The organism is Wolbachia endosymbiont (group B) of Melanostoma mellinum (assembly GCF_947251465.1).
In the GTDB taxonomy this organism is placed as follows: Bacteria; Pseudomonadota; Alphaproteobacteria; order Rickettsiales; family Anaplasmataceae; genus Wolbachia.
On sequence record NZ_OX366366.1, the window covers coordinates 691667 to 749337 of the forward strand.

Consider the following 57671-nt stretch of genomic DNA (forward strand, 5'->3'; position numbering starts at 1 on the left):
ATGGGAAAACAAATGAAGAATGGGAAGATGAATTATTGAATGAGATTAATAAGCAAGATCCGAAGTTAGTCGAAGAGAGGTTACTAAGCAAATTCAAAGGAGAAATGGAACAGGAAGCTGAAAAAAACTTCAATGAATTAGAGGATTATATAGATAAGAATTTTAATGAGTTATCAGGTTACATAGAAAGTAATCAAAATGAGATTAAGGGAGTCTTTGATGAATTAATGAGTCAATATCAGGAAGCCAGTAGGCAACGTCACAAGATAGCAGATTCTATTGTAGAAGGAAGGAAAGAAAGTGAAAAAAGTTTCGAGAAAATAGATAAAAAGCTTGATAAGATATATGATGCAGTTGTAGCAAGAGAGCAAGTAAGAAAGCCTATTTGGTTTAATGTGAAAAAGCCAGTAATTTTGTTTGTTGGAAGAAGGGAAGAGTTAATTGACCTACATAATAAGATACAACGTAGTTCAGAAAAAGTAACAGTAATATCACAAATAACCTCAATTAGCGGTTTAGGAGGAATAGGAAAAACTGAGTTAGCTAGACAATATGTTCAAGAATATAGTAAAGATTGTTATGACAACGTTATATGGATCAATGCTGAAAGTGAGATAGCTCTTGTTGAATCATTTACTCGATTAGCGAAGAATAAACTAAGAATTGATATAAAAGATGAGAATGGAAAAGAAAAGGATATAAAAGCTCTCATAGAAGAGGTTTATGAATTTTTCAGTAATAGTAAAAGCTTGTTTATTTTTGATGATGCCGAGAAAAGTGATTATTTGAATAAGTTTTTACCACTACATGATTTATTACCGGGTGGTAATGGACCATATATTTTAATTACTTCTCGTAATCGAGAGTGGGAAAAAGGAATAGAAGTTATTGATCTGAACGAACTAAAGTCAGAAGAAGCGATAGAACTTGTAAAAAAGGGCTTGATTATAGAAGATGAATCTCAAAATGAAAAGATAAAAGCTTTGGTAGAGAAATTACAACATTTTCCTTTAGCTATACAGCAAGCAATATCATATATTGAAGATCAAAGAGTTACTAGAAAATTTGATATAGATGATTACCTAAAGGAATATGAGAAAAAAGCGAAAGATTTGCTTAATTATGAAGGATTTAGAGGAATTGATAATAACTATGCAAAAACAACTTTCACAACTTGGAAGATTACAACCGATAAGATAGCAAGCAATGAAAAGCATGGAAATTTGTATCCGTTCAGAGGTGTGGCAAGGATAAAAAACAATTGACATAATATATTAAAGTAGTAATAACACAAAATGTTGATAGTAAAGTAAGGCTAGATGCTTCAATTGTTGATCAGTATTGTAGAGTTATGTAAAAACTTAGAGCAGAAAGTAGCAAAGCTTGAAGAAAAAAATAAAATCTTAGAAATAGAGAATGCTGAACTAAGAGAGAGACTCGGCTTAAACTCAAGGAATTCATCTTTACCAAGTTCAAAAGAGCTGTACAAAATAAAAAAAGACACACCAGAAGATAAGTCAGAGGGCGGCAGGAAGATAGGTGGTCAAGTTGGACATAAGGGGAATTGCCGAGCTAAAATGGAAGCAGATGAGGTGGTGAAGGTAGAGTTACCAAATAGATGCGAGTGTGGTGAAGAAATCGCAATATCGGAAAAACCATATGTCTATCAAAAAGTTGATTTACCAGAAATTAAGCCTTACGTAGTTGAGTATCAATTAGAACATGGTCGCTGTCGTAAATGCGGAAAAAGAAGGAGTAGCAAATTACCAGAAGGAGTTACACCGGATACCTTTGGTCCTAGAGTTAAGTCAGTAGTTGCATCACTAAGTGGGTTTTATAAGAATTCAAAGCGAGAAATAGCGAATATTATGAAAGACATCTTTAACATGAGTATAAGTGTTGGTAGTGTGTCCAATAGTGAAGCAAGGGTTTCGTCAAAATGTAAAGAAGCCTATGAACAAATAGAGGAAGAAATAAAAGCAAGCGAAATTTTGCATATTGATGAAACCAGTCACTACAACAAAGGCAAATTGGGATGGTGCTGGATGTTTGCCAACAATAAAGCAAGTCTTATGAAGTTAGCAGATACAAGAGGAATGAAATTTTTAAAGAATAGTGCATTTTGTGATTACAAAAACCTGGTAATTACTGACAGATATGCAGTTTACAACCACTTCAGTGATGAAAAACGACAAATTTGTTGGGCTCACTTATTGAGAAATTTCGAGAGGTTATCTCATAGTTGGAATAGTGAAGTAATGAGACTTGGCCATTGTTTAAAAGACGCAGCTAATGGATTGTTTGTATTAAAAAACGCTTTGTCAGAAAATGAAATTAGTATTTCAAAGTTCACTAAGCAAGCTAAAGAATTACGAAGATACATACAGTACTGCATGATAAAAATATCTTATATACTTGAAGCAAAAGGAGCTTCACGAACGGTAAAGGGTATTATAAAATCCGAGTCAATGATGTGGACATTTTTGGATGACCCAGAGAATATTCCATTAACGAATAACCATGTTGAGCGACAGATACGGCATTATGTTGTCTATCGTAAGAATTCATATTTTGCACAGTCAGAGCGAGGGAATAGATTTCTTGAGCGGATAATTTCGTTGTATCTGACTTGGAAACAAAAGGAATTAAACCCTTTTCAAAACCTGCTAGCTGTTGTTTCTTAAACCACACCTCTGAACGGATACGGAAATTTAGCTTTAAGGATTCTTGATGTTATCTCTTATCTTGCACCTGACAATATTAGTAGAGAATTCTTTTTAGATTTGACAGGAAATAATGAAGAGGAATTAAGGTCTGCTGTTCGTTTACTTATAAAATATTCTATGGTTAATGGTGAACAAGAGCAAGGTGTGTTGAGTATTCATAAATTAGTTCAAGAAGTGACAAAAATAGCGTTGGTAGAGAAAGGTAAGAATAAGGAAGTTATGAAAGAGACTTTCGAGCTACTCAGAGCAAGTTTTCCTTATAATGGTGATAAATTAGAAGACTATTTAAAGAAACGAGAATTATTACCGCACTTAGAGGCATTTTTATCACGTATAGATAGTTGGTTAAAAAAGAACCCTCAAGATAAAGAAAAAATAGAAAAGGATTATCTTGAAAATTTGTTGACATGGATGAGTGATGGGTATTTTAATTTGGGTAATCCCAAAAGAGAAAAGGAGTTGCTAGAAAGGGTTTTGCCTATTTTAGAAAAGCATTACGGAGAAGATCATTTTGAAGTATTTAAAAGACTAGTAAATCTAAGCAACAGTTATCTAGTTTTAGGTGATTACCAAAGAGCAAAAGATTTGCTAGAAAGAGCTTTAAAAATTGAAAAGCAAGATTATGAAGAAGAGCGTTTTCAATTAGTTAGAACACTGGTAAATCTGAGTATCAGCTATCGAGCTTTAGATGATTATCAGACAGCGAAAGAGTTACTAGAAAGGGCCTTTCCCATTTTAGAGAATCATTATCGGGAGGATCGTTCTTCATTAGCTCAAGTACTAATAAACCTGAGTATTGCTTATGGATCTTTAGGTGATTATGAAAGAGCGAAAAAGTCAATAGAAAGAGTATTCTCTATTTTAGGTGACAATTATGAAGAAGAGCACTTTGAGTCAGCTAAAATGTTAGTAAATCTTAGTATTGCTTGTAGAGGTTTTGGTGATTATCAGACAGCAAAAGAGTTACTAGAAAGGGCACTACCTATTTTAGAAAATTATTATGGAGAAGATCATTTTCAGGTAGCTATAGCTAAAACAAATCAAGGTATCACTTATATAGCTTTAGATGATTATGGAAGAGCAGAAGAGTTGCTAGAAAGAGCTTTGCCTATTTTAGAGAATCATTATGGAGAAAATCATGTTGAAGTAGCTAAAATATTAGTAAATTTAAGTACCATCTATAGATACTTTGATAATTATCAAGGAGCAAAAGAGTTGCTAGAGAGAGCTTTACCTATTTTAGAGAAGCACTATGGGGAAGAGCATTTTGAAATAGGTATGATTCTGGAAAGTTTAGGCACTGATTATATAGCCTTAGGTGATAATCAGGAAGCAAAAGAGGTGCTAGAAAGAGCTTTATCTATTTTAGAGAAATATCATGAAAGAGATCATGTTGAAGTAAGTAAAATATTAGTAAATTTGAGTATCGCCTATAGAGGTTTAGGTGATACTCAGGGAGTAAAAAAGTTGCTAGAAAGGGCTTTACCTATTTTAGAGAAGCATTATGGAGAAAATCATTTTGAAGTAGCTATAGCCTTAGAAGATTTAGCTATTGCCGATGGAGCTTTAGGTAATGTTCAGAGAGCAAAAGATTTACTAGAAAGGGCTTCTGCAATATATCAAAGGAGTAAAGTTGAAGAATGTTTGCCGAGTACGAGTTCATTAAGGAACAGAAGAGAAGCAAAAATTGGGAAATGTGAACTGTCTTGGGAAGACGTAGATGAATTCAATACAGAAAAGGATGAGAAAAGAGATTTTAGTAAAATTAAAATAGATAGTAAAAAGTTTATTGACTATATAAAAGATGTACCAGAAAAAAAACGTTCTCAGCTAATTGAGCTAGCAGGTAAAGTTGAAGTTACAGGTGAGTTTCATGATTTAATCAATAAGCTTACCAGTAATCAGAAGGTTATGAATCATTTAAATAGAGTAAAAAAAATCTCTAGCATAACTATGCATGGAATGATGGCTAAAAATATTTTAGCTGATTTTTTAAACAGAGATTATCAGGGTGTAGCAATTAATATTGGTTTTATAGCAGGTGGTCAAGGATTTGCTAAAGTTGCTGAAGTTGCATCTCGTAAAGGATTAAATTTACTCTCAGAAGGAAAAGCATTACTCGGTAAATCTTTAAGAGTAGCATCTTCTTTTCTTGCTCGTGGTACTTCTACCTTTGTTGTTTATGATCTGGTAAATCAGGTAGAAGCATTTAGAAACGGTACGGAAGAAGAATTAGTTGGCGTAGTAGGAGATAGTATTTACCTAGGTGTTAATACTGCAGAGATTGGCATCGAAGTTGCTGAAGGTTTTGAAATATTAGAAGGAATATCAAGTGTTACTGGACTAATTGGAGCAGAAATTGGAGATGTAGTATTTATTGGTACTGATGTTTACATGGCAGTAAAGAGAGTTGATAAGATTGATCAATTGATTCACTTAAGTGGAAGAGAAAAATTTATTGAAGGATTGCGTGCATTTATAGGTATGCAACCTGAACAATATATAGAAGAATTAATAGAAGAAAAACAACTTTACAACCAATTAGTTAAGCAAGGATTTGAGTATTTGAAGCAGCATAATGATATTCAAAGTTATGTATTCCCTACTGGTCAATCAGTTGTTAGTTCTTGTCGTCAGGTGCCATACCAAGTGCTTCAGTGTGATGGCGCTGGATTTGGAGAATTATGCATGAGAAGAATTAATGTTACACTTTACACTGAAGAATGCAAAGTTAAGTTTAAGATAGACTTAGACAGTAAAGTACTGCTTGATGGAAAAGGAACCGATATAAAATGGAGTAGAGCAAGGCCGAATAATCCAAGTGGTGGAAAATTGTTTTGTTTCTCGCAGGGAAATGACGAACCTGCTCCAAATTATGGGTCATATTTATGCGAAAATGCGATTGGTTTATCTAATAACAAGATAGAAGGATATAATCTAATTAATTTAGGAGAAGGTGAAGATTATGCCAGGGGATTTAAGGATAGTCCGAACGTATTTGTAGTGAATGATGGGTCTAAAGAATATTATGGGGGAAATAAGAATGATATCTTTGTTTTGCAGGGAGATCTGATAGAAGGGTCTTTGTACGGAGAGGATGGAATTGATACCTTAGATCTGACTGAATTTGCTCAAGAAGCTGTAAGTGTGAATGTGTATTTAAATACAAATATTGGCACTATTATGTACAACAGATATGGTTATTCTGGATTTCAAATTAATTCAGTAGAAAGAGTGCTTGGTAGAAAAGCTAAGGCAGATCATATATTTAGTGCATGTGAAACTAAATTCTTGGATGGTAATGGTGGTAAGGAAGATCAACTTGATTATTTGGAAATAAAAGATAATAACTGTGTCTATGATATACAAGTAATAGTTAGAAATTACACTGAAGTAAATAATCTAGCACTCAAAGGTAACTTTAACTATATTGTACCATTTCAAAAAGGTAGTGCATCTGTTAAATTACTTGCTAATTTCGAAAATAACCATAGGTTTATATTCGACTACTTGCTTGCTGATATTCAGAGTATTGATATTAAAGATCACAATAGTATAAAGTTCAATTTTTTTCCAAAAGTTGCAAATGGAAACTTTAGTATAGCTATCTCATATAACATAATGAACAATATAATCTATCAATTAAAAGACAGTGCTGAAATAAAAGTAGGTAAGGAAAGAAACTTGTATGCAATACAGAATACTAATAAAACTATTGATGAAATTATAGAAAGTTACCCAGCTATAGCGAATAAACTCAATATGACTATCGCTGTTCAAGATGGTGATGAATCTATACTTGTTGGCTATGGGAAGTGTGAGGTAATTTACAATAATCCAATCTATAACAGTCACTTAATTGGAAATGGTGGTAAAAACATATACGTAATTACTATAGCCTCAGGTGAGCAAAGATATGAACATAATATTTTTTCTATGCCACAAATAAACATCTACAATCCTGATCAAGCAAGTTCTATAGATACGTTAGATTTACGTAACGTGATAAAAATAATACAAGATGATTTGAAAATACATATTAATCTGCCAAGAATTTTTCAAGATGGAAATGATTTGCTAGTTAGGTTAGAAGCAGAAATGGGACAAAGTTTTTTATTAGAAGTGCTAACAGTAAGATTAAAAGACGGTTTGGATTGGTATGAAAATCTTCATATTATCTCAGATAGTGCGCCTATGAAAATAAGTTCTGAATTAGAATTAAAACCACTACCTTTGATCTTTGACAAAGATAAAGAAATTATTGTGGTAACCGATCAAGATGTGGAGAAAGATGCTGAGCTTATCACGCCTAGAAAAGGAGGAAACAATACGTTTGTTCGTAGTAATGGTCATGATCTAATAATAACTAATGCTTTTGATTCGACTATTACTAAAGATGATTTTTGCAGTATTACACTTAGTAAATTCTATAAAACACCTAAAATGAAAACGTTATCAATAAAATTTACTGATAAAGAGATAGTATTAAAAGATCATGAGAAGGAAATAAGTGCTGCAAGATACTTGGATATTGTAAAAAGAGAGTATAAGGATCAAGTGTACGATGATGTGTTTACAGAAGTCATGTTATCTGATCAACCTCATAGACATAGGCAGCACATTAGAAACCGTAGAAGTGAGTACACAATGAGTAGTGGTACAAGACGACCATCTTCATGGATAAATGATTTATTTGGTTGGGTAAAAAGCTCTATAGGTGGGTTATTAGATTCCAAATCAAGTACTACAACTAAAAGTCCAATCTCACAAGTAGATGCAAAAATGGATGTAAATGGTACGATAATGTTACTTGATGTGCTTGTAAGAAAGTTTACGGGTAAACAATATATACCTGCAGTAGATCAATCTATACCTTTATTAGAAGCAAGAGGTTATGCACTAAATATTACACATAGATTTGAGAAAGTGTTAAATAAAACTGCTATTAAGTCAGGAATATCAGTGACAAATCTAAACTTTGATCCCATGGCAGTGCAATCAGCTATAATTGAAAAAATAATAAATGGAAAAATAACAAATAGAAGATTTTCTGAAATAGCAGAAACCCTATATTCATTTGGAAAAGAAGCATGTCCAGAATTTAAACAAACTGATAAGTTTCTAGATCATTTAAAGAGTAACTTAGAAGAAGTTTTAGCTAAGGAAGAAATTATGATACTACAGCAGAAAGTAGAAAAGCCTTCTAAAGTTTTAGGTCAGAAAGTTTCAAGGAAAGTAGAGTTATCTAAAAAGCCTGATACATTCTTAAATGGAACATCAGTAGTTAAAGGAATAAGCAGAGGGATAAATTGAGGGAACTATGAGGTCTTTTCTGCCTGTAACTGTTTGATATCATCGAAAGAAAGACCGGGAGTGTTAAATAAAGTGTGTCAAACCGAAAAGTAAAATATTACAATTAATATAAAACCGAGGTTTTACACATGAGTGAAAAAATGGCAAATAAATATGTTGGATTAGTAGACTATCAAGAACTAGAGTCAAATATTCTGTCATCTATACGAGAAGGTAGATACCGTCTTGTCAGTCAACAAGAAAATTATAGAAATTGAATCTTAAGCTGTATTACGAAATCAAAAAATACTTTCTATCAACATATACACTAACCAACTACATTAAATAAATTTGTGTAAAATGCTATTTTACATAAGATAGAAAGTACGCATTTTTTGATTTTAAAGTACTAAATTCTCCTCCAACCGCTTTGCCCTGTAATTCTTGATATGGTCAGGATTAAAAGCACTTTTGGATTTTAGAACACCGAAAATGATATGGAGTAGCTTACGCATTGCAGCACCAACGATAGCCATATTATGCTTCACTGCCATTAAGTTAAGGGAAAGAGAAGTTAAGATTGGACAAAAAATTTGAAGTGATTGATAATTATGGTAAATACTAGGGTGAATTTTTAAGAAAAGGGAGTCTGAAAAGTGCAAGTTATTTAAAAAAGTAATAATTGCAGGTTATTTTGCAAAGAATGTACTAATGCAATGATACTGAAAAGATATCTTGAATTTAAAACACATGTTTTCTAGCTCTTTTCTGGTAGTTGAGTGAACGAATATCAGATATCTTATGACGATCAACTCTTCTCCCTTTTCTCACCACTAAAGTGTTCATCAAAAATAACTGTGATAGTCGATACATAATGCAGTCTATGTCTGACTCTGTAGAAAAAATATCAAAGGCTAAGTTTTTAATCGCATTAAATGAGACAGATTTATTGATGCTTTTTTTTAGTTTACTATTCTGTGAGCTCAATGTCTCTTCATCATCTTCTATCATGATACTTTCTAGATTACTGATGAAGATAGTTGACCAAAAATCCTGCTTGATAGTTTCAATACTTTTTCCTGTGAAATTCTCTAAATTTAATCTTCCCTTCAGCCTAGAAAAAAATGTTTCTACTCCCCAGCGCAAGTAATATAATCTCTCAAACTCTTCAACTGTAAAACGTTTCTCATCTAACAGAGATGTTACTAACACTTCAACTTCGCCAGAAGAAAGTATTATTTTGACTAACCTGAATTTCATCTCATCAGGTAATCCTAGCTTTCGTAGCTGTCTTGCTACTTTAATAGGTGCGGTAGACACTACCACCGTACTAGATGGGCTTTCCGGCTTAAACATAGTGTTTATTTCATTGAAAGACGAACTTGAACAGCGAATTATATAATTGATTTTCCTTCCTGTAAGCTCAGCAAGAAATCGATAAGATACGTATCCTCTATCACAGATTAACAAATCGTCTGATTTTATGGATTCAAGCATACCGATTGCTAAATCAACCTCATAGCTGTCACCTCTACTTAGCACAGATTTTATTGCAATATTATTTAGCACATCGTAGCAAACTTCAAAGGTTGCACTTGTATAGTCTTCAAATCTCTGGATTCCATTCCATACTGCTCTTGAGCCAAACTCACCTATTATTTTGTCGCTCTTTGGCAGAATCAGTATTGAAGCATCAAATGCAAGTACTCTGAAGCCATGGTGGGTTTTAAATTCCTGATCTTGGTAGTATAGGGAAACTATATCATCATTTAACTCTGAAAACGCAGTATGTTTTAGCTTCTTTCTTGCTTGAGTAAATGCACTTGCCGTAATTGTATAATCTTTTCTTGTATGCAGAACAAACTCATTAAGCATCACTTGTAATGACTTTACACTCTTTCTAAAAATCAGGAGAAATACATTAACGAAGGGCAGCTTTCTTTTTCGTGAGAAGTCTTTTGAGGATGCTCTGTGTGCGTTTATAAAGTTTAAACTCATCAATTTATTTTTTATAAACATGATTATTCTTTTTTTTACTCATGTCATTACTTCTTTTAATTTGTGAATCTTACCTGATTTTATAATACAGTTCATCACTTTTCCTTAACTTAATGGCAGTGATATAGCAGCTGACCTTCCTTTTTTAAGTATAAAATCCTTGAAGATGTAGCGCCTGTTGAGCTTTTGCACTCATTTGTAGTTACTTGAATAATAGGAACAGGAGAAGGGAGAATTGATCTTTTGATTGAATAGATAATTTCCTTATTTTCAGAGATCATTGGCAAACAAATATGATGCCATATATTTCTTGGTTTGGAGAGAAGATGCCCAGTTAAATCCTCCCTATGTAGTCTGTGCATCACAACAACGATAACTCCTTTTTTCCTGTCATTGAGCCTAGTTACTAAAGTCTGATCAAACCAATTTGTAGCACGTTTTCTAAACGTTTCACTCAAAGCTTGAGAGGAACTCAGTGGATCATCCACAACGATAAAATCACCACCTTCACCAGTTAATGTTCCACCAACAGATGTTGCAATCCTACATCCTCTCTGCACTGTTTGAAATTTATATTTAGTGTTCTGGTCTTTACATAGCTCTACCTCTGGAAATAGCGCTCTATACCAACTAGACTGCATTACGCACCTGGTGTCGAGCGAATGCTTTTCGCTAAGCCGCTGAGAATAGCTTGCAACTATTATTCTTGCAGTTGGCTGATTACCGAGTATCCATGCGGGCCATGCAACACTCACGCACATAGACTTCATTGAGCGCGGAGGGCATATTGAATATTATTCGCTTCACTGTGCCAGTACCTGCTGCTTCAAGCCTGTCTGCTATGATTTTTATATAATGATAATTGTTATACTCACACCCCGGCATTACCGTTTGAAAGCATAGTTCGATAAATTTTAAAAAGTTCATGTTAGTCTCCTATAGTGTTAGTGGAATTTACTTTATGGTGGTGTCAGCCTCTTTGGTTTCATCTCAGCGTCCTTTTTCTTGTCATCCAAGTAGCCCTTTCCTTGTCATTCCAGTGCTTGACACTGGTTCACCTTATGATGGTGTTATTCAAGTAGCCTCTATCCAAGTGCCCCTTTGGTGTCATCAGAGTAGCTGACACTGGGATGACAGGAAAAAAAGGCATTCTGATGACACTATTTTTTGTACTTTTGCATTCAATATTCGTACAATTATGTGTCAAGCAGTGGAATGACATTATCTACTATGCAAGATGTGAATTATAATAAGAAATGGAAAATATGAACATAACTATACATTCACAAGAAGATTTTGACTTTATGCGTAAAGCTGGCAGGCTTGCAGCTGAAACCCTTGATTTTATTGCACCATACGTCAAAGTAGGCGTAACAACTAATGAATTAAATGATCTATGTCATGATTTTATAATCAATGCAGGTGCAATTCCAGCACCACTGAATTATAAGGGATATCCGAAATCAATTTGTACTTCGAAAAATGCTGTTGTATGTCATGGTATTCCTGATGATAAACCTCTTAAAGATGGAGATATTTTAAATATTGACGTTACAGTGATTTTAAATGGCTGGTATGGTGATACAAGTCGCATGTTTTGGACCGGTAAACCCTCAATAAAAGCAAAGCGTTTGTGTAATGCTGCCTACAATGCGCTAATGGAAGCGATAAAACAAGTTAAGCCCGGCAATAAGTTAAATGAAATAGGATTTGCTATAGAAAAATATATTGAAGATTTTGGATATTCTATCGTACGCAATTATTGTGGACATGGCATAGGAAAGGTTTTTCATGCTCCACCAAATGTTGTACATTTTTATGATGAAGGTGAGGATCTTATCTTAAAAGAAGGCATGTTTTTTACGGTAGAACCAATGATCAATGCTGGAAAACATGAAACTCTGCTCAGCAAGCTAGATGGCTGGACAGTGACAACACGTGATCTTTCACTTTCTGCACAGTTTGAGCATACGCTTGGAGTCACAAAAGATGGAGTTGAAATATTTACACTATCACCTAAAAATTGGCATTTTCCACCTTATGATTAGATTTTTTAAACACTTGGTTTTTGAAAAAATCTAACTCTTAACTTGTGATATAGCAACTAACCCAATTAATGCACAGAAAATCATGTAAAAACTTGCTAAAGTTCCTTGTCCTGTAACTTTGATAATAGTTGTGCATATAAATGGTGCAAGACCACCAAAAAATCCCGAAGCTATATTTCTTGATAAACCAAATCCACTGTATCGTACCTTTATTGGGAATAATTCGCACATAAACGCGCTAACAGGACCAAGAGAAGCAGCTATTGGGATTATAAAAAGAACGTGCGCCATTATGGTGAGCAAATTATTACCACTTAGTATCATTGAAAAAACTGGATAACTTACTACTATAAAAGTCACAAATGCAAATTTCATGACTCTTTCTCTCCCTACCTTATCAGAAAGTATTGCAAATAGTATAGTCAATCCTCCAAGTGCAACCTGATTCAATATTTCTACTGCGTGATTAAAGTGAGTGTTTATTGTTGATGCAAGTAGATTAAAAAACACTAAATATATGTAAAGAGATGCATTCTCAACTATGTCAACTCCAATTGATATTAGAAAAGGTTTTTTATAGCCATTTAACAGTTCTTTTAACGGTAATTCATGTGGCTTTTCCTGCTTTTTATATTCTGGGCTTTCATCGAGTATATATCTCATATATATACTGATTAATCCTATTACAAAACTGAAAATAAAAGGCAATCTCCATCCCCAAGATTCAAAATCGGATACTTTTTTGCATATAAGCACCACTATAAGACTTAATATTGAGCCAAGAATTGCGCTCAATACTTCAATACTGCCAAAGAATCCTCTTTTATTTTTAGGAGCATGCTCTATTAAAAATGGGGCATTTCCTGCCTCTCCTCCAAGAGATATACCCTGCAATAATCTTAAACATACCACCAGTACTGATGCGAGTACCCCAATGTTCTGATACCCTGGAACAAATTCAATAAGTACGGTTGATAGAGTCATCAATATGATAGAGAGAAATAGAGCAATCCTTCTTCCATATTTATCGCCAATGTGGCCAAATATAGCAGCACCAATTGGTCTTATTAAGAAACCCACTGCAAATACTCCAAAAGCTTTAAGTATGCTGACTAATTTGTCGTCTGATGGAAAAAACACATCTCCGATTATGCTTATTAGATGGCTGAAAAGCATGTGATCATACCACAACAAAGTGTTACAAATTAAACTTGATAGTATTACTTTTGTTATTTGTTGCACGAAATCTTCCGTAATTTGTTTGATATTATAGTAATATTACTTACTTTTTCAAACGTGAATTATGTAAATGTTATATTAATAATATTATCTTATTAAATTTTTATATCGTTGATTATATTTAAATATTCTTATACTATACCTATATATTTCCATATATTTTTTGGCGAGAAAGTTATTTTAATTTAAGTGCACAAAGTCTCTTGATATGACACATATTCCAGTTTTGTTAAAAGAGATGCTACTGCAATTGTCACCACACAGTGGTGGTATATATGTGGATGCCACGTTTGGAGCTGGAGGATATAGCAAAGCAATATTGGAATCCGCTGATTGCAAAGTGTATGCAATTGATAGGGATGAAACAGTTACCAAATTTTATGATGATCTGAACGTTAAATACCCTGATAGAATAAATCTATTTATTGAGAAATTTAGTAATATTAAAAATTTATTAGATAGTAATAATATTAAAGGTATCAATGGAATAGTTTTCGACGTTGGAGTTTCATCTATGCAGCTTGATAATGGAGATAGAGGATTCTCATTTCTACGTGATGGCCCACTTAACATGAGCATGGATAACTATTCTCATATGAATGCTTCGACATTTGTTAACGCTTTACGTGAAGAAGAGATTGCGAACACTATATATAATTATGGGGGTGAGCGTCATTCTCGTAAAATCGCAAGAGCGATAGTAAATGCGCGGAAGAAGAAAATTATCAAAACTACATTTGAACTTGCGGATATTGTACGTTCTGTAGTGTTTCGTGGAAAAAGCAAGATTGACCCTGCAACTAGAACATTTCAGGCAATCAGAATATGGGTAAATGATGAGCTAGGAGAGCTTGAAAAGGGTATTAAAGCTGCATCTGAGATTTTAAGTGAAAACGGCAAATTAATTGTAGTTACCTTTCATTCTCTAGAAGATCGTATAGTTAAAACCCTTTTTAAAGATTTGTGTGAACCAGGACCTACAAAGACATTCTCCCTTTTAAACAAAAAAGTGATTAAAGCAAGTGAAGAAGAAGTAAATGCAAATCCACGTGCGCGTTCAGCAAAATTAAGAGCTATACAGAGGTTGTCATGAGAACCTTCTGTATTATTTCAATAACTATGTTTTTATTATAGGGTTATTTAAGGTAAAATTACATGTCCACTCACTAAATAAATAGCTAACACAAATAAAACGTGAAATTAATTTAGTGCAAAGCAACATAAAAGTTCTTCAAGCAGAATGAAGTTATTTGAGTAATCCAAAAAAACTTGCAGTCTTACGGAGAAATACCTAAAAAATAACTCTTTGATACTAGCTAGCCAGGTTCAACTCTCTAAATAGCCGCAGTGTGTTAGCAAAATCATAGTAACGATTAGGTTTAGGTTTTTAGATAAACACACTACGATAAAACTTACTTTGATACGAAATTATTCGCATAAGATTTTGGCAGTCTTTTAACATCTTTTGGTATTTCAATTGTGTACTTTGTGTTGTGTTTCTTTGCGTAAGATATTGCTTTTTCAAGAGAATCAAACTTTAATACAATCTGTTTTTGGGGATCTTTTGAGCCAACCCATCCCATCAAAGGTTCAATATAGTAAGAACAAGGCTCAATTTTTAGGTACCAGAATTTTGTATTACCTAAGCCAGATTGTGTTGCAGTTTTTGTTGGCTTATAAATCTTAAAAACTACTTGATCGTTAATACTCATAGCTCTTACTACGTAATCTTAAGTATATATCTAAATAAATTTTTCCACAAAGAATTAGTGTGAAAGAATGAAGTTTGAAATAAATATTTTTATGTTATATTATTAAATTATATAAAAAGGATTAGCTGAATAGGAGTAATCGATGGCACAGCAAGAAATGGTAACAATTAATGCAGAGTTACGTGATGTAAAAAAAAAGAAAGCGATTCAGGCTCTGAGGGAGAAGGGAAGTATACCTGCAGTTATATATGGTAAAGGGCATGATAACGTAAATTTGACATTGTCTGCAAAGGAATTTACTAAACAATATAAATCAGGTGCTCTTTCTGCACATTTAATAGAACTAGATATTTCAGGGAAAAAAGAATATGCTCTTGTTCGTGATATTCAATGGCATGTAGTAAAGGATACTGTGCAACATGTTGATTTTCAGTTTGTTGATAAAGGTAGTGAAATTAAAATAGATATACCTTTATCATTCATCAATGAAAGTAAATCACCAGGAATCAAATTAGGTGGAGTGCTTAATGTTTTGTGTCGTTCTATTACTGTCAAATGCTCTCCTGAGAAAATACCTCAAGTCATAGAAATTGATTTGTCTGGCAAAATGATTGGTCAGTCTATACATATCAATGATGTAAAATTGCCAGAAGGTGTTAAATTTGTAGCTCATGAGGAAGAAAATTTCACCATTGTAACAATCTCTGCTGCTGATAGTGATGTTGAAGAGCCTCAAACAAAAACAGAGGAGTAGTGCATTTAATAGCTGGGCTTGGTAATCCTGGTAGTAAATATGAATTAACTCACCATAATATTGGTTTTATCGTTATTGACGCAATTCACAAATATTGGAATTTTCAGTCATTTTCTAAGAAAGCCGATTACTTGATAACCTCTGGCATAATTAACAATAATAAAGTTATGCTAATAAAGCCTTCTTCATTTATGAATAATTCAGGTATTCCTGTTGCAAAAATAAAAAATTTTTACAAATTATCGCTAGACAATATTGTTGTCATACATGATGATGCTGACTTGAAATTTGGAAGAATAAAAGTAAAAAAAGGTGGTAGTTCTGCTGGACATAATGGACTTAAGTCTATAGATAGCTTTATTGGTAACGATTATTGGCGTTTGAGATTTGGAGTAGGTAGGCCTGAAAATCGGAAAAGCTTAGCAGATTATGTATTATCAAAATTTGAAAATTTTGATAATGTTATCCTCTTAGTGGAAAAAATAGCAAAAAATATACACCTAATGCTACAAGGAGATATCGCAGCTTTTATCAACTCGGTTGAGAGTGAAACTTTAGTATAGCAAACGAATACTGCCCAATACAAACTAATTTAGATTAGAATACTGATTCTTCTAGAAGTTGTTCGCGTTCCTCTTCTATTGCAATAGAATTATCGTGATTTTTAAATAAATCTCTGATTTTTGTTTCTATTTCATTTGCAATTTCTTTGTTTGCCTTGAGGTAACTTTTTACATTTTCTCTTCCTTGGCCAAGACGCGTATTGTTATATGAATAATAAGCGCCTGCCTTTTCAAGGACACCAAGTTTTGCTCCTATATCTATTATTTCCCCAAGTTTTGATATGCCTTCATTATACATTATATCAAATTTTGCCTCTCTAAATGGAGGAGCGACTTTATTTTTTACAACTTTAACTCTCGTTTCATTACCCGTAATATTCTCTTTATCCTTTATCGCACCAACTTTTCTTATATCAAGTCTTATAGAAGTATAGAATTTTAACGCATTTCCACCAGTGGTAGTTTCAGGATTTCCATATACTACTCCTATTTTCATACGAATTTGGTTGATAAATATCAATATACAGTTTGCTTTTGAAACTACAGAAGTTAGTTTCCTGAGTCCATGGCTTAGAAGCCTTGCTTGCAATCCCATGTGCTGATCGCCCATATCCCCTTCAATTTCAGCTCTTGGAGTTAGTGCTGCAACAGAATCAATAACTATTACATCAACTGCACTAGAACACACTAAATACTCAACAATATGCAACGCCTGCTCTCCAGTGTCTGGTTGTGAAATTACCAAATCATCAGTTTTCACTCCAAGTTTACGAGCATATATAACATCCAGTGCGTGTTCCGCATCGATAAATGCACATAAACCTCCTTTTTTCTGTGCTTCAGCAATTACATGCAAAGCAAGGGTAGTTTTACCAGAACTCTCAGGGCCAAATATCTCAATTATACGTCCTTTTGGCAATCCCCCAACACCCAGAGCTGAATCAAGTGCAATCGACCCTGTAGATATCGTGTCTATTTTTTCTACAGGGTTTTGCTTTAGCTTCATTATTGCACCTTTACCGAATGCTTTTTCAATTTGACTTATTGCATTATCTAGTGCTTTTTGCTTATCATTATTTCTTTCTTCTGTATTATGTGCCATGGATCATTTATTAACTTGTATAGTCTCCATGGTAATTGAACGCAACCAATCTGCCAAGGGTTTTTTAATAACGAAGAACGTTAGTTACCTAAAATTAGATAGATAGACTTTGTAGTGCGATACAAAATAACGATAGAATACAATGGTAGTGGTTTCTCTGGCTGGCAAAAGCAACAACACTCTGCTAACTCAATTCAGGAAACCATAGAAAACGCTATATTTAATTTCAGTGGCGAGAGAGTCTCTTTGCATTGTGGTGGCAGAACTGACACAGGGGTTCATGCTTTAGGGCAAGTTGCTCATTTCAATATGGAAAGGCAATTTGAGCTTTACAGAATAAGAAATGGAATAAACTATCACTTAAAAGCTATTCCTATAGTTGTGCTTAGTGCAGAAGCCGTAGATGATGCATTTCATGCGCGATTTTCAGCAAAAAAAAGATATTATGAATATAGAATAATTAATCGCTACGCTCCTGCAGCTCTGGAAATCGGTTATGTGTGGCAAGTATTTAACCCACTTGACGTAAACATCATGCGTGAAGCTGCTAGACACCTGCTTGGAAAACATAATCTTTCAAGCTTCCGCTCAAAAGATTGTCAAGCTACAAATCCGGTCAGAACAATCGATGATATTGATATAGTACAAAATGGAAGTCACATATACATCAAAATATCTGCGATTTCCTTTTTGCATAACCAAGTGAGGATTATTGTTGGTACTTTAGTTGAATTTGGAAAAAACAAAACTAATCCACAAGAAATGCTAAATATATTAAGTCAATGCAAAAGAAACGCCGCTGGGGTCACTGCGCCGCCTCACGGCTTATACTTAGTAAAGATAGATTACTAGCTTAAGTCCTCATTGGCATTACTATATATAGTGCACTTGGATCACCTTCATCAGTGATAATTGTAGCGCTATTACCATCTGATAGGCTGACCTTACATTTGTTTTTTATACAAGATAAAGCATCAAGCAAATAACGAGAATTAAATCCTACTTCCATAAGAGCTCCATCGTAATCCACCTCTATAGACTCAGTCGCATCACTGCACTCTTGAGAGTTTGAATGCAGAGTTAATAAATTCTCTTGCAATGAAAATTTAATTGATTTTATTTTATCGGACACAACAACGGAAACTCGGTCTATAACACTAGCAAGTTTGCTACTCTCAACAATCATTTGTTTATCTTGAGACGTTGGAATGACAGCTTTGTAATCTGGAAAAGTCCCATCTATCAATTTTGATATTAGAATATACTCACCACATGTAAATTTGATTTTTCTATCTGAAAGTTTTATATTTATCTCATTACAATCACTCAATACTTTCAACAGTTCCATGATAGTTTTACGTGGAATGATCACCCCAAATTCTCCGTTGATATCTTCAGGTTTAGGCCTTTTTATACATGATAAACGGTGGCCATCAGTTGCAACGCAGTACAGAAATTGCTCATCTGTATGCAGATATATCCCGTTTAAATTATACCTTGTATCATCCAGCGACACAGCAAACTTCGTTTTAGTCAACAAGTCTACCAAATCTGCACTTAGTAGAGTGAAATCGTATTGATGATCACCTTCTTCAAGAACAGGGAAGTTATTTGAAACTACGTTCGGTAAAGAAAAATTTGCATTTCCACAGGATATCAATAATTTTCCTTGATTATTCATTTCGAAATTGACATCCAAATTAGTTGGCAATTTTTTCACTATGTCATGTAAAGTATGTGCTGAGATTTTCACTTCTCCTTCTGCTGATACATTTGCAGTAAGTGAGGCAAATATTGAAATGTCAAGATCAGTAGCCTTTAGTTTTATGCTGCCATGTTGTGCTTTGATATTTATACACGCTAAAACGTCTATCGCGTTGCGCCTTTCAACCACCCCGCTCACTCTGGATAGCGTATTTAAAAGACTTGCACGACTTACACTAAAACGCATTTGTTCACACACAGAACTTTGTTCTTTGATTCCTATATCTACAATTTTTGACATATTAATTCTCAAAAATATATTTTAAATGATATTCATATTCTATGTAAAGTGATATCCATATTTTTGTCTGAGAGACAAAACAGCCTATCTTATACTTTAGTGATCAATAATTTACTTTGTATGGCATAAGTCATGCATTTTTTGGTACGCTTTTTGAAAGCCAAGCAAGGAATAAGTATCATCAACATTTGCTGTTTTTACTTTTCCATTAACTACCATTGATAATCCCTGCTTCATTTTTAGAATCAAATCTTGGTCCATTTTTGTATCATCTGTCCACGCAAGACTTCCCTGTATTATTGGCAATTGATATTTAATTTTTTTATCGATATTGAGAACTACAGGCTCATTATTATACTGAAAGCCAGAAGTGACGCTCACCTCATCTGCTTTTTTATCAACGTAACTGACCATTACATACGGCTTGCGATCGGCTGTATAATGTTCACTTTTTTTCTTAGGATGAGATACAATATAACACACTTTTTCACCATCTTCCAATGCAGTATACACAAACCAGTCTTTATATTTTTCGCTCAGTTGTACATTACTAACCGATGCAAGAGTGTCTATTGAAAGAAATATTAGAAATACGAAAAGACTACGCATGTAAACCGAATTTCAAACTCTCTGATTTTATATGTTGTTTTACCTTACTCATCGCTTGCTTAGCCAGCTGTCTTATTCTTTCTCTTGAAACACAATATTTTTTGCTAAGCTCATCCAAAGTCTGAGTATTCTCAGATAAATATCTGCTAATGAAAATGTCTCTTGATCTTTCATTAAGACTTGCCAGCGCATTGCTTAAAATTGTTTCTTTTAATGCCTTTTCTTCATGATTCTGGTAAGCTACTTCTTGACTAACTAAATTACACGGAATCATATCTTGTAACTCCTTTTTAGAGTCATCACCTATTTTTATACAATTATTTAACGACTGATCCTTACAAGCCAGACGATAGCTCATCTGTACAACATCTTCTTCAGATACAGAAAGCTCATTTGATATTGCTTTTATTTCTTCTTTACTCAAAGTTTCTCTGTTTGTGTATTGTAAAATTCTTTTTTTTATTTTACGTAAACTAAAAAACAATCTCCTTTGTGCTTGCGTTGTACCTATTTTTACAAGTGACCAAGATTTTAATATAAAGTCTTTCATTGAAGCTTCAATCCACCATACTGCATAAGTTGAAAAACGAAATCCCAAGTCAGGATTGAACTTTTTCACTGCATGCATTAAACCCATATTTCCTTCCATGACCAGGTCCATCAACAATAGACCGTAATTCTTAAATTTCATTGCAATTTTTACTACCAAATTCAAATGGCTAGTAATTAACCTGTGAGCAGAAGAAATATCCTGGTATTCTTGCCAATTTTTTGCTAATCGCACTTCCTCTTCTTGGGAAAGCATAGGAAATTTTCGCACTTCAGCAATATACTGCATGAGATTAGTGCTACTATTAACACATAAATTTGCTACTGGGGTCAACATAATAACTTAAATTAAAACTCTATACATATAATATATTGATTTTCAGTGAAAAATTCAAGCTTTAATTAAAAAAGCACAATTTTACATCTATTGAGATCTTAACAACAGCTACCTAAATGTATCATTAAAATTGCTAGCGTGTAACTATAAAAACTACATTAAATAAATAACGTGTTATTCCAGTGCTCAAACACTGGAATTCACATTTCTTTTTTCTAGATCCCAGTGTCATGCTACTTGAATGACAAGAAAAACCCACTGGGATAATAAGACAAAGATAGACTAGAAATTAAACGCTACTCCAGCTTCTGCACCAACAGTGCTGTAAACAACATTTTTGATACCAGTATCATCCTTAGCTGCCTTATCAAAACTAGCACCATAAGAACCGAAGTAACGAGCTCCAGCAAAGAGTTTGATTTCTGGGGTTACATCATAACTAACACCAGCTTTTGCTTGATAAGCAAAACCAAATCCTTTTTGATCTTTAACTTCATTAGCTTTTGAAGGATTGCTGATATATGCTGCACCAACACCAACACCAACGTACGGAGTGATAGGCATATCTTCAATCGCTATATCGTAATAAACGTTAACCAATCCTGAAAATGCTGTTAAACTGTCTGCAACATTTGTTTCAGAAGCATTTACTACAGCTGTATCTTTAGCCAATTGTGAGTAAAGCCCTTCAACATCAACTCTAATGTCATCCATTTTATAACCAAATGCACCACCACCAGCTATAAAAGATCTTGTTAAGGGACTATCCTTTTCTTTACCTGTTGCATTTGTAATACCATCAACTTTTGTATAAAAAGGTAAAATTTCACCGTTGTATTGTAAACGAACATAGTAGCTAGTTTCTTCATCACTTATTGGACCAATAGGGTCTGATGAAAAAGCAGAGTTTGATAGGCTTAGCAACGTCACTAAAGCAGCTGCCGAAAAAAACTTTTTATAATGCATAATTGCCCTCGTTAAAAAAATTAAAATTCCACTTTAGCAGTCTAAATAATAACTAAAGTTAAGTCAAGTGCTAACTTAATAACACAAAACCTTCTGTATCTTAACTAACTTTTAGGAAAATACAAAGATTTTATTAATTAATAAATAGAGTTACTCTACTTTTTTTACTCTTGATTTTTTGGTATAGCTAACATAGGTAAGATTTACTATCGAAAGACCTCGTCATTCCGCTACTTGTTAGCGGAATCTATACCGCGGCGGTATGACGTAGGGCTGTGCTAGCTATAGGTGCATTATATGAAAAAGTACTAGCGTTGGAAATATTAGAAAAAAAATACTTACACTAAAAGAAATTTCAGTAGTATAGAAATAAATTCAAAAAGGAAGTTTAAATCCAGGTGGTAACCCCATCATACCTGCAAGATCAGAGGTTGCATTTGCCATATCTTCTTCTGCTTTTTTAATGGCATCATTAAACGCTGCTGTCACTAAATCTTCTACTATGTCTTTTTCTTCATTTCTCATAAGCTCTAAGTCTATGTTTACCTTTTTAGCTTTATAGCCACCTATTTTTATAACTTCCACTAATATAGAAACTTTGCCACCACCAGAAATACCTTGAAACTCTTTTCCAATATATTTTTCTTGGGCTTCCGCAAGCTTTTTTTGCATTTCTTGCGCTTGCTTCATTATTTGACTGAAATCCACAACCTACTCCTTATTTTCTATATTAACTACCTTTGCACCTTTAAACGTATTTAATATATCCTTAACTACAGGTGCATAATTTAAATTGCTCACTTCCCTATTCATATAACTCGTATCAACTATAATAACCCACTCCTGATTAGTAGCTTGATTTAAGTAACTTTTCAAGTCATTACAAAAATTATTGTTCAAGTTAGATACAGCTTTTAATTTTAAATACCCAAATTTACAATCTATTAATTGTAGATTACTACACAGTTGTTTGTAAAGATAAATTTGGTTACTCCGCCTTAATAGTTGCAAAATCTTATCAAAATCGTAATTTTGTTGTTTATTTTTCACATGGATCCCAGTGTCGCGCACTGGGATGACAGAGTGGGGTTTTTCCACATATTTTTTTGGATCCGAGTAGTCAGCTACTTGGATGACAGATGGGGAAGGTGCAACAGGTCTGCCCTGTCTATTTCCTTGCTCTACATTCTGTGAAAGAATTTTTTTGATCACCTGTTCCGGAGAAGGCAAATCAGAAAGATAACAAAGGCTAATTAACATCATTTCAGCAGCAACCTCATTGCATGTTGAAATTTTTATATCTTGAATACCCTTAAGCAGCACCTTCCACAATCTCGAAAAAAATATTAAAGACTTTTTCGCACTCAAATCTTTTACTCTGCTCTTCTCATATTCTGTATCAATCTCTTTTGTAATTAAAAAACGGCATATTAACTGGATTGTTTGCAGCAGATCTTCAAAAATATTGAGCGGATTTGCTGTTTTTACCACATTGTCGAATACTAACAAAGCCTTCTGTAAATCACTATCTAATACTGCTTCCAGTAGATCAAATATAACGTTTCTATCTACTAGACCAAGTATGTCTGTAACACTTTGAGTGGATATTGTACCATCTTTGCTATATAGCACTGCTTGATTCATCAAAAATAAAGCGTTACGCATTGAATTACTACAGTGGTGCGCAATTAATTCCGATGCTTCCTTTTCAATAAAATAATTTTCTTTTTGTGCAATATCATTTAAACGCTCCATTATCTTAGCTGAAGGAATGTTATGTAAGTCAAACCTTTGACAACGTGCAATAACAGTTATTGGTATCTTTTTTATTTCTGTAGTTGCTAGAATAAACTTTACGCTAGATGGTGGTTCTTCTAGAGTTTTAAGTAATGCATTAAATGCATTACTGGATAACATGTGTACTTCATCTATAATGTAAACCTTAAATTTAGAACTTATTGGTAAATAGCAAATATCTCCCAAGATCGCTCTAACATCCTCAACACTAGTGTGACTTGCCGCATCGATTTCAACTACATCTGGATGGCTTGAATTTTTTATTGCCAGACAACTTGTACATGATCCACAAGGTTCAAAAGTTGGCCCCAATGAGCAGTTCAAACATAAAGCTATTATTCTTGCAGTGGTGGTTTTACCAATTCCACTGCTACCAGAAAGCAGTATAGATTGTGGAATTTTGTTGAGAGTAAAAGCATTTTCTAGTATACGCACCAATATATCTTGACCTACTAAATCTTTAAAGCTACTAGGACGATATTTTAATGCTATGTTCATAGCCTAGAATAAAACAAATAGTACAAATAGGTATGCAACCCAAAAAGATTCTGATATGGTTGCTTCATTTCTGACCTGACCAAGTTACAGAATTTTTGCCTGCATACCTTATCAAAGGTTATACTTTTTTTTTTTTTTAGCAAGGTATATTCTATATTAGTCTTATAATTTATATGTTAGACCTTTTGCAACATTACTTTGGAGTAAACAGCTGTTACCTAAAATACTCTTCTTCTGTCATCCCAGTCTGGGATGGCTTTGTTTCATAGCACCTTAAGCAGTGATGGTTTACGACAAATTTATGTAATGATTTCAAATTTAGCCACACCAATATCAGTGAATTTATTAAGCAAATAGCATTTAGTTCTTTTTCTCGATTTATCTCAGATTTATTCCTAAACAAATACTTGCTTCAACCTTGAGAAAAATCCTTCTATGTAAGATCTTTTTTCCATAAATTGCTTCTTTTTCCATTCTTTCATGCCATCTTCACCGTATAATTTTATTAACCTAATAGCAGCATTCCTGTCAGACATATAATCTATTTCTGGATGTTCTGCCGCATTGTTTATTGGTGGAATTTTTGTCTTTATATCATATTCGTTACACAACTTATAAAACTTGTGCCTATCACATGCTCTATCTGCATATAGTGCTTTTATGGCATGCTGAAAATCAACTTCTTTTAGCAAATCACAAGTGATCAGAGTAGACACCGTTACTGTATTTTACAGCTATGGCTTTTTTGTTGTTTATATTCAACATTACGTGCAATTTTCTCGTTTGCTCATAGCCACTCTGTCAGTGCTATTTTCCTTGCTGTGTGTTGTTGTATATACTAATTCCTGTACTGTCTATAGCAATTTCGATATCTTCTATATTATTTTCTGCAATCATTTATCTTAATATTAAGTTTTTTTTGATGCTTGTGAATAGCTGCAAATCTCTTCCTATTTGTTGCAAATATCCTTTTATAAACCCGACTGTTTGTCTTAAACCAATTCTAAAGAAACTGACGATTATATGCACTAAAATCACAACTTTATCACTATAAATATAGTTGCCGCCCTGCATTTTTGGACAATTCTCGTACCAATTTTCTATGGCGTCATTGATATAACAAAAAATGCTTCCTCTTTCTTGGAGAAATTTGTTATATTCATGGCAATTACTGACTCTCATTTTTTGTGGCATATTTTTTCTTCAACAGTTAAATGGCTGTTTTATAATGAATTTTGTCAGTAACTGCCAGTTCTTTTCACTTGAGCGATTCAACAAAGCCCACTGGGATCCAACTAAGTTGGTAAACACTTTACAACGTTTTTTGCACAAAAGGACTGGATTCTAGCGTCACGCGCTAGAATGACATCAACTTTTGAATTCCAGTTATGCAAGAAATCTATTCATTTGAAACTTGTTTGAGAAACGTAGCTATAAAAACCGCAGGTACCAGTTGGTTTTTATTAGCTAAAGTAAAGGTCAAATATCTGGAATTCTGGACATAAAATCCCCCTGTAAAAAAGATTAGAAAAAAATGCAGCGCACATATGACAGAAATTAAGTATACACTGAAGAGGATACGCTACATTTTTTTATGAGTTTAATAAAAAAGGTCTGCAGACAAAGATAGATTTTTGAGCTCTAAAAATATCTATAATTGTAATTATAATTGGATTCAAAATACGCGGAAGTAATTTTTTTAGCTATAAAATAATTCTGTCTTGTAAAAGTTTAACAAGAGAACCAAAAAGTTAGTGTCATAAATATTTTTATCAAAAACTATTTTAAAAAAATTTAAATAGAGTTGAAAAATTTTAAAGATGAGATACCCTACCTGAAATGCAATCCCTGTAAAATAAAGAAATATGAAAGGTGAAATAAACACTGCAGCAAATTTTCAAGCAGAAGACCTTGAGTCTAAAAATGCTACAGATCTTGATTGTTTAGCTAACTCTCTAAATTCTTTGAATGCAAAGAGTGCTGAGATTAAAGATAAAAAGAACGATGTGCCTTTTTCCAGTAGAAAAAGCAACTCGCATGTTTTAGAACTTTTTTCTAGTGAAAATGTTGAGATTAACATTCCAGATGAAACACCTTGTGCCACTCGGAGTGAATCAGGTATAGCTGAACTGTTTAGAGGTATAGCTGGGTTGTTTAAAGGCAGGGGTAGTATGAACATAAACCTTTATCAATCTAAAGTGAAACGTAGCTCTGCAATTGATTACAGTACTACAGAAAGTATAGGGTCACGGCTATTAAATATCTGTGAAGGAGAAGAAGAAGATATCTATTTTGACCAAGAGATTGATTCTCTATATAAAGAGGGCTGTTTGTATGATGCCTTATTGTTGCAAGATAAGAAAAATCAGGACACACCTTTACATTTGGCCATAAAAAAAAATCGTGCTGATTTTGTAAAAAAGCTTTTGTCTATTCTTAAGGAACCATACTGTTCGAATGAGTTTTACAAGCACAAATATTTTGAACGTAAGCAAGAGAATGAAAAGCCGCTTTCTAAAGTTATTAATACTAAGAACAAAGACGAAAAAGATGTAATTACTCTGGCTATTGAAGGTAATAATTCAAAATGCGTTTCAGTTCTTTTCGACTACTTAACTCGTGAACATATTAACAGAAGGAAAGATGTTGAAAGTGAGTACACACCTCTACACGAAGCTGTGCTTCTTGGCAAGAATGAAGTAATCAAAGAGCTTCTAAAATCAAGAGATATAGATACTGAATTTATGGATAAGGAATCTTACAAAGCATATAATTATGCTAATAACAAAGAGGCAATAGAATTGTTTATTAAGCACTATAGTAGTAAAATTAGTGAGTTGCGTATAAAATTAGAAGATAATAATAAAAAACTAGCGCGAATTAAGTGCGTCCTAAACAAAACAAAACTTACTTGCGTATGCTTAGCAGCCTTCGGCTCTTGTTTTAGAATGTATAAAAATTCTCATGACATAATAAATGAAGAAGTGAGTGAAGATATGTTATATTATTCTCTTGAATTGCTCTCCAACACTACAGGTCTAATATTATTTTTTAATTATTTGATCGATACAATACTTTCCAAGTATGAAGAAAAAAATTCTAGTTTGAATAAAGAATCGGACAGTTATGTGGAAGAAAGAAATATGTTGAAAAATAAATTACGTCATTTTCAAAAAAGAAGTACCGTAGTAACTACGCAAATGTGTGAGATAATTTCAGTTATACCTGAATCAGAGTTAGGTTACAGTAGATTGTGATTACATTAATTTTTTCAAGACAGTTCTAAAAAAAAAGTGGGAAATCTTTTTCATAGCCAATCAAACTAAGCTTTCTTTACGAAAGGTTTGATGTTATCATTTTATAAACTATATCCTGAATTTGTTAAATGAACATTAATATAAAGAATTTAGTTCATGCTTTTTCTAAATTGCCAAGTTTAGGTCCATCATCATCACGAAGGTTAGTTATACATTTGCTCCAAAATAAAGAGAAAGTCATGCTACCGCTTGCATCTTTGATTAGAGAGCTAGCGGATCTTATAATAGAGTGCAAAATTTGTGGAAACCTAGATACTAAATCGCCGTGTTCTATTTGTACTAACCCAAAGCGTGACACCAAGTTAATGTGTGTAGTAGAAGAATTGGGTGATCTATGGGCATTTGAAAAAGGGAATATATATTCAGGTATGTATCATGTTTTGGGTGGAAGGCTATCAGCAATAAATGGCATAGGTCCAAAAGAACTGAATCTTGATAACATTCCCAAAAAAGTTACAGAATTTAAAATTGAAGAGGTCATTATTGCAATCAATCCGACATTAGAAGGCCAAGTTACTGCGCAATATATAATTGAATTGCTAAAGAATTCGAATGTAAAAATATCGCGCCTTGCTTGTGGTATACCGATAGGTGGAGAAATTGACTACCTAGATGAAGGGACTCTGAAGATAGCGCTTACGTCAAGACAAGAGTATGAGTTAAATATAAAGTAAGGTATGTGCTTAAAAAAACTTACATCGCTAATAACCTTCAGAAAAAAAGAAGAGAAACAATTGCCTAAGGTAATAAATTGGGAAGGTGATTGCTTGGGTTATAAGCAAATTGCAAGTAAATTTAGTTCTATAATCAAGACAATCGATAAGTCTTTTTCAATCGTATCCTTAGAAGGATATGATAAGTGGGGTAAGACATTTTTTTTGAAAGAATGGGTAAAGGATCTAGAGCAGCAAAATGAAATTGCAGCTTATTACAGCGCATGGGATATTAGTGCGCTAGATCAACCATTGCCTTCTTTTTTGCATTTCTTGTTTGAGGATCTATTCGCATCATACAAAGTAAAAAGGAGTGTTATACAGCAGTTCAAAAACATAAACCAAGAACTATTTTCTCTCAATACATTAGGAAAGCTGATCAGTAAATCTCCACTTGCTATGCTTTCAGTATTTCTCGATGCTGCAAAAGAGGCTGATAAGAAAGACATTGGTTTTGTCTTGGGTGAATTAAATCTTCTCCAAAGGAGAAAAGAGAACATTAGAGACTTTAAGATACAACTAGCAGATGTGGTTAATAAAATCAGGAAAGACAAAAACATTTATATAATGGTCGATGATCTTGATATATGTCGCCCTAAATTCATTGTCGATTTTTTAGAATCCATAAAGTACATGCTTGATGTCGAGGGACTGGTTTTCATTATCTCTGTTAGCCAAGATAAGAGTAATGTGCAAAGAGCAATTAGCACAATACTTGGACCAAATTTTAGCCTAAAATCTTTTACTGATCTCTCTTTGCATTTGCCAAAACAGCCAACAGAGCAGTTTATAAGAAAACTGTTTGAAAGTTCTGAATTACCGAAAAAATCAAAGAGCTTAATTATAGATAGCTTTATACTTTATGCAGAAAGCTTCTCATTATCACTGCAGGCAATACAATACTGTATAAGGAGAATAAAGCTATGTTTTTTGAACCATGCAAAAGAAGAATTACTTGATCCGAATTTATTTACATTTTTAGTAATACTACAGTCAGTAAACACTGATTTGTACGAGGAATTATATTCATCACCTCAGAAAGTACTGGAGAAGATTGAGAGTGATTTAATGCCAAATGGTCAAGAAGAATGGAAAAAGCTTAAAATCTCTCTTGAGACTACTTTTAAAAAAAAAGAATCAAAGACTAACAAATCTTTGAAGCAAATAAGAGATATTATATTCTAGCACTTTCTTCTTAATTTGCATGACACAATGGTTGTACTTATTCCAGTTTAGCATTGGAACCATAAGTTGGCCCACATAAATTTTAGCATGTGTGACCTTGAAAGATCGCAGTGCAATACTTAAATTATTAGAGTAGTAGGCTAATAATGGAGCTCAAAATGCACAACATACAAGAAACTGAAAGTTTAAAATTTGACGCTGAAGTAGGCAAAGTACTAAATATAGTAATTCATTCACTTTATACTAATAAGGATATTTTCTTGCGTGAGTTAATATCAAATGCATCAGATGCATGTGATAAATTGCGCTATGAATCACAATTAAATGCTGATTTATTAGATTCAAGTGATGAGTTGAAGATTACTATTAGCTCCAGTAAAGATAAGAATGAGCTGTATATAACCGACAATGGAATTGGCATGAACAGGCAAGATTTAATAGATAATCTTGGCACGATTGCAAGTTCTGGTACGCAAAAATTCTTGGATGCAATTAAGAATAATAAAGATTCGAGCCAAGCTGTAGAGCTGATTGGAAAGTTTGGTGTTGGTTTTTATTCAAGCTTCATGGTTGCTTCAGAAGTTATAGTAGAATCAAGGAAAGCCGGAGAAGAAGAGTCTTGGGTGTGGAAATCTAAAGGAGATGGAGAGTATTCAATCAGCAAATTAGATGGTCAAATCTCTCGTGGCACAAAAATTACGCTCATCATGCGTCCTGAAGAAAGCGAATTTTTAGACAAATTCCGTATTGAAAACATCGTTACTACTTACTCTGACCACATAAATTTTCCCGTTGAGTTTGTAAATGAAGAAGGAAAAAGTGAAAAATTAAATAGCAAAGCTGCAATTTGGACTAAGCCAAAAAATGACGTTACTCCAGAAGAGCACAACGACTTCTTCCGTGGTGTTGCACATGTGGGCGGTGAGCCTTGGATGATATTTCATAATAAAAATGAAGGTGCAATAGAGTATACGAACTTGCTTTATGTTCCTTCTATCAAGCCTTTTGATTTATTTCATCCAGATAGACGCTGCTCTGTAAAATTGTATGTAAATAAAGTGTTTATCACTGAAGATAATGTGCAGATTATACCGCAGTACTTGCGTTTTTTGAAAGGTGTGGTTGATTCACCGGATTTGCCTCTCAATATCAGCAGAGAAACACTGCAAAATAATCGTGTAGTTGAGCAGATTAGGAAATCTTTAACTAAGCGCATAATATCAGAGCTCGGCAAAAAAGCAAAAGAGAATTTAGAGGAATATACAAAATTCTGGGGCAATTTTGGTGCGGTGTTAAAAGAAGGTCTTTGCGAAGCTATGCCAACTGATGAAAGAGAAGCATTGCTTTCCATTTGCAGATTTCATAGCACCAGTGATGGTAAGCTAGTTAGCATTGATGATTATATAAGCAGAATGAAGCCTGAACAGGAACATATCTACTATCTCACAGGTAATAGTCTCGATTCAGTGAAAAACAGTCCACAACTTGAAGGATTTGTCAGTAAGGGATTGGAGGTGCTTCTATTTGTTGATCCAGTTGATGATTTCTGGACTAGCGTGATTCATGAATATAAAGATCAAAAATTTAAGTCTGTAACTCGTGCAGATGTTGATTTAGAAAAATTCTCTTCAGAAGAAGGTAAGAAAGATGAAGAAAATAAATCAGATGAAAACAAAAGCGAAGAAAACGCGGATTCTATACTCGAATACTTCACCAAGGTTCTTGGAAGCTTAGTAAAAAGTGTAAAGATCTCTAAGAAATTAACCGATAGTCCTGTGTGTCTAGCAGTTGATGAAGGAACTATGGATCTCCGTATGGAGCGTTTTTTACGTGAACAGAAGCAGCTAAATTACCGCACGCCAAAAGTACTTGAAATTAACATTAAGCATCCTTTGATAAGAAACATAATGGAATCTCACGCTGAAAATGGTGAAAATCCAACACTTGGAGATATGATTTACTTATTGTTCTATCAAGCTTGTATAGTGGAAGGTGAAGAGATGGAAGACGTAAGTCTATTTGCTAAAAGGCTCAATAACTTGCTTGGCAAAATTTCTATTTAATGCTATACTTAGTTTAGCTAATAATTAGGGGGTAAAACATGGGGTGGAATTTACTTGGTGGGCTCATGCCGCCAGCAGTAGATACTGCAGGAGAAAGTGAGCGACGCCATTCTGGAGATTCAGGCACTGAAGAGGAGTTTGAAATTTTAGGGCGAGAAGAAATTAAGGAGCGTCGCTACTCTGGAGATTCAGGTGATGAGAGTCAAGAAGAAGCTGATGTGAGGGATTCTGATGTTGAACCTAGTGTACCAATTACGTTACAGTTTCAACTAACACAATCTCTGCTAAGTCAAGTAAAGGCAAGTGAGAATAATAGGGATGCAAATTCTGGCAAGCAAGCTTACAAAGACCTACCCAGGATGGATTTTGTAATTAATGGTCAAGTTATAGACAAGAATTTCGTTAGCCAGCTTCGTGATAAATGTAATCAAAATGACCAACGCCAAATTGCAAAACATGTTTTTACAAAAATGTTTGAACATGCTAAAGCAGAAATTCCAAATGATAATCTATTAGAAGAATTAATTACTAGTTGCAATCAGGCTGGTTATGATGGCTCTTTGTTAATGCAGCTCTCTCTTATATTTTTGGGAAACGGTTTGCAATTGCCTGATGCTAATGATAGACATATAGAGATTGTCTGTAGTGATCAGGATTCTTTAAACGTTAAATATTGTCCAAATATGCCTGTTAAGCAACTGGGTAAAGAAATATGCAGGGTTGATGCTATTTTAGAGTTCACCCTTAAGTTTCGAGATAGTAAGGTAGAGTATGAAAACGGCAAAGTAACGTTTGCCATTCCTGAACAATTAGAGAATTACAAAGCTGATGGCAAAAGTTTGTTAGATGAAATAAATAGGCATTTCGAAGATGAGGATAATAGAATTACAGAGACTCTTGAGAAAAATATGAATGAAGGACCTAAGTCATTTGCTGCTGAAGACTTGTCTATTACTGAGAGTTCATCTGATAGTAGTGAAGTAGCAAACAAAGTAGTTACTGATCCAGGCATTTTAGGTAATGTTGCGAATGTATTGGTAGGTGTTGCAGAAGTTACAGCAGTTGTAGCAACAGAGTTATTTTGGCCTCAAGGTCAGGTTAATATAGAACCAAGGCATAATGAAGAAGAATTTACCATTACCCCTAAAAATTTAACCTTTGATGGATTAATAGACGTTATAAATAAAGCAAAAAATTATGGTGATTATGCAGATTTAGATAAAACTATAAATAATATAGAGGAAAGCGATAGATTTATTACTGATTTGAATTGTGGTAATTTGAAGGATTTTTGCTTTCAACAGCTTAATTTGACTGATCATATGCACAATGTGCTGTTGAATAATAGCTATGATGAAACAAATGGTTATTATAATTATTCAGTAAAAGAGCTTTCACTACTAGCCATTGCAGCTGATGACACACTTGTGGAAAGATATGCAGAAACGCATAAAAGTATATTATTTACGCAAGATGAAGGGCTCGATAGGCTACTTATTGGTGTTGGTGGACAATGCTATATTAAGTTTTTATTAGAGCATTTGGATAAGCCGAATCATACTATGTTTTTGGATGGTATATGTAAAAAACTTGAAAGGGCATCTTTTGTTGGTAATCAAAAATGCGTAGAAGTGATACTAAATAGGTTTAAGAATACTGAGGCTGAAGGTAGAATTATTTTTTCATCTAAACTTTTGCACTATGCTATACACTTAGCTCCTGAAAGTAAAGCGGCAGAGGTAATTGTTAATCGTAAAGTTGTTGATATTAATAGTATAGATAATTCTGGAATTGCACCTTTGCATTATGCTGTAGCACGTAATAATTTAGAATTAATGGGCTTGCTTATTGGAAATGGCGCTGAGATTGATATTCAAGATGAGAGGCATGGCAGAACAGCTTTACATTGGGCTGCTTACCATGATAAATTTGAAATAGTAAAATTACTTGTAAACAAGGGAGCTGATTGGAACATTCAAGATAGAGATGGCAAAACAGCTTTAGATCTGGTAGGAACGAAAAGTTTATATTTGGTAAGGGAAGAAAACAGGGAAAAATCTTCTAGTGAATCAAAAATCACAAAATTTCTTGAAGGTTTAGATGATAAAACACCTTTGCATTTAAATATTAAAAAAGATCCAGAATCCAAAAATATTGATAATCAACAGCCGCAAAGAAACGTTGTTGATAAAGTAGAGAATATTATGAATAATGAAGAGGCTTCAATAGAAGAAGCTATAGGTAATAATTGTGAGGAGGGTAAAATGCCTAAAAATATAGAAGAAAAATTATCTAGTGCTGTCAGTAGCATTGATCTTGCTGATGTGATGTATTTATTAAGAAAAGTAGATGATAGTGTATATAAATCCACTTTACAGAAGCTCTTAGGTCAAGCAAATGACAAGATGACAAGTTTGGGAGAGGGTAATCAGAAAGAGGATCTTGCACAAATAATAGCATTGCTTAAAAACGAGTTCGAGCACATTGATGCATTATCAGTAGGCAATGATGTAGAAGCTACTGCAAGTAGCCAAGAAGCTCCTTTGGTAGAGTCTAAAGAAAGCTCACCATCACTGAGTTCTGAGGAGGATGATTTTTCTAACCTTGAAGGTAATAAAAGTGATTGCTCTGCCGGAACTTCCTCAGACTCTAATAGTAATTCTCCATTTGAAAAAATTAGTGAAGAAGGTCATGAAACAAGAATATCTGTAATTGACACAGTGGAAGCTGAAGCAACAGCTAATGGTACTGTTTCTAGTAATTCTGTTCCTTGTACTTTAAGAGTAGAATTAACAAGTGATGATGAAGATGAATTTCTTTCGATTGAAATTGAAGATGTTAATAATGATATTAACGTTAATCAACCTACTGAGCATGTAGAACAAGTTGCTAACGGAAATGGACAGCCAAAAACAGAATTGCCAAGAATTAATGAGCAAAGCAGCAAAAGTGGCCTCAAAAAAAATCCACAAAATACAAAGAAGTATGTCGTAGCTGCTGCTGCACTTGCAATAGCTGGTATTGTTTCAGGGGTGGCTGTTGCAGTTTACTTGGAAATGTTAGCGGTAGGAATAGCAGTTGCAGCTTGTTGTCTTATTGCAGCTACAGTTACATACTGCTGTAGACCTAAAAGCTTAATTGAGAATGGTGAGCCTGCAGAGATTGTGTTCAAGGAAAGGTCTGTATACTAAATATAGTAGTCTATCATTTAATAATTTATTATAATTATATTGATTGTTAATAGATAAAAACTTGGTAGACTACGAAGAGATGCTTGCTAAGTTGACAAAATTGCCATTTAATGCTACACTTAGCTTAGCTACTAATTAGTGAGGAAAAACATGTTAGGTTCAGATTTTGTATCACAGGAATCAAACAAAATTTTAAAGAAATCAGATTCTAGGGATTCGCGAACTGAAGAAGGGTTTGAAATTTTAGAACGAGAGGAAAAAGAGCGCCGTCGTTCTGAGGATTCAGGTAATGAAAGTCAAGAGGAATCTGGCGTTAATAATTCTGATACTAAATCTAGTGCAGTAACTACGTTAGAATTTCAGCTAACGCAATCTCTGCTGGGTCAAGTAAAGGCAGATGAGAATAATGAAGATGTAAAGTCTGGTAACACAGCTTATCAAGACCTATATAGAACGGATTTTTTTGTAATCAATGATCGCACTATAGATAATAGTTTCATTAAAGGGTTATATGATAAATATAATGAGGGAGATGATAAACGTCTGTTTGCAAAGTATGTTTTTACGGAAATTTTTAAACATGCTAAAGCAGAAGTTCCAAATGACTATATACTGGAAGAGTTAATTACTAGTTGCAATCAGGCTGGGTATGATGGCTCTTTGTTAATGCAGCTCTCTCCTATATTCTCTAAGCATAAACTAACCTTGCCTCATGCCAATGATAGAAAGATAAGTATTGTATATAATAGCCAAGGTTCTCTCAATGTTCAGTATTGTCCAAGTATGCCTGTCAGGGAACTTGATACAAATAGGGAAATATGCAGGGTTGATGCTATTTTAGAGTTCACACTTAAATTTCATAACGGTGAAGTAGAGTATGAAAATGGTAAAGTAACACTTATCATTCCTGAGGAATTAAAAGCTGGTAGGGAAAGTTTACTAGACGATATTAATGAACGTTTCACAGATTATGATAATGATGGATTTATTCGTTTACACGTTGCAGCACAAAAAGGTAATGTTGAGCTTGGCAGACGTTTACTAGAATGTGGTGCAAATATTGAGATTAAATCAAAAACAAAAGTAGGTGGTAACACCGCACTTCATTTAGCTGCTAGAAATGGTCATAAAGATTTTGTGAAGCTTTTACTTGATAGCGGTGCAAATGTTAATTCAGTAAGCAGTACAGGCAGCAGAGTAACTCCTTTACATGAAGCAGCATATAGTGGACATTTAGATGTTGCGGAATTGCTAATAGATCGTGGCGCAACAGTTGATGCTAAAGAACGATATAATCTTACTCCTTTGATGTATGCTTCTGCAGAAGGTAATTCGGCAATGGTGGAATTACTTTTAAAAAAAAGGCAGATCTTTATTTACACCATCATAATGGTGAAACTGCATTGCACTTAGCTGCTGATAATGGTCATTCTGATGTAGTTGCCATCTTAATAAGTGCAGCAAAAGATAAAGAAAGGTATGTTAATATGCAAAGCAATAATATTGGTACTGCGTTGCATGTTATAGCTTATAATCGAGAAATAAATGAAGGGCATAAAAAATCTGCAAAATTGCTAATAGACAATGGTACAAGCCCGTATTTAGAAAACGATCCAATTATTAATAAACCATCAGATACTCTTTTGAAAGGAAGCTCTTTAGATATGGCAAAAAAACGAGGAAATAAGGAATTTTTGGAATTTATGTCATCTTTAGGCTATTCAGCAACCGTACCAAGCAATTCAAAGAATGATCCACAAAACACAAAAAAGTATGTCGTAGCTGCTTCTGCGCTTGCAATAACTGTTACTGCCTTAGGAGCAGCTGTTGCAGTTTACTTGGAAATGTTAGCAATAGGAATAGCAGTTGCAGTTTGGTGTCTTATTGCAGCTACAATTACGTACTGCTATAGGCCTAAAAGCTTAGTTGAGGATAACCAGGTCAAAAAGGTTATACAGACAGAAGAATGTCAGTCTAAGTAATAAATATAGTAGTCTATCATTTAATAATTTATTATAATTATATTGATTGTTAATAGATAAAAACTTGGTAGACTACGAAAAAATATTCTTAAATAAAATCAAAGATATAAAAGAAGAAGGGCGCTATCGTGAATTCACGCATTTTGCGTCATTACCTGGCAAACTTCCCTATATTATGGATTATGAAAGAAATAGAGAGGTTATTGTCTGGTGCAGTAATAATTATCTGGGAATGTCACAAAACGATAGTGTCATTGCTGCTATTCAAAATTCATCTGTTGGTGCTGGAGGAACAAGAAATATATCAGGTACAACAAAGGAAGTTGTTGAGCTCGAGAAGTCTTTGGCTGACTTGCATCAAAAAGAAGCTGCTTTAACTTTTGCTTGTGGCTATCTTGCCAACCAAACTACACTTAGTACTTTATCGTCTGTTATTCCGGGCGTGGTAATTTTTTCAGATGAGAAAAATCACTCTTCAATGATAGAAGGTATAAAATCAGGAAAAAGACCGAAGCACATATTTAGGCATAATGATGTTGATCACTTAGAGCAGTTGCTAAAGTCTATAGATATAAAAACGCCGAAAATAATAGCACTTGAATCTGTATACTCAATGGATGGTGATGTAGCACCGCTTGAAGCGATATGTGATCTAGCAGATCAGTATAATGCAATTACCTATTTGGATGAGGTACACGCAGTTGGCATGTATGGACCGCGCGGTGGCGGAATTGCAGAAAGAGAAGGTTTGATGGATAGAATAACTGTTATTCAGGGTACATTATCAAAGGCTTTTGGAGTGATGGGTGGATATATAGCGTCTTCAAAGAGCTTGGTGGATGTAATAAGAAGTTCAGCCCCAGGATTTATTTTTACTACTGCTATGTCACCCGTTTTAGCAGCAGCAGCAAAGGCAAGCGTTGAGCATTTAAAATCGAGCAATGTTGAAAGAGAGAAGCAAAAGCAGTCTGTTGAAAAGGTAAAAGACTCACTGAGAAACGCAGGAGTGAATTTTATGCAAACAGAAACTCATATAATTCCAATCATAATTGGCGATCCTGAGTTGTCCAAAAAAGCATCAAAATTGTTATTTGATGAGTATGGAATATATGTACAACATATAAATTACCCAACAGTTTCAAAGGGGACTGAGCGCTTCCGTATTACTCCTACGCCTTACCATACAAATGAAATGATAGAGCATTTAACAAAATCTCTTGTAAAAGTTTTTGAGAAATTGTCTGTTTGTGTCTGTTGTTGAGTTTAAAGTTGCCAAGAATAAGGTATCTATTTAAAAGCATGGTTAATGTACAAAATCAGTGCTTTATTTCTTGTCATGAAAGTAGCTAACACTGGGATCTATAGCTCACACAGGTAAAGTTTACTCTTTTGTCATCCTATGGCTTGACCATAGGATCCAGTCTAAACAATCTGGATTCTAGTGTCACGTGCTGGAATGACACCTATTTGTTCCTATAGTTGTCTTTTCTCGTCTATCTTATTTTGCCACCCTGCTGCAATGAGGGGTAGGTAAGACCATTTATTATTTTCACTACGTGACTTTTGCTCTTTTGAATGAACTTTAGTTTATATCTCCAGCAATGACAAGCGCGTTATCTTCCCTTAATCTCCCACCGCTTTCTTGCAGAAAAAGCCTACCGAGTGAAGTTTTATATTTATTAATTCCAGAGTAAATTATTCCATTGTATCTTCCGGCAGCAAGATATGCAAAACCTAGTACCGTTGAGCCAAGGGAGCGTAGATTATTATTGTCAAGTGGTAATTTATTTAACAAATTACCACTTATGTCTATTATTCCCCCTTCACGAGCTTTCATCCGCATTTTTACATGGCGAGATTTGAAATCTTCAAGAAAAGCTCCTTTCTTTTCCTCTGCCCAGAAAGTTTCTCTAAGCGCTGGAGCATCAATCACAGCTGCTACAACTCTGTTTTTATGAATGAGACAAACTGATACTGCAAAATAAACCATACAACTAAAAAGGTTTTCCTTGCCTTCTATAGGCATAATAAACCAAGTATAACTGCCGTCTTTTAGATCTTGGCCCACATCGTCTTCAAAAATAAAGTCATAGTTCTGGTTGTAGTTTTTCAAGCAATCGTATATAAGTTGCTTGGATTTTGAATAAGTTTTATTGATAAAGTCTGCTGACTTAACGCTTGAAATTTGCAATTCATTAAAATCACGTATAAGCTGCTTGGAGGCACTGCGTACAGAATCAAGCATCACATTGATTCGTGGTGATGAAATGGCCATTTACTCTTTTACTCTTTCGTAATAGCTGTTATCAGGAGTATGTACTACAATTTTATCCCCTTCTTTTATAAATTGAGGCACGTTAACACGTATTCCGTTTTCCAAAATTGCAGGCTTATAAGAAGCAGTAACAGTCTGCCCTTTGATAACAGACTCTGTTCCTTTTACAGTTAGTGTAACGTGATCAGGCACATGTGCAGAAATTATTTTATCTTGATAAGTTACTACTTTAATTTTCATATTATCTTGCAAATAAGCCTTCTTTTCCCCTAATAAGTCTAAATTTATAACAATCTGCTCGTAACTACTTGGATGCATAAGATTTACGATATTCCCTTCAGTAAAGAGATAAACATATTCCTCTTCATCTAAAATTGCCCTTCTGATTGTTGCATCAGAGCGAAACCTCTCATAGTACTTTGCTCCTGTTTGGATATTTTTCATTTCAGCTTGTATATATGCACCACCCTTACCAGGTTGAGTATGCATAATACTTATAACCGAAAATAAACCACCGTTATGTTCTAGTACCTGACCTGGCCTGATATCATTAGCCCTTTCTGCCATAATTACACTTTTAATTTAGTCTGATGATTATAAATAACTTTATACAAATATCAAAATTTTTATTGGCCAATGAATTCTGGCATGTTGATTACTATATATCTTTCCTTCATGTTGATGTATGGAAATATTTCTTTAGTGAAAGATAGCATAATGTTTTTTTTTGTGCTGATAACCAAAATTTCTAATATATCCTCTGAGCCAAAATTATGTACAGACTTCACATAGCCATATAATTCATTACTTTCTAATCTTACTTCCATATTCACAAGATCATTTTGGTAAAATTCATCCTCATCATTTAATTGTGGTAGCTTATTTCTCTCTATATATAACTTTTTATTTCTTAAAAGTTCTGCTTCATTACGGGAGTTCACACCGCTAATTGTTGCTATTACTAAATTATTACTGACAACAGACACCAAGCTTATTTTATAATTTTCACTTTCGCTTATTAGTTCACCATATAGGAAAATATTTTCGGGCTTTTCAGTAAAGGTTTTTATCTTAACAGCTCCTTTGATTCCATGAGGAGAAGTAATTATTCCGAGGCATATATTCATATTAATATGATAGTTGAAATCAGCTTTTTGTCCATAGAATTGACAATTTACTGAATTAACATACAATTAATATTGTAATAATTATAGCGGGTAATGTGTGAGTTCTATCAGCAATCAAGAAAAGCAAAGTATTATAAGTAGCTTAGAAAAAATCAACTGCAAGCTAAAAGGTGAATCTATAAAACTTGATGATACAAAGGAATCTATAATAGTAGCACGTCGTAAACCTGTTGTTGAAGAGGCATTAGAACATTTACGCAACCCTTCTACTACTAACTGTAATGTTCTGATCGATGCAGAAACTGGGTTTGGCAAGACTTACGATATTGGAATGTGGAGCCATGTACTAGCCCAAGCAGGGTTTCATCATCTGGTTGCAGTACCAAACAGTGATCTAGTAAACCAAGCTAAAAAAATGATGAGTAGTGCATTTACTGTAAACATTAGGACACCCAAAACTGCTGAGGAAATTAAAAATGCACTGCAGGAAACTGAACCTACAATAATTATAATAACACATGACCTGCTATTACAGCAAGAAAATGATCGGAAATTAAAAGACCAAAATACCAAGTTGTGGATTAGTGTTGATGAAGCAGACAGTATTAATAAGCAGCAGGATTTTGAGAACATGTGCAAGCTTGATGAGAAATATCCTACGACTTACCTCACTGCAACACCAAAGAGAAGGATTTTAAATAGATGCGGAAAAGTTATCAGCCCGACAAGATTGAGTAGACGTTGTATTGCAAACGCCATCGAAACAGCAAGTGTTATTGCAAAAACCAATAGGAGAACAAATTTCACTCTAGCATTTGTAGTGAATATTGCTGTTACTATAATACCTATGATTACATTATTTCCTGTTATAAATAGTAATGTTGCTGCTGTAATTGGTCTAACTTCAGATTATTGGCTGTATTCTGCTTTGATTGGAAACTTATATTATACAATTTCTATGTTTATATTTGGTATAGTAATGTTGCCAATTTGGTGGGTACTAACTAAAGCAACTGGTGTAGAGTCAAAAGAACTGCTTTCTAGATTTCTTGCTAACGTGCGTAGCTTATTTACTAGAGAAAAATCGAGCCCAGCTCATGAATATGTTGAAGAGAGCGAAGAAGTTTTTAATTACAATAAGCTTGTTGATACCGATGATTTATTAACTTCTATAAGATGGAATGTGCAAAGCCCAATTGGAGAAAGTGCTCTGCTTTTAGCTGATGATGTAAATAGTATAGTTAATCTTAACTTTGCGTTGCAGGGTAGAGATAATTTAGTATATGAAGGTAGTACACGTTATGAAGTGTATAATAAATTTCAGCCTGAAGGGATGTCTTATCAAGACTATAGGCTCAAGTTACGCGAAGCGAACTTTATAAGCTGCGTTAAAAAGCAACATCCTAGTCTGACAGAAGAGCAGATATCTGAATTAAAAGAAAAGGTGGATTTCAGTAGTACTGCTGAATATCTAAAATATAGAGTAATGCATTCAATGATCGATCTTACTCTCTCATATTTAATGAAGTGTGATAATATTACTTTAGATAAAAAAAGAAGAGAAGGTTTGAGTGAATTGATAGAAGATGTTAAAAAGAATGTTAGCACCACTAATGATAACAATATTATAAGCTACCTAGAGAGAAAAGGCTTTAGTGAGCAATTTGCTAGAGATGAGCTCTTACTGCAAATAAAGACAGTAATTGAAGCACTGAGTAAAAGTGATAATGAGCAATGCAGCTTAATAGTTGATAATTGGCGCTTAAGCAAAGAGCTCCATGACCTCATGGAAAGAGAGGAAGGTATACTACATAGTCTCATTGATTTCTGCAAACAAAATAAATGTATCTTTGCAGGAATTGGGAAAAATGATCTTGGTATTGGAGAAAATAGACCCTTTTCAGCGATAATACGTAATCAAATAGGTAAATATCGAACTATTTATTGTGATTATGAAAAAAGAGATTTTGATTCATTGGCTAAATATGCGTTGACAACGGTTATAGATGGATCGAAAGGTCGTGGATTTGATAGTGAATATAATCATGTTGCATCAATATTTGCAGATTCGGTTAGTCAGTTCAATAATCCATCTGAAGCCCTACAGAATCTTGGAAGAAATAGAGAGCGTAATGAGAGCAGACAATCATGGTTTTTCGCTGCTGCAGGTGAAGAAGTTGAGCTATTTGTGAATAAGATCTTAGCAAATTTTAAAAAGGAACCACAGAAATTTTGTCAGAAAGTTTTGTTTCCAGCTACTAATAAATACAATAAGTTGCTAAAAAATAGAATGGGAGAAGAACTTGGAAGAAAAATAGAAATCTATATTAGTAAAAATATTGATGCATTAGGAAATATTGATGATTCAGCTCTGAAGAAGTTTTCTAGTGATTTGATAAAAGAAACGTATGAAAAAGTTCATGATATAAATGATTTTGATGTCAAAAAGACAGAACAAGATTTACATAGGATTTTAAAAAGTACAGAGGCATACCTTCGTTCATATGAGAACAGAATTAAAAACAACGGTAAATTATCTTGCACACGCTCAGCTTTATTTTCTGTGGGGAGTGCTATAACAAAGGTAATGTATTATCTTTGGGCAGGGTTTGACTATTTAGTCTTTTTGGCTAAAGCGTACAATATAGATAAATCTGGAGATACCAGTGCAAGAGCGTATGTACACATAATCAGAAACTGTCACTGTGAAAGTAGTGTGAAGGCGCAAAATGTATTGGTTCATGCATTAGAAATTGCCAAAGAACATGACAGCAGTTTCAAAAGAAATAGTTTGTACGAAGGCAATGAGGATAGATGTAAAGAAAAAATCATCTCATATTTTCAATCCAAGCAATATATACGTGCATTAGATAGAACAATTGCTCAAATTGAAAATAAACACTTGGTAACAATTTTGAAAGCTGTAGGCTACGAAGATGATGCTAATAAAATGGCACAAGAAATCAAAGATTTTTTATGTGATTTAAAGAATTTAAATTGTGTAGACTTGAGAGAAAAATATTATCAAGGCAGCTTATATCAAGAAAGCAAATTATACAAAATCAATAATCAAGTTAGTACGATAATTGATGAAATTGTAAGGTGTCATAAGTGGCATCATGGAATAGAGGACTTAGAGCTAAAATTAAAAATCAACCATAATATTTTTGAAGTCAGAGTTAACAATGATTTTTCTAAGTTACTTGAGAAAAACTTTAACAAACGCTCTAAAGAAAGGACATATCTAGGTAGAGCTATGTTACTTATTGGGTTTATAATTTCAATAGAGCTTATAGGTAGAATATCATCAGGTCAGACCATGCCATTGCCTTTACTTTGCGTTTTTATAGTATTTGGACCACTGGCACTCTTGTGTGGTGCATTGTTATATGAAATAACAACCTATTTAGTGAGAGGAGCATTTTTTACTTTTGGAGTGCCAGTTGTGTTAGAGGAGCTATTTAAATTCATTGTTAAAAACAGTTTAATGCAGAAGTTATTAGATGTGGCATTATCGTTTGGTAATGGTGCTTTCTTAGGTGTTGAGAAGAGTGCCGTGCAATCTTTTATATTTGAAGATGCAACAAAATTTGACTCACTAAGTGATATAAATGAGCTTACACTGATAAGAGAACAGGAAAAGGCAAAGTGTACAAATGAAGTAGCTGATAAAGTTGTAGCTACTGCTTTATCTGCAATTTTGATACAGCCAACAACTAGTGAGCAGGAAGGTTTAGTTTTTAACTAGAACTTTTCAGATAAATACTGAGTGAGGATTTCAATGCCTTCATCAATCTCTTTTTCAGTGATAATGAGTGGAGGCAAGATTCTTAGAACATTATCTGATGTTACTCCAACAGTAAGTAAACCACGGTGACTTAGCTCTTCTGCAAATTTTTGGTTATTCATTTTTACTTTTATTCCTAGCATCAACCCCTTTCCTCTCACTTCTTCTATCATTGGAAACTTGCTTGCTAAATTTTCTAGTTTGTTTTTTAAGTACTTACCTCTAACTTCAACATTTTCTAAGAAGCCAGGGCTGAGCAATTCATCCAATACAGCATTACCTACTGAAGTTGCAAGTGGATTACCACCAAAAGTAGAACCATGCATACCGACCGCCATGTACTTAGCAACCTTTTCAGTTGCAAGACAAGTCCCCAGAGGGAAACCTCCTCCTATTCCTTTTGCAAGAGCACATATGTCAGGCTTAATTCCTATGTGTTCATATGCAAATAACTTTCCTGTCCTGCCAGCACCGCACTGAACGCAATCAAAAAATAGCAGTATGTCGTTTTCGTTACATAGTTCTCTTAGCTCTTTCATGAAGACTTCACTCATTACTTTAATACCACCTTGTCCCTGTATTGGTTCTATTAATATAACACCTATGCCATTAGAAATTGCTTTCTTTACACTCTCAATATTGGGCTCTATGTTATCACACCAGTCAATATAAGGATTCAGTAATTCAGAAAATTTCTGTCTATCGTTTGTTGCACAAGTTAAAAATGTCCTTCCATGAAATGCACCATGAAATGTTAGAATTCTATAGCGATTTTTATTACCTTTTCCATTTTGATAGGCCCTAGCGATTTTAAGTCCACATTCCACTGCTTCTGATCCAGAATTTGCAAAAAATACAGTATTAGCAAAGCTGTTGTTTATTAAATTTTCTGCAAATTTGTTGGCAGTAGATATATTATAGGTATTTGATATATGCCATAGTTTTTCTCCTTGTAATTTTAGGACATCAGTTAATCGTGGGTTGGCATGACCTAAACTGCTAACAGCTATTCCAGAGTGAAAATCTATATAGCGCTTATTATCGATATCATACAAGTAAATACCTTTGCCATAAGAAAAATTTATGTTAACAGGAGAATAAACTGGCAAGATAGGAGAAATTGTCATAAAAGTATGATATGCTAATTTTTTATTAATACCATAAAAGACGTTATTTCACAATTAGAAGAATATGTATAAATTAAGTAAATTAATTTTTACTACACTAAAAACAAATAGATATACAAAAATTATCTCGCTATTCTTATTAATTTTTGTGGTTTTATTGGGCACAATATACCGCAGTTATTCATTAAATAATAATTTTCTTTCTTTTTACCGTAATTCAAATGCAAACTTAAAAGATCTATTGGAAAATAGTATAATAAAAAAATATCATTATTTACTAATAGAAAAACATCATATTAAATATAACAGTTTTGATTACATAAACCAGTTGGTAAAATTGCGTGCTGAATTGTTACAATCAGTAAGCAAAGTAAGAAATTTTAGCTTAATACTGTATGATCAAAATGCCAGAGTAATTTTCAGTAATTTTAATACTCAAGGTCATGACTATGAGCAGTTGCTTACAAATGATGAAATTGATAAATTGCTAAGCAATCAAGAAATATTTTACGCTACAGGAAATACATTAACTTCTACTTTCCCTATATTTCATGAAGATGACATTAAGCCTTCATTTTTTTTGAAGATCATTCAAAGCTATAATGACTCTTATATTATGGTATATAGTCTATTTTCAATATTAATGGGCTTATTACTGGTTATCTTAATACTAATAATGCTTTATTTGCACTTTTCCAATACCCAAATGCTAGCCAAGCAGCATAAAACTAATATTGAATTACAAAGGGTTAAAGAGGCATTAGAGCAAGAAAATGCAAATAAGATAAAATTTTTTGCAAGTGTTACACATGAGTTGCGTACACCTCTTAATGCTATTATTGGATTTGCAAAGTTGATCAAAAATGAAACTTTAGGTTCGGTAGATCACTCTAAATACAAGGAATACGTAGACGATATATATAATGCTGGTACACATTTACTTGCTTTGATTAATGATGTGCTCGATTTTTCTAAAGCTGAATCAAGTAGTTTAACAGTAGAGAAAGTGAAGTTTAATCTGAATAAGATAATAGATTCGTGCTTAAAAATGTTATCACCTAAACTAAAAGAAACAGGTATTAGTTTAAAGAAAGAGATATCTGATAAACAATTATTAGTTATCGCCGATCCCAAAAGAATGAAGCAAGTTATAATAAATTTGTTATCAAATGCAATCAAGTTCACTCCTCAAGGTGGTTTAATAAGAATGATTATTAAAGAGAATATAGAAAAAAATTTATTAACTATTGAGTTTCATGATAATGGAATAGGGATAATGCAGCAGGACATATATAAAGTTATGTCCGTTTTTGGCCAAGCAGATTCGGGATATAGAAACGAAGGCACAGGTATCGGATTACCTCTAAGCAAGAAATTAGTAGAGTTAATGGGTGGGACTTTCAACATTCAAAGTGAAGCAAAACTTGGTACTACGATAACATTGAGCTTCTTTTATGAAGAGCAAACATGTGAAAAGTTGATTGATTTTTAGTAAAATATATTTGATATTGCACTTTTATATCTAGTACATTCCTAAGTCATACTGACGTGATACCTCTTGGCTAATAATAAGTAGCGGAATGTAAGTAAATTAAACTTTTTTAGCTATACTTCCTGAAAACACTTTATAATTCTTGAGCATAAAGAAAATTCCTTTAATAATGAAGCATGCTAATCAGGAACTTAATAAAACAAGCAACTCAAGTAGGAAATAGTGAAAACGTAATACAATATGTCAAATATCTCTATCAATTTGAGAAGTTTAGAAATACATTAAACCTCACTTTGTCACTAATAAAGCAAACTAGACTCTCGTTTGAAATATATCAAGAAGGATTAGTGGATATGGAAGAGGGAGTGTGTAAGACAATTCGTTCTTCTGGTTTAAATAAGTATGTTATTGTGCTAAGAAGGTCAAATCCTTACATCATAGTACATGAACTTTCACATATGGTTGAAAATGAACTGAACTTAAGCTTAGAGCAAGAATTTCTCTATAAAGTTTATCAGGATATTGAGCAGAACTTAAAGCAGTCAAATATTCTGGTACAAAAAATTATTGGTCAAATTATATTTAAGGAGATACAAGTTTACCAAACTCCAAAATCACGTGCGTCTGAGTTATTCGCACGCTATTTTGAGCTGTTTGCTTGGGCTCAGGAAGTTTATCCTAAAGATAAAGAATATCTAATTCGCACTCAAGATTTAAATAAAGTATTTCTTGCTACTAACCAATGGAAAAAGAGATGCCTGGATCGACAAATAATGAAGATAATAGATAAAGAAGTAAAGGAGTATAGCAATAAAACTGCCTTTAAAGATATAAACAAAGTACAAAGCAGTTGGACTAATAAATTTTCCTCTGGGAGTAAAAAAATTGGTTCTATATTTGGAGATGATAATTAGCTTAACAGAACAAAGTTCACTTCTTCAACATTTCAAGTTATAGTTCTCACAATTAAAGAGTTCAAATATATATGAAAACTATATTAGCTGTTGAAACAAGCTGTGATGAAACTGCAGCAGCAATTGTAAATAGTAATAAGCAAGTCCTTGCTCACGAAATTCTTTCTCAGGAAGAGCACAAAAAACGCGGTGGGGTAATACCTGAAATAGCGTCACGTGCTCATATGAAGCATTTAAGTGGTCTAGTAAAAAGCGCTATAGAAAAATCTAACCTTAACTTTTGTGATCTAGATGCAATTGCAGCAACATCAGGACCAGGACTCATAGGTGGACTAATAGTTGGTACAATGATGGCTAAAGCAATTTCGCATGTAGCACAAAAACCGTTTATTGCAGTTAATCACTTAGAGGCACACACATTAGTTATTAGGCTGCTATATGAGGTTAAATTTCCATTTCTAGTCCTACTTATATCGGGTGGCCATTGTCAATTTTTAATTGCACAGGATGTAGGTAAGTATATTAAACTTGGAAAAACACTTGATGACTCGCTGGGTGAAGCGTTTGATAAAATTGCTAAGATGCTGGATCTAAGCTATCCTGGAGGTCCATTGATTGAAGAGTTAGCTAAAAAAGGTGATGGTATGAGATTTAAGCTGCCAAGAGCAATGATAAAACGTTCTGGATGTGACTTCTCATTTTCTGGAATTAAAACAGCAGTAAAAAACTTAGTTAAAGAGCTTGCAATGAGCAAGCAAGATGTTTGCGATATGTGTGCTTCGTTTCAAGAGTGTATTAGCGACATATTACTCGATAGAGTCAGAAATGCTATTGATATCACTGCATCTTTAAATATTAAAATCAATGATTTTGTAATTACCGGTGGAGTTGCAGCAAATAATTTTCTGAAGGAGAGATTGAAAAAATACATAGATTTGAACGTGCTTTCTCCTCCAAGCAATTTATGTACAGACAATGCAGTGATGGTTGGATGGACAGGAATTGAAAGGTTACAGAGAAACTATGTAGATTCTCTTGACTTTGCACCAAGGCAAAAGTGGGAATTAGAAAAATATTACTAGCACAAAAAATTATCTACTATATAATGCGGCCGCTGGTGAATTTTTGTAGGCTTAAAAATTACAGTGGTATCTACTAAAGCCTTATTCACTACCGGCATTATTATTTATGAGGTACAGTATGTTCAAAAATAAATTTGACACAGTTACTAATGTTTTCAAAGCTAAATCTAGTACAAGCGCAAAGACAATCAGGTAGGGTTTATTTGTTGCGGTAAACGTTGGTATGGCCAAAGCAATTAGTAATATAGACCTCTCTTCATTACAAGGCAATTCAGAAGATAAAGTCAATAAGCAAGACCTAATAATCATATATGATTATATTAACAAAGTAACTCAAGAAGAAAACTATAATATATGTACTAATAATCTTGATTATATAAAAAGCAGGATTTTAGAAGAAAATATAAGTGATTCATTAGCTGAAAAATTTTGTCAAGATGGATGGAATATAATAAGTAATGATGGTTCTTCGCTATTAACAGTGGCTATTGAAAGAATTAGGGAAAGACAACAAAAGAAAAATAGGGATTGTGATATTAAAATGGCTGTATCTCTAATTCTTGGTATGAAGAAAGAATTGATTACAAAACTGGAGAATTTTGCAGATAGTAATGATAAAACACTTCTACATTATTTAGCTGAGTTGGGTAAAGAAGATATTTTACGTTTTGTGATAGAAAATTCTAATTTTGACATTGAAGAAGCATTAAGGAATAAAGATAGAGATGGCAAAACACCACTACACTATGCGGCTAAATCTGGTAATAAAGAATGCTTGAAAATTCTCATAGAAAATGAAGCAGATTTTAGTTGCACTACCAATAATAAAACTGAGTTACACTATGCTGCCAGAAGCGGAAGTCCTAACCTCCTAGAATATTTAAAAGAAATATTGACAGCAAAAGGAATTTTTGATAAGGAGAAAATTAAAACAGATAAATATGGAAATAACGCATTACACTATGCTGTGCAATCTGGAAATGCTGAGTGCATAAAATTCTTCATTGATAATCAAGTACAATTTTTAAAAAATAAATATAATGAGAATCCTTTTCATAAGATTGCAGGTAACTCAGAAACTCAAGAAAATGCCATAAATTTTCTTATAAAGCATCTAAAATTTTTAGGTAGACCAAACAGTAAAATTGATCAAGAAAATGTAGATGGTAACACCCCATTGCATATAGCTGCAAAACATGGAAATAAACAGCTAATAGAATTGTTTATTAAATCAGGTGCAAAAATTGTTCAGAATAAACAAGGTAACACCCCCTTACATATTGCTATTATACATGGTAATACATATTGTATAGAGCTATTTTATGAAAATATAGGAAATAGCATACTTCAATCCAAAGGTGAGTATGGAAGAGATCTTGTACATTTAGCTGCAATGTACGGGAAGTATGATTGTCTAACATTTTTACTCAATAAATTTCCTGATTACGATTTAAGTACAGAAACACGCAAAGGAAATATGGCCCTACACTTAGCTCTATCGAGTAATACAGAAACAGAACTAAGAAAAAAATGTGTGAGTCTATTAATAGACAGAAGCATGCAAATAAATAAGAGTAATAATGAAGGAAACACCCCTTTACATTTTGCTGCCCAACTTGATTTATCGTTTTTAAGCATGATAGAAAAAAAGTTGGAAGAGAAGAAATTTGACGTTTATCAAGAGGTTTTGCGTGAGAATAGCAACGGTGACACCGTCTTTCATATGGCAGCACGTGTTGGTAATAAATCATGCCTTGAGCACCTTTTTAAAAAAGAGAGAGTGGGAGAAATATTAAGTAAGAAAAATAAGGATGGACAAACTTTACTACACTTATCTATCCTCAGTGGAAGAGTAGAATGCGTTAAGTATTTGGTAAAAAAAAGCCCAAAGGGTATTTTTTTAGAACAAAATACACAAAAAAAGTTGTTATTTGCAGCTATTTTGAGCGGCAATAAGGAATGTCTTGAATTTGTGTCAAAAGAACTTGTAGGTAAAAAGGTGGCTGCTAACATCAAAGTGTTATATGATGAAAATGACAATACACCGTTACACATGGCTGCTCTTGCCGACGACATAGGATTCTCTCAGTATGTTATTGAAAGTATTGCTAAGTCAATTATTAGGAACACAGTACCACTTTTTAACACAAACAGTCAAGGGCTTATACCTCTACATTTAGCTGCCATGAGCCTTAATGCTGAGTTAATAGAATATTTTATGACAGATAATCATTACCCCTATAATAAGAAAATGTTAAATGTTGTATCTAAATCTGGAAGAACAGCATTACACTATCTTGTAATGAGTGATAATGATTTTGAAAAAACTATAAATGAGGATTTTAAGCAAGGTCAATTTTTGAAAAAGTTGGTTTTAGAAAAGCGTAAACAAAATGAGCGCTTAAGGGAAAAAGCTATTAAAGCCTTATTCTACCTAACAATCAGCACCGGAGAGAAAACTGTAAATAAGAAGATAAATTTTGATATAAAGGATAATGCAAAAAAAACAGCTTTAGATTATGCTTTTAAACATGGCGACACAAATATCTTGAGGTTATTTTTAGATTTCTTTTATGAAATAAGGGAAAACAAAAAAAGGAAATATGATAGACTTAATATGGAAGATCAAGAAAGAAGCAAAAAGCTTCTAGAATACTATAATCTGGCCATGTCAATATCAAGTGTGATTATTTCTGTTTGCGTTAAGTATAATAATGCAGAACCTGAAAAGGAAGAAATTCTTACCTGGATTTCCATTGCATTTTCTTCGATATCATTTTTACTTATCTTATACAACTTAGTGATTGGCCTTCAAAAAGAACCTGTTAAACGTAAGATAGAAAACTATACTGAAAAAATGAACAGAATTGAAGAGGCTACAGGAAAGTTAGCTAAGACAAAAGTAGGGGATCATGATTTGGAGGAATACAACTCAATATTGGAACTATTAATAAAGAATGCAGAAGATATTTCACGATTGGAAAATGAACTTTACAAGTTTACGCATGAAACTAGATTAGAGAGTAAAGACAAACTCAATATTTCTCCTCAGAAAATGAGTAGGGGTGGTAGTGCAGTACCATGTTCGAATAAGTCTTTAGAAGGTAGAAAAAGTTCACCTGTTTTGAATGATTTAACAGCAAAACTTAGTCTGTTTTCAAGACGCAACAGTAGAGTACAAAATACAATGGACAAGTTAGATAATCCATCATGTGTAATTACTATAAATGAGCATCCAGAAATTAAACCAAAAGCTCCGAAAAACAAATTCAAGAATGTTGCAACCAAGCTAAAAATAGGCAATATCTTTAGTAAGAAAAAAGAAGATCTTATTGCTTCATCAAGCTTATCAGAAGGTGCTAATCAAGAGAATATTACAAAAATGAATGAAGAAAACTGTGGGTTGATAAAACGATTTGGTGATACCAATGGGTATTCAACATTTTCGACTCCTTTTAATCCAAGCGGTTCAACCTCAAGAGAAGAGTGTGGTAACAATCATAGTGCAGCGAGTCATGTGAGTTATGGTAGTGCAAATAATTCTGTGAGTGATAAGGAAGTTAGTAAATCTCCATCTCTAATACTTTCTAACTTTGAGGAGGGGATTACTGTTGACTGTTTTAAATTCGAAAGATATAGACCAAGGTTATATTCAAGTCCATCTTGTGTGAGAAAAAGAGCAATTACAGCTAGATCATTGGAATATGTAATACTTCCTGATCATATAGAAAGAGGAAAATAGATGCAGATTGTAATCACTGACTCTGATAGCATCAACTTTCAGAGGAGTGATAGTAAGCATTATAGTAAACTGTCATTGAGTAGTAGATAAGGAAAACATAGAACAATTGGCAAGGCTATCGTATAAGATTATAGTAGAGAAGGAATTAGATAGTCTTGCTATAAAAAAGTTTATGTTTTCCTATTCGCATATGTTAACATTTTATTATATTAACGATAGGGTAAGGCAATAGCTGTTAATACTTTTGAAATAAAAGTTATATATGGTGCATATAGTTAAGTTAAAAGGAAGATTGTGGAAATTACTCCATCAATAAAAAAAGAATTAAAGCAAAGTATACTATACACTTGTCTAGAGAAATGCAAGAGTGCGTTTTGGTTCATTTTCTGGTTTAGTTCAGGGATTAATGCGTTGATGTTATTTTTGCCACTCTATACTTCTCAGGTACTTGATCGAGTGATATCGAGCGAGAGTGTATCAACATTAGTTATGCTGACGATTATTACTTTATCTGCGTTTGCATGTTCTGCAATGCTTGAAACTTGTCGATATTTAGCCATGGCAAAAATTGGCGACTGGATTGATAAAACTGCAACACCAGACCTAATAGTAAGGTCAATTAGGCTAACATCAGTGCAGAGCTCAACTTCCAGCGGTGAAGCAATACGAGATCTTGGGGTAATAAAAAATTTCATTACAGGAAATGGTATATTTTCACTATTTGATACTCCATGGTCGTTAATTTACCTTGTTTTCATCTTTATGATACATACCTCTACAGGGTTTATAGCTATTGCCGGAATTATTATATTAGTTTCAATGGCAGTATGGAATGAACTTGCTACTAAGCGTATATTGAGAGAAACCAATGAAGAAACTATACGTAATATTAATGCTATAGATGTTGCAACACGAAATGCAGAGGTGGTTGAAGCTATGGGTATGTCAGAATTTATAGTTTCTGATTGGTGTAAACGGAATGATCAAAATCGTGCAATGCAAGTTACAGCGCAGAATCGTTCTAATGTGATTACTGGGATTACTAAGTTTTTACGCTCGACTCTCCAAATTTCAGTAATTGGAACAGGTGCATTACTCGCAATCACAGCTCACAAAACTGCTGGTAGTATCATTGCTGCCTCAATTTTGATGGGTAGAGTATTGGCTCCATTTGATGCAGCAGTTCATACTTGGAAATTTTTAAATCAAGCCAAAATGTCATATGGCAGGCTGCAAAGACTTATCCTAACATCACCAAAAAGAGAGCAAACTATGGCTCTACCAGAGCCTGAAGGGAAGTTGGAATTTGATAGAGTATTCTTTACTCCTTATGGGAGTAATAAGCCAACAGTAAAAGGAATATCATTTTTAATAGAACCAGGGGATGTAGTTGGTGTTATTGGCGCAAGCGCTTCTGGTAAGTCCACCATTGCCAAGCTAATTGTTGGTGTATGGAAACCCATATCTGGTGTAGTCAGACTAGATGGTGCTGATGTATACACTTGGAATCGAGAAAATTTTGGTAATTATGTTGGCTACTTACCTCAAGATATTGAGTTGTTCAACACTAGTGTTAAAGCTAATATTGCTCGAATGAGACCAGACCCAAATCCTGAAGAAATAATCAAAGCAGCAAAAACTGCAGGAATACATGAATTAATACTGAGCTTACCAAATGGGTATGATACAACAATAGGAGGACCTGGAGGAGTAATACTCTCTGGTGGCCAAAAACAGCTTCTTGGACTTGCAAGGGCTTTCTATGGTAATACTAAGCTTTTAGTTCTTGATGAACCGAATGCTAACTTAGACAGTAATGGAGAGGCGCGCTTGATTAATGCAATCAATGTTGCAAGAGAGCAAAATACTACCACTGTTATCATCACTCATAAGCTACCGTTACTATCCGTAGTTGATAAAGTGATTATCATGTCAGATGGTGTTATTTATGATATGGGGTATCCGTTCAGAGGTGTGGCAAGGATAAAAAACAATTGACATAATATATTAAAGTAGTAATAACACAAAATGTTGATAGTAAAGTAAGGCTAGATGCTTCAATTGTTGATCAGTATTGTAGAGTTATGTAAAAACTTAGAGCAGAAAGTAGCAAAGCTTGAAGAAAAAAATAAAATCTTAGAAATAGAGAATGCTGAACTAAGAGAGAGACTCGGCTTAAACTCAAGGAATTCATCTTTACCAAGTTCAAAAGAGCTGTACAAAATAAAAAAAGACACACCAGAAGATAAGTCAGAGGGCGGCAGGAAGATAGGTGGTCAAGTTGGACATAAGGGGAATTGCCGAGCTAAAATGGAAGCAGATGAGGTGGTGAAGGTAGAGTTACCAAATAGATGCGAGTGTGGTGAAGAAATCGCAATATCGGAAAAACCATATGTCTATCAAAAAGTTGATTTACCAGAAATTAAGCCTTACGTAGTTGAGTATCAATTAGAACATGGTCGCTGTCGTAAATGCGGAAAAAGAAGGAGTAGCAAATTACCAGAAGGAGTTACACCGGATACCTTTGGTCCTAGAGTTAAGTCAGTAGTTGCATCACTAAGTGGGTTTTATAAGAATTCAAAGCGAGAAATAGCGAATATTATGAAAGACATCTTTAACATGAGTATAAGTGTTGGTAGTGTGTCCAATAGTGAAGCAAGGGTTTCGTCAAAATGTAAAGAAGCCTATGAACAAATAGAGGAAGAAATAAAAGCAAGCGAAATTTTGCATATTGATGAAACCAGTCACTACAACAAAGGCAAATTGGGATGGTGCTGGATGTTTGCCAACAATAAAGCAAGTCTTATGAAGTTAGCAGATACAAGAGGAATGAAATTTTTAAAGAATAGTGCATTTTGTGATTACAAAAACCTGGTAATTACTGACAGATATGCAGTTTACAACCACTTCAGTGATGAAAAACGACAAATTTGTTGGGCTCACTTATTGAGAAATTTCGAGAGGTTATCTCATAGTTGGAATAGTGAAGTAATGAGACTTGGCCATTGTTTAAAAGACGCAGCTAATGGATTGTTTGTATTAAAAAACGCTTTGTCAGAAAATGAAATTAGTATTTCAAAGTTCACTAAGCAAGCTAAAGAATTACGAAGATACATACAGTACTGCATGATAAAAATATCTTATATACTTGAAGCAAAAGGAGCTTCACGAACGGTAAAGGGTATTATAAAATCCGAGTCAATGATGTGGACATTTTTGGATGACCCAGAGAATATTCCATTAACGAATAACCATGTTGAGCGACAGATACGGCATTATGTTGTCTATCGTAAGAATTCATATTTTGCACAGTCAGAGCGAGGGAATAGATTTCTTGAGCGGATAATTTCGTTGTATCTGACTTGGAAACAAAAGGAATTAAACCCTTTTCAAAACCTGCTAGCTGTTGTTTCTTAAACCACACCTCTGAACGGATACGATATGGGACCAAAAGATGAGATTTTGAGCAGATTAGTTGCTCCATCACCAGATGCCACAGAAGATAAACGTTCTTCAGCAAGTGGTTAAGAAAGAGAGAAGCTGTCACACTTCTCTTTCTCTTATAGAGTACTATATGCACAGTTTATAAAATCTTAAGAAATTGTTATTAGAAAAATCCAATAATGATTAGCCGCGGAACCTATTTGCTAATTCTCTCACATTGACCTTAGACATTTCTGATATAGGCTCTTGTGTATATGAGACATCAGATTTAACGCCTTTTTTGTCATGACCTTTAGTAATAGAACATACTACAGTATCAGCCTTTACATGCTTAACACTTGGATCTGATTGAAACCCATGCTTTCTTTCCATTTGTGCTTCAAGCTTACTGCTATCATGTGTAACCCTACACCTTTCTAGATTACGGTCACGTTTGTCAGGAGCTACATATCCATCTATATCACTACATAAGAACGGGCGCACTTTGAACCTGTCTAAACTAACACCATTTTCAACACTTGCAGAATTATGAGCTTTTCTATTATTGCGCATTTTATCTACAGCTTCCTTTATTTTTTCTTTTGATGGTTTTGGCAGCAGTGCTGGCTTATATGCACATGCTGGTAGTTCTGGAAATGAGTCCTCCTGAAACAGCAAATGACTTTGGTTTCTCTTACTATCTGATTCTTCAATATTCTTTATTGGTGTCTTGAAAGAGTTTTCATTTTTCTTTCTTAGATCTAACTCATTTAATCCGCTTCCAACATTATTTTTTCTTGTTGTAGTGTGAATAACACCTGGAAGTTTCACTTCATACTTAAATTTTTTACCAATGGTATCTATTGACTCATTAGATGAGGAATCTATTTGAAACCTATCGTTTGAAAATTTTGATTTTGTAGCATCAAAAGATATACTACGTTTTTCTATCTTTTTATCAGTCATATTTTACCTCTAAACCTATTAACTAACAAAAGTATAAACTAAGAGGTATTAATTTTATTATAATAATAAAGGCTCAAGAAGCATCACCGTAGGGTTTTCTATATAGTACTTAAAGGCATTTAAAAATTTTGCTCCGAGTGCTCCATCAACTGCTCTGTGGTCAACAGAGAGAGTAACTGTCATTACATCTGCTATCTCTATTTTTTCACTTATGACAACTGGTTGTTTTTTAGATGCGCCGACAGCCATAATGCAAGACTGTGGTGGATTGATTATAGCACTGAAAGTTTTTATACCAAACATGCCTAAATTAGAAATGGTAAACCCTCCTCCTTGAAATTCTTCAGGCCTTAATTTTCCAGATCGTGCTCTATTTACTAAATCTTTCACTTCTTTTGATATAGATAAAACACTTTTTTCATCAGCATTTTTTACTATAGGAGTAATAAGTCCATCCTCAAGCGCTACAGCAATTGAGATATCTATATTTGAATATTTTACTATCTTAGTATCTATCCACGATGAGTTTATGTTAGGAAATTTTTTCATGCTGAAAGCCACAGCTTTTATAATTAAGTCATTAATTGTTACTTTATTGTTCTCATTTGCTGAATTAACCTCATTTTTGAGCGATATTAGCTTATCAACGTGGCAGTCTACAGTTAAATAAAAGTGTGGAATATTTTGCTTAGATTCAACTAGGCGCTGCGCTATCACTTGGCGCATATTACTTACTTCAACTGTTGTATTTTCCTCAAATCTCTCATAGCTTTTAGTTTGATCTAAAAATTCTAATACATCAGCTTTGATGATACGACCATATGGACCTGTACCTTTTAATCGCTTTATATCAACACCTTCATTTTGAGCTATTTTTTTAGCTAAGGGGCTTACTTTTATTCTATTTTCTGTTGCTCTATCCTCTTTTTTAGATCCCAGTGTCACGCACTGGGATGACATTGAAGAGCTAGATGAAATCGAAGGGTTGGATGATACTGAAAAATCGGCTTCAACCTCCTTCTCAACCTTGGTATTGATGGCAGAAGCTAAATCAAGTGCGCTTTTATCTTCCCCTTCCTCTAACATTAGA

Annotated in this window: 38 protein-coding genes, 1 other RNA gene and 4 pseudogenes (2 of these 43 running past the window's edge); 23 read left to right on the forward strand and 20 right to left on the reverse strand. The window is 33.7% G+C overall.

The window, feature by feature from the left end; translation table 11 throughout:
- From OPR42_RS03175 to OPR42_RS03190, 4 genes are all read left to right on the forward strand, one after another.
- Positions 1 to 1265, forward strand: partial view of an ankyrin repeat domain-containing protein gene (locus tag OPR42_RS03175; protein ID WP_265041773.1) — the end only. Its footprint begins 1279 nt before the window's first position; only the last 1265 of its 2544 coding nucleotides appear in the window; its start codon lies off the left edge, out of view; it ends in the stop codon at positions 1263 to 1265.
- Between the two features lie 66 nt (positions 1266 to 1331).
- Positions 1332 to 2684, forward strand: a complete 1353-nt coding sequence (tnpC, locus tag OPR42_RS03180; RefSeq protein ID WP_264330462.1) for an IS66 family transposase — start codon at positions 1332 to 1334, stop codon at positions 2682 to 2684.
- A 75-nt stretch (positions 2685 to 2759) separates the two neighbouring features.
- Positions 2760 to 8039 (forward strand): tetratricopeptide repeat protein, encoded by a 5280-nt coding sequence (locus OPR42_RS03185; RefSeq protein ID WP_458694734.1) that lies wholly within the window; start codon positions 2760 to 2762, stop codon positions 8037 to 8039.
- A gap of 128 nt (positions 8040 to 8167) precedes the next feature.
- Positions 8168 to 8296, forward strand: coding sequence for a hypothetical protein (locus tag OPR42_RS03190; protein WP_264376120.1), 129 nt, complete (start codon positions 8168 to 8170; stop codon positions 8294 to 8296).
- Between the two features lie 123 nt (positions 8297 to 8419).
- Here OPR42_RS03190 and OPR42_RS03195 read toward each other — a convergent pair.
- The 3 genes and pseudogenes from OPR42_RS03195 to OPR42_RS03205 all read right to left on the reverse strand — a co-directional run.
- Positions 8420 to 8563, reverse strand: a pseudogene (locus OPR42_RS03195) (IS110 family transposase); the annotation flags it as partial.
- A gap of 196 nt (positions 8564 to 8759) precedes the next feature.
- Positions 8760 to 10037, reverse strand: a complete 1278-nt coding sequence (locus OPR42_RS03200; protein ID WP_265041416.1) for an IS4 family transposase — start codon at positions 10035 to 10037, stop codon at positions 8760 to 8762.
- A gap of 101 nt (positions 10038 to 10138) precedes the next feature.
- Positions 10139 to 10943, reverse strand: a pseudogene (locus tag OPR42_RS03205) (phage terminase large subunit); the annotation flags it as partial.
- A 338-nt stretch (positions 10944 to 11281) separates the two neighbouring features.
- Here OPR42_RS03205 and map point away from each other — a divergent pair.
- Positions 11282 to 12064 (forward strand): type I methionyl aminopeptidase, encoded by a 783-nt coding sequence (gene map, locus OPR42_RS03210; protein WP_010403864.1) that lies wholly within the window; start codon positions 11282 to 11284, stop codon positions 12062 to 12064.
- Positions 12065 to 12094: 30 nt separating this feature from the next.
- Here map and OPR42_RS03215 read toward each other — a convergent pair whose 3' ends face one another.
- A complete protein-coding gene (locus OPR42_RS03215) occupies positions 12095 to 13306 on the reverse strand; it encodes an MFS transporter (protein WP_265041775.1) in 1212 nt (403 codons plus the stop codon).
- Between the two features lie 205 nt (positions 13307 to 13511).
- Here OPR42_RS03215 and rsmH point away from each other — a divergent pair, with 205 nt between their 5' ends.
- Positions 13512 to 14396 (forward strand): 16S rRNA (cytosine(1402)-N(4))-methyltransferase RsmH, encoded by an 885-nt coding sequence (gene rsmH / locus OPR42_RS03220; RefSeq protein WP_265041776.1) that lies wholly within the window; start codon positions 13512 to 13514, stop codon positions 14394 to 14396.
- A 319-nt stretch (positions 14397 to 14715) separates the two neighbouring features.
- On the opposite strand, the gene OPR42_RS03225 is transcribed toward rsmH, so the two are convergent.
- Positions 14716 to 15015 (reverse strand): ETC complex I subunit, encoded by a 300-nt coding sequence (locus tag OPR42_RS03225; RefSeq protein WP_265041778.1) that lies wholly within the window; start codon positions 15013 to 15015, stop codon positions 14716 to 14718.
- 142 nt (positions 15016 to 15157) lie between these two features.
- On the opposite strand from OPR42_RS03225, the gene OPR42_RS03230 reads away from it, so the two are divergent.
- Together OPR42_RS03230 and pth are read left to right on the forward strand one after the other, a co-directional pair.
- Positions 15158 to 15769 (forward strand): 50S ribosomal protein L25/general stress protein Ctc, encoded by a 612-nt coding sequence (locus OPR42_RS03230; protein ID WP_264376083.1) that lies wholly within the window; start codon positions 15158 to 15160, stop codon positions 15767 to 15769.
- Positions 15769 to 16332 (forward strand): aminoacyl-tRNA hydrolase, encoded by a 564-nt coding sequence (gene pth, locus OPR42_RS03235; RefSeq protein WP_265041780.1) that lies wholly within the window; start codon positions 15769 to 15771, stop codon positions 16330 to 16332. The genes OPR42_RS03230 and pth overlap by 1 nt, the downstream gene beginning before the upstream one ends.
- A 34-nt stretch (positions 16333 to 16366) precedes the next feature.
- Here pth and recA read toward each other — a convergent pair whose 3' ends face one another.
- Positions 16367 to 17434, reverse strand: coding sequence for a recombinase RecA (gene recA, locus OPR42_RS03240; RefSeq protein ID WP_265041788.1), 1068 nt, complete (start codon positions 17432 to 17434; stop codon positions 16367 to 16369).
- Between the two features lie 114 nt (positions 17435 to 17548).
- On the opposite strand from recA, the gene truA reads away from it, so the two are divergent.
- Positions 17549 to 18286 (forward strand): tRNA pseudouridine(38-40) synthase TruA, encoded by a 738-nt coding sequence (truA, locus tag OPR42_RS03245; protein ID WP_265041790.1) that lies wholly within the window; start codon positions 17549 to 17551, stop codon positions 18284 to 18286.
- Between the two features lies 1 nt (position 18287).
- Here truA and dnaN read toward each other — a convergent pair whose 3' ends face one another.
- The 8 genes and pseudogenes from dnaN to OPR42_RS08895 form a co-directional block, all read right to left on the reverse strand.
- The gene (gene dnaN, locus OPR42_RS03250; protein ID WP_265041793.1) at positions 18288 to 19439 is read right to left on the reverse strand and encodes a DNA polymerase III subunit beta; all 1152 of its coding nucleotides are present in this window, start codon (positions 19437 to 19439) and stop codon (positions 18288 to 18290) included.
- Positions 19440 to 19550: 111 nt separating this feature from the next.
- Positions 19551 to 20048 carry an invasion associated locus B family protein gene (locus tag OPR42_RS03255; protein WP_019078627.1) on the reverse strand — a complete coding sequence of 166 codons (498 nt, stop codon included), beginning with the start codon at positions 20046 to 20048 and terminating at the stop codon, positions 19551 to 19553.
- Positions 20041 to 20934 carry an RNA polymerase factor sigma-32 gene (locus OPR42_RS03260; protein ID WP_265041795.1) on the reverse strand — a complete coding sequence of 298 codons (894 nt, stop codon included), beginning with the start codon at positions 20932 to 20934 and terminating at the stop codon, positions 20041 to 20043. Before OPR42_RS03260 ends, OPR42_RS03255 begins: the two co-directional genes overlap by 8 nt.
- A gap of 282 nt (positions 20935 to 21216) precedes the next feature.
- Positions 21217 to 21900, reverse strand: a complete 684-nt coding sequence (locus OPR42_RS03265) for a P44/Msp2 family outer membrane protein (protein WP_264376087.1) — start codon at positions 21898 to 21900, stop codon at positions 21217 to 21219.
- A gap of 375 nt (positions 21901 to 22275) precedes the next feature.
- Positions 22276 to 22590: a YbaB/EbfC family nucleoid-associated protein gene (locus OPR42_RS03270; protein WP_007302329.1), complete on the reverse strand. Its 315-nt coding sequence runs from the start codon at positions 22588 to 22590 to the stop codon at positions 22276 to 22278.
- Between the two features lie 21 nt (positions 22591 to 22611).
- Positions 22612 to 24195, reverse strand: a complete 1584-nt coding sequence (gene dnaX, locus OPR42_RS03275) for a DNA polymerase III subunit gamma/tau (RefSeq protein ID WP_265041798.1) — start codon at positions 24193 to 24195, stop codon at positions 22612 to 22614.
- Between the two features lie 16 nt (positions 24196 to 24211).
- Positions 24212 to 24310, reverse strand: an RNA gene (ffs, locus tag OPR42_RS03280) — signal recognition particle sRNA small type.
- Positions 24311 to 24494: 184 nt separating this feature from the next.
- Positions 24495 to 25389, reverse strand: a pseudogene (locus OPR42_RS08895) (IS5 family transposase).
- 671 nt (positions 25390 to 26060) lie between these two features.
- On the opposite strand from OPR42_RS08895, the gene OPR42_RS03295 reads away from it, so the two are divergent.
- The 7 genes and pseudogenes from OPR42_RS03295 to hemA all read left to right on the forward strand — a co-directional run bounded on the left by OPR42_RS03295 (position 26061) and on the right by hemA (position 37907).
- Positions 26061 to 27452: an ankyrin repeat domain-containing protein gene (locus tag OPR42_RS03295; RefSeq protein WP_265041803.1), complete on the forward strand. Its 1392-nt coding sequence runs from the start codon at positions 26061 to 26063 to the stop codon at positions 27450 to 27452.
- Between the two features lie 134 nt (positions 27453 to 27586).
- A complete protein-coding gene (recR, locus tag OPR42_RS03300; RefSeq protein WP_425384539.1) occupies positions 27587 to 28186 on the forward strand; it encodes a recombination mediator RecR in 600 nt (199 codons plus the stop codon).
- A gap of 3 nt (positions 28187 to 28189) precedes the next feature.
- The gene (locus OPR42_RS03305) at positions 28190 to 29410 is read left to right on the forward strand and encodes a KAP family P-loop NTPase fold protein (RefSeq protein ID WP_265041805.1); all 1221 of its coding nucleotides are present in this window, start codon (positions 28190 to 28192) and stop codon (positions 29408 to 29410) included.
- Positions 29411 to 29568: 158 nt separating this feature from the next.
- On the forward strand, positions 29569 to 31473 hold the full coding sequence (htpG, locus tag OPR42_RS03310) for a molecular chaperone HtpG (protein WP_010403187.1): 1905 nt from the start codon (positions 29569 to 29571) through the stop codon (positions 31471 to 31473).
- A gap of 38 nt (positions 31474 to 31511) precedes the next feature.
- Complete coding sequence (locus tag OPR42_RS03315) at positions 31512 to 34664, forward strand: ankyrin repeat domain-containing protein (protein WP_265041807.1); 3153 nt, start codon at positions 31512 to 31514, stop codon at positions 34662 to 34664.
- A gap of 150 nt (positions 34665 to 34814) precedes the next feature.
- Positions 34815 to 36646, forward strand: a pseudogene (locus tag OPR42_RS03320) (ankyrin repeat domain-containing protein).
- Positions 36647 to 36710: 64 nt separating this feature from the next.
- On the forward strand, positions 36711 to 37907 hold the full coding sequence (gene hemA / locus OPR42_RS03330) for a 5-aminolevulinate synthase (protein ID WP_214303449.1): 1197 nt from the start codon (positions 36711 to 36713) through the stop codon (positions 37905 to 37907).
- A gap of 321 nt (positions 37908 to 38228) precedes the next feature.
- On the opposite strand, the gene OPR42_RS03335 is transcribed toward hemA, so the two are convergent.
- Genes OPR42_RS03335 through rimM form a run of 3 tightly spaced genes read right to left on the reverse strand, consistent with a single transcriptional unit; the run spans position 38229 to position 40048 of the window.
- The gene (locus tag OPR42_RS03335; protein WP_064085955.1) at positions 38229 to 38921 is read right to left on the reverse strand and encodes an inositol monophosphatase family protein; all 693 of its coding nucleotides are present in this window, start codon (positions 38919 to 38921) and stop codon (positions 38229 to 38231) included.
- On the reverse strand, positions 38922 to 39488 hold the full coding sequence (gene efp, locus OPR42_RS03340) for an elongation factor P (protein ID WP_010403241.1): 567 nt from the start codon (positions 39486 to 39488) through the stop codon (positions 38922 to 38924). It lies immediately after the preceding gene.
- A gap of 59 nt (positions 39489 to 39547) precedes the next feature.
- A complete protein-coding gene (gene rimM / locus OPR42_RS03345; protein ID WP_265041811.1) occupies positions 39548 to 40048 on the reverse strand; it encodes a ribosome maturation factor RimM in 501 nt (166 codons plus the stop codon).
- 97 nt (positions 40049 to 40145) lie between these two features.
- On the opposite strand from rimM, the gene OPR42_RS03350 reads away from it, so the two are divergent.
- Complete coding sequence (locus tag OPR42_RS03350) at positions 40146 to 43796, forward strand: DEAD/DEAH box helicase (RefSeq protein ID WP_265041812.1); 3651 nt, start codon at positions 40146 to 40148, stop codon at positions 43794 to 43796.
- Here the strand turns inward: OPR42_RS03350 and OPR42_RS03355 are convergent.
- A complete protein-coding gene (locus tag OPR42_RS03355) occupies positions 43793 to 44962 on the reverse strand; it encodes an aspartate aminotransferase family protein (protein WP_264686799.1) in 1170 nt (389 codons plus the stop codon). The two genes, OPR42_RS03350 and OPR42_RS03355, sit on opposite strands and share 4 nt — an antisense overlap.
- 64 nt (positions 44963 to 45026) lie before the next feature.
- Between OPR42_RS03355 and OPR42_RS03360 the strand changes: the two genes are divergently transcribed.
- From OPR42_RS03360 to tnpC (OPR42_RS03385), 6 genes are all read left to right on the forward strand, one after another.
- Positions 45027 to 46454 carry a sensor histidine kinase gene (locus OPR42_RS03360; protein WP_265041813.1) on the forward strand — a complete coding sequence of 476 codons (1428 nt, stop codon included), beginning with the start codon at positions 45027 to 45029 and terminating at the stop codon, positions 46452 to 46454.
- A 176-nt stretch (positions 46455 to 46630) separates the two neighbouring features.
- Complete coding sequence (locus OPR42_RS03365) at positions 46631 to 47368, forward strand: WD_0702 family putative metalloprotease (protein ID WP_265041814.1); 738 nt, start codon at positions 46631 to 46633, stop codon at positions 47366 to 47368.
- 71 nt (positions 47369 to 47439) lie between these two features.
- A complete protein-coding gene (gene tsaD / locus OPR42_RS03370; RefSeq protein WP_064085270.1) occupies positions 47440 to 48450 on the forward strand; it encodes a tRNA (adenosine(37)-N6)-threonylcarbamoyltransferase complex transferase subunit TsaD in 1011 nt (336 codons plus the stop codon).
- A 223-nt stretch (positions 48451 to 48673) separates the two neighbouring features.
- The gene (locus OPR42_RS03375) at positions 48674 to 52192 is read left to right on the forward strand and encodes an ankyrin repeat domain-containing protein (RefSeq protein ID WP_265041815.1); all 3519 of its coding nucleotides are present in this window, start codon (positions 48674 to 48676) and stop codon (positions 52190 to 52192) included.
- 294 nt (positions 52193 to 52486) lie between these two features.
- Complete coding sequence (locus tag OPR42_RS03380) at positions 52487 to 54190, forward strand: type I secretion system permease/ATPase (protein WP_265041816.1); 1704 nt, start codon at positions 52487 to 52489, stop codon at positions 54188 to 54190.
- A gap of 66 nt (positions 54191 to 54256) precedes the next feature.
- Positions 54257 to 55609: an IS66 family transposase gene (tnpC, locus tag OPR42_RS03385; RefSeq protein WP_264330462.1), complete on the forward strand. Its 1353-nt coding sequence runs from the start codon at positions 54257 to 54259 to the stop codon at positions 55607 to 55609.
- 210 nt (positions 55610 to 55819) lie between these two features.
- Here tnpC (OPR42_RS03385) and OPR42_RS03390 read toward each other — a convergent pair whose 3' ends face one another.
- Positions 55820 to 56581: a hypothetical protein gene (locus OPR42_RS03390; protein WP_265041817.1), complete on the reverse strand. Its 762-nt coding sequence runs from the start codon at positions 56579 to 56581 to the stop codon at positions 55820 to 55822.
- Between the two features lie 57 nt (positions 56582 to 56638).
- Positions 56639 to 57671, reverse strand: partial view of a pyruvate dehydrogenase complex dihydrolipoamide acetyltransferase gene (locus OPR42_RS03395; protein WP_265041818.1) — the 3' portion only. The gene runs 230 nt beyond the window's last position; 1033 of the gene's 1263 nt are visible here — the last part of the coding sequence; the start codon falls outside the window, past its right edge; it ends in the stop codon at positions 56639 to 56641.

Coding starts and splice junctions, on each gene's coding strand:
- OPR42_RS03190 (WP_264376120.1), top strand. CDS start 8,168: ATGAGTGAAAAAATGGCAAATAAATATGTTGGATTAGTAGACTATCAA.
- OPR42_RS03200 (WP_265041416.1), bottom strand. CDS start 10,037: ATGTTTATAAAAAATAAATTGATGAGTTTAAACTTTATAAACGCACAC.
- map (WP_010403864.1), top strand. CDS start 11,282: ATGAACATAACTATACATTCACAAGAAGATTTTGACTTTATGCGTAAA.
- rsmH (WP_265041776.1), top strand. CDS start 13,512: ATGACACATATTCCAGTTTTGTTAAAAGAGATGCTACTGCAATTGTCA.
- OPR42_RS03225 (WP_265041778.1), bottom strand. CDS start 15,015: ATGAGTATTAACGATCAAGTAGTTTTTAAGATTTATAAGCCAACAAAA.
- OPR42_RS03230 (WP_264376083.1), top strand. CDS start 15,158: ATGGCACAGCAAGAAATGGTAACAATTAATGCAGAGTTACGTGATGTA.
- recA (WP_265041788.1), bottom strand. CDS start 17,434: ATGGCACATAATACAGAAGAAAGAAATAATGATAAGCAAAAAGCACTA.
- dnaN (WP_265041793.1), bottom strand. CDS start 19,439: ATGTCAAAAATTGTAGATATAGGAATCAAAGAACAAAGTTCTGTGTGT.
- OPR42_RS03255 (WP_019078627.1), bottom strand. CDS start 20,048: ATGCGTAGTCTTTTCGTATTTCTAATATTTCTTTCAATAGACACTCTT.
- OPR42_RS03260 (WP_265041795.1), bottom strand. CDS start 20,934: ATGTTGACCCCAGTAGCAAATTTATGTGTTAATAGTAGCACTAATCTC.
- OPR42_RS03265 (WP_264376087.1), bottom strand. CDS start 21,900: ATGCATTATAAAAAGTTTTTTTCGGCAGCTGCTTTAGTGACGTTGCTA.
- OPR42_RS03270 (WP_007302329.1), bottom strand. CDS start 22,590: ATGAAGCAAGCGCAAGAAATGCAAAAAAAGCTTGCGGAAGCCCAAGAA.
- dnaX (WP_265041798.1), bottom strand. CDS start 24,195: ATGAACATAGCATTAAAATATCGTCCTAGTAGCTTTAAAGATTTAGTA.
- OPR42_RS03295 (WP_265041803.1), top strand. CDS start 26,061: ATGAAAGGTGAAATAAACACTGCAGCAAATTTTCAAGCAGAAGACCTT.
- OPR42_RS03305 (WP_265041805.1), top strand. CDS start 28,190: ATGTGCTTAAAAAAACTTACATCGCTAATAACCTTCAGAAAAAAAGAA.
- htpG (WP_010403187.1), top strand. CDS start 29,569: ATGCACAACATACAAGAAACTGAAAGTTTAAAATTTGACGCTGAAGTA.
- OPR42_RS03315 (WP_265041807.1), top strand. CDS start 31,512: ATGGGGTGGAATTTACTTGGTGGGCTCATGCCGCCAGCAGTAGATACT.
- OPR42_RS03335 (WP_064085955.1), bottom strand. CDS start 38,921: ATGGCCATTTCATCACCACGAATCAATGTGATGCTTGATTCTGTACGC.
- efp (WP_010403241.1), bottom strand. CDS start 39,488: ATGGCAGAAAGGGCTAATGATATCAGGCCAGGTCAGGTACTAGAACAT.
- rimM (WP_265041811.1), bottom strand. CDS start 40,048: ATGAATATATGCCTCGGAATAATTACTTCTCCTCATGGAATCAAAGGA.
- OPR42_RS03355 (WP_264686799.1), bottom strand. CDS start 44,962: ATGACAATTTCTCCTATCTTGCCAGTTTATTCTCCTGTTAACATAAAT.
- OPR42_RS03360 (WP_265041813.1), top strand. CDS start 45,027: ATGTATAAATTAAGTAAATTAATTTTTACTACACTAAAAACAAATAGA.
- OPR42_RS03365 (WP_265041814.1), top strand. CDS start 46,631: ATGCTAATCAGGAACTTAATAAAACAAGCAACTCAAGTAGGAAATAGT.
- tsaD (WP_064085270.1), top strand. CDS start 47,440: ATGAAAACTATATTAGCTGTTGAAACAAGCTGTGATGAAACTGCAGCA.
- OPR42_RS03375 (WP_265041815.1), top strand. CDS start 48,674: ATGGCCAAAGCAATTAGTAATATAGACCTCTCTTCATTACAAGGCAAT.
- OPR42_RS03390 (WP_265041817.1), bottom strand. CDS start 56,581: ATGACTGATAAAAAGATAGAAAAACGTAGTATATCTTTTGATGCTACA.